Source organism: Polaromonas sp. P1_F4 (assembly GCF_056405675.1).
Window position 1 is genome coordinate 1 of the sequence record NZ_JBFUBP010000005.1, and the last position, 52797, is coordinate 52797.

General features: G+C 61.3%; 67 protein-coding genes and 1 riboswitch (1 of these 68 only partly in view). Of the genes, 40 read left to right on the plus strand and 27 right to left on the minus strand.

Annotated features, from left to right (window positions below; translation table 11 throughout):
• The 13 genes from AC1DYQ_RS11620 to AC1DYQ_RS11680 all read left to right on the plus strand — a co-directional run.
• A partial coding sequence (locus AC1DYQ_RS11620; protein WP_477686924.1) for an EF-Tu C-terminal domain-related protein occupies positions 1-246 on the plus strand: 246 nt, incomplete at its 5' end.
• 25 nt (positions 247-271) lie between these two features.
• The gene (rpsJ, locus tag AC1DYQ_RS11625) at positions 272-586 is read left to right on the plus strand and encodes a 30S ribosomal protein S10 (protein ID WP_007838118.1); all 315 of its coding nucleotides are present in this window, start codon (positions 272-274) and stop codon (positions 584-586) included.
• A 216-nt stretch (positions 587-802) separates the two neighbouring features.
• Positions 803-1486 (plus strand): 50S ribosomal protein L3, encoded by a 684-nt coding sequence (gene rplC / locus AC1DYQ_RS11630; RefSeq protein WP_011481229.1) that lies wholly within the window; start codon positions 803-805, stop codon positions 1484-1486.
• Complete coding sequence (gene rplD, locus AC1DYQ_RS11635; protein WP_011481230.1) at positions 1486-2106, plus strand: 50S ribosomal protein L4; 621 nt, start codon at positions 1486-1488, stop codon at positions 2104-2106. The genes rplC and rplD overlap by 1 nt, the downstream gene beginning before the upstream one ends.
• Positions 2103-2438, plus strand: coding sequence for a 50S ribosomal protein L23 (gene rplW / locus AC1DYQ_RS11640; protein WP_457281637.1), 336 nt, complete (start codon positions 2103-2105; stop codon positions 2436-2438). Before rplD ends, rplW begins: the two co-directional genes overlap by 4 nt.
• On the plus strand, positions 2438-3262 hold the full coding sequence (rplB, locus tag AC1DYQ_RS11645; RefSeq protein ID WP_011481232.1) for a 50S ribosomal protein L2: 825 nt from the start codon (positions 2438-2440) through the stop codon (positions 3260-3262). The genes rplW and rplB overlap by 1 nt, the downstream gene beginning before the upstream one ends.
• 9 nt (positions 3263-3271) lie before the next feature.
• A complete protein-coding gene (rpsS, locus tag AC1DYQ_RS11650) occupies positions 3272-3550 on the plus strand; it encodes a 30S ribosomal protein S19 (RefSeq protein ID WP_007866503.1) in 279 nt (92 codons plus the stop codon).
• 10 nt (positions 3551-3560) lie between these two features.
• Positions 3561-3890 carry a 50S ribosomal protein L22 gene (gene rplV / locus AC1DYQ_RS11655; RefSeq protein ID WP_007866508.1) on the plus strand — a complete coding sequence of 110 codons (330 nt, stop codon included), beginning with the start codon at positions 3561-3563 and terminating at the stop codon, positions 3888-3890.
• 12 nt (positions 3891-3902) lie between these two features.
• Positions 3903-4811 (plus strand): 30S ribosomal protein S3, encoded by a 909-nt coding sequence (gene rpsC, locus AC1DYQ_RS11660; protein WP_477686925.1) that lies wholly within the window; start codon positions 3903-3905, stop codon positions 4809-4811.
• 24 nt (positions 4812-4835) lie between these two features.
• On the plus strand, positions 4836-5252 hold the full coding sequence (gene rplP, locus AC1DYQ_RS11665) for a 50S ribosomal protein L16 (protein WP_122954483.1): 417 nt from the start codon (positions 4836-4838) through the stop codon (positions 5250-5252).
• A 12-nt stretch (positions 5253-5264) separates the two neighbouring features.
• Complete coding sequence (gene rpmC / locus AC1DYQ_RS11670; RefSeq protein WP_431098894.1) at positions 5265-5474, plus strand: 50S ribosomal protein L29; 210 nt, start codon at positions 5265-5267, stop codon at positions 5472-5474.
• The gene (gene rpsQ / locus AC1DYQ_RS11675; protein WP_457281635.1) at positions 5471-5740 is read left to right on the plus strand and encodes a 30S ribosomal protein S17; all 270 of its coding nucleotides are present in this window, start codon (positions 5471-5473) and stop codon (positions 5738-5740) included. The genes rpmC and rpsQ overlap by 4 nt, the downstream gene beginning before the upstream one ends.
• Positions 5741-5985: 245 nt before the next feature.
• Positions 5986-6492 carry a redoxin family protein gene (locus tag AC1DYQ_RS11680; protein WP_477686926.1) on the plus strand — a complete coding sequence of 169 codons (507 nt, stop codon included), beginning with the start codon at positions 5986-5988 and terminating at the stop codon, positions 6490-6492.
• 163 nt (positions 6493-6655) lie between these two features.
• Here the strand turns inward: AC1DYQ_RS11680 and AC1DYQ_RS11685 are convergent, their stop codons facing one another.
• Positions 6656-7144 (minus strand): GNAT family N-acetyltransferase, encoded by a 489-nt coding sequence (locus tag AC1DYQ_RS11685; RefSeq protein ID WP_477686927.1) that lies wholly within the window; start codon positions 7142-7144, stop codon positions 6656-6658.
• Between the two features lie 81 nt (positions 7145-7225).
• Complete coding sequence (locus tag AC1DYQ_RS11690; protein ID WP_477648233.1) at positions 7226-7912, minus strand: cytochrome b/b6 domain-containing protein; 687 nt, start codon at positions 7910-7912, stop codon at positions 7226-7228.
• Positions 7913-8101: 189 nt separating this feature from the next.
• Here AC1DYQ_RS11690 and AC1DYQ_RS11695 point away from each other — a divergent pair, with 189 nt between their 5' ends.
• The gene (locus AC1DYQ_RS11695) at positions 8102-8557 is read left to right on the plus strand and encodes a c-type cytochrome (RefSeq protein WP_477686928.1); all 456 of its coding nucleotides are present in this window, start codon (positions 8102-8104) and stop codon (positions 8555-8557) included.
• A 209-nt stretch (positions 8558-8766) separates the two neighbouring features.
• On the opposite strand, the gene AC1DYQ_RS11700 is transcribed toward AC1DYQ_RS11695, so the two are convergent.
• Complete coding sequence (locus tag AC1DYQ_RS11700) at positions 8767-9282, minus strand: TlpA disulfide reductase family protein (protein WP_457281630.1); 516 nt, start codon at positions 9280-9282, stop codon at positions 8767-8769.
• A 15-nt stretch (positions 9283-9297) separates the two neighbouring features.
• On the opposite strand from AC1DYQ_RS11700, the gene AC1DYQ_RS11705 reads away from it, so the two are divergent.
• The 5 genes from AC1DYQ_RS11705 (at position 9298) to AC1DYQ_RS11725 (ending at position 17086) form a co-directional block, all read left to right on the plus strand.
• The gene (locus AC1DYQ_RS11705) at positions 9298-10011 is read left to right on the plus strand and encodes a DUF4197 domain-containing protein (protein WP_477686929.1); all 714 of its coding nucleotides are present in this window, start codon (positions 9298-9300) and stop codon (positions 10009-10011) included.
• Between the two features lie 541 nt (positions 10012-10552).
• Positions 10553-11587 (plus strand): cytochrome-c peroxidase, encoded by a 1035-nt coding sequence (locus tag AC1DYQ_RS11710; protein ID WP_477686930.1) that lies wholly within the window; start codon positions 10553-10555, stop codon positions 11585-11587.
• Complete coding sequence (locus tag AC1DYQ_RS11715; protein ID WP_477686931.1) at positions 11584-13392, plus strand: DAHL domain-containing protein; 1809 nt, start codon at positions 11584-11586, stop codon at positions 13390-13392. The genes AC1DYQ_RS11710 and AC1DYQ_RS11715 overlap by 4 nt, the downstream gene beginning before the upstream one ends.
• A complete protein-coding gene (locus AC1DYQ_RS11720; protein WP_477686932.1) occupies positions 13389-14684 on the plus strand; it encodes a sensor histidine kinase in 1296 nt (431 codons plus the stop codon). Before AC1DYQ_RS11715 ends, AC1DYQ_RS11720 begins: the two co-directional genes overlap by 4 nt.
• The gene (locus tag AC1DYQ_RS11725; protein ID WP_477686933.1) at positions 14681-17086 is read left to right on the plus strand and encodes a response regulator; all 2406 of its coding nucleotides are present in this window, start codon (positions 14681-14683) and stop codon (positions 17084-17086) included. The genes AC1DYQ_RS11720 and AC1DYQ_RS11725 overlap by 4 nt, the downstream gene beginning before the upstream one ends.
• A 231-nt stretch (positions 17087-17317) precedes the next feature.
• Here AC1DYQ_RS11725 and phnD read toward each other — a convergent pair whose 3' ends face one another.
• The 8 genes from phnD to AC1DYQ_RS11765 all read right to left on the minus strand — a co-directional run bounded on the left by phnD (position 17318) and on the right by AC1DYQ_RS11765 (position 24290).
• On the minus strand, positions 17318-18283 hold the full coding sequence (gene phnD, locus AC1DYQ_RS11730; protein WP_477657362.1) for a phosphate/phosphite/phosphonate ABC transporter substrate-binding protein: 966 nt from the start codon (positions 18281-18283) through the stop codon (positions 17318-17320).
• A gap of 239 nt (positions 18284-18522) precedes the next feature.
• A complete protein-coding gene (locus tag AC1DYQ_RS11735; RefSeq protein WP_477686934.1) occupies positions 18523-19038 on the minus strand; it encodes a DinB family protein in 516 nt (171 codons plus the stop codon).
• Positions 19038-19244, minus strand: coding sequence for a DUF1737 domain-containing protein (locus AC1DYQ_RS11740; RefSeq protein ID WP_477668885.1), 207 nt, complete (start codon positions 19242-19244; stop codon positions 19038-19040). Before AC1DYQ_RS11740 ends, AC1DYQ_RS11735 begins: the two co-directional genes overlap by 1 nt.
• A 93-nt stretch (positions 19245-19337) precedes the next feature.
• The gene (locus AC1DYQ_RS11745) at positions 19338-20651 is read right to left on the minus strand and encodes a D-amino acid dehydrogenase (protein WP_477686935.1); all 1314 of its coding nucleotides are present in this window, start codon (positions 20649-20651) and stop codon (positions 19338-19340) included.
• A gap of 111 nt (positions 20652-20762) precedes the next feature.
• Positions 20763-20884, minus strand: a riboswitch (glycine riboswitch).
• A 190-nt stretch (positions 20885-21074) separates the two neighbouring features.
• The gene (locus AC1DYQ_RS11750) at positions 21075-21617 is read right to left on the minus strand and encodes a GrpB family protein (RefSeq protein ID WP_477686936.1); all 543 of its coding nucleotides are present in this window, start codon (positions 21615-21617) and stop codon (positions 21075-21077) included.
• A 196-nt stretch (positions 21618-21813) separates the two neighbouring features.
• Positions 21814-22296: a thioredoxin domain-containing protein gene (locus AC1DYQ_RS11755; RefSeq protein ID WP_477686937.1), complete on the minus strand. Its 483-nt coding sequence runs from the start codon at positions 22294-22296 to the stop codon at positions 21814-21816.
• Positions 22293-23027 (minus strand): alpha/beta fold hydrolase, encoded by a 735-nt coding sequence (locus AC1DYQ_RS11760; protein ID WP_477686938.1) that lies wholly within the window; start codon positions 23025-23027, stop codon positions 22293-22295. The genes AC1DYQ_RS11755 and AC1DYQ_RS11760 overlap by 4 nt, the downstream gene beginning before the upstream one ends.
• A 30-nt stretch (positions 23028-23057) precedes the next feature.
• Positions 23058-24290, minus strand: a complete 1233-nt coding sequence (locus AC1DYQ_RS11765) for a CaiB/BaiF CoA transferase family protein (protein WP_477686939.1) — start codon at positions 24288-24290, stop codon at positions 23058-23060.
• A 121-nt stretch (positions 24291-24411) separates the two neighbouring features.
• Between AC1DYQ_RS11765 and AC1DYQ_RS11770 the strand changes: the two genes are divergently transcribed.
• From AC1DYQ_RS11770 to AC1DYQ_RS11785, 4 genes are all read left to right on the plus strand, one after another.
• Positions 24412-24810 (plus strand): GFA family protein, encoded by a 399-nt coding sequence (locus tag AC1DYQ_RS11770; protein WP_477686940.1) that lies wholly within the window; start codon positions 24412-24414, stop codon positions 24808-24810.
• A gap of 187 nt (positions 24811-24997) precedes the next feature.
• A complete protein-coding gene (locus AC1DYQ_RS11775) occupies positions 24998-25519 on the plus strand; it encodes a hypothetical protein (protein WP_477686941.1) in 522 nt (173 codons plus the stop codon).
• Positions 25520-25571: 52 nt separating this feature from the next.
• Positions 25572-25955 carry a DUF1801 domain-containing protein gene (locus AC1DYQ_RS11780; protein ID WP_477686942.1) on the plus strand — a complete coding sequence of 128 codons (384 nt, stop codon included), beginning with the start codon at positions 25572-25574 and terminating at the stop codon, positions 25953-25955.
• Positions 25956-25969: 14 nt separating this feature from the next.
• The gene (locus AC1DYQ_RS11785) at positions 25970-26293 is read left to right on the plus strand and encodes a hypothetical protein (RefSeq protein ID WP_477648253.1); all 324 of its coding nucleotides are present in this window, start codon (positions 25970-25972) and stop codon (positions 26291-26293) included.
• Positions 26294-26327: 34 nt separating this feature from the next.
• Here the strand turns inward: AC1DYQ_RS11785 and cynS are convergent, their stop codons facing one another.
• The 8 genes from cynS to AC1DYQ_RS11825 form a co-directional block, all read right to left on the minus strand.
• Positions 26328-26771, minus strand: coding sequence for a cyanase (gene cynS / locus AC1DYQ_RS11790; protein WP_477648254.1), 444 nt, complete (start codon positions 26769-26771; stop codon positions 26328-26330).
• A 57-nt stretch (positions 26772-26828) separates the two neighbouring features.
• Positions 26829-27689, minus strand: coding sequence for an ABC transporter ATP-binding protein (locus AC1DYQ_RS11795; RefSeq protein ID WP_477686943.1), 861 nt, complete (start codon positions 27687-27689; stop codon positions 26829-26831).
• Entirely contained in the window at positions 27679-28542 is an 864-nt protein-coding gene (gene ntrB, locus AC1DYQ_RS11800) for a nitrate ABC transporter permease (protein ID WP_477686944.1), read from the minus strand. Before ntrB ends, AC1DYQ_RS11795 begins: the two co-directional genes overlap by 11 nt.
• 154 nt (positions 28543-28696) lie before the next feature.
• Positions 28697-30061, minus strand: a complete 1365-nt coding sequence (locus AC1DYQ_RS11805) for a CmpA/NrtA family ABC transporter substrate-binding protein (RefSeq protein WP_477686945.1) — start codon at positions 30059-30061, stop codon at positions 28697-28699.
• Positions 30062-30361: 300 nt separating this feature from the next.
• Positions 30362-30781, minus strand: coding sequence for a CBS domain-containing protein (locus AC1DYQ_RS11810; protein WP_477686946.1), 420 nt, complete (start codon positions 30779-30781; stop codon positions 30362-30364).
• 120 nt (positions 30782-30901) lie between these two features.
• Complete coding sequence (locus AC1DYQ_RS11815) at positions 30902-31561, minus strand: response regulator transcription factor (RefSeq protein WP_477686947.1); 660 nt, start codon at positions 31559-31561, stop codon at positions 30902-30904.
• Positions 31558-32733 carry a sensor histidine kinase gene (locus AC1DYQ_RS11820; RefSeq protein WP_477686948.1) on the minus strand — a complete coding sequence of 392 codons (1176 nt, stop codon included), beginning with the start codon at positions 32731-32733 and terminating at the stop codon, positions 31558-31560. Before AC1DYQ_RS11820 ends, AC1DYQ_RS11815 begins: the two co-directional genes overlap by 4 nt.
• Positions 32734-32745: 12 nt before the next feature.
• The gene (locus AC1DYQ_RS11825; RefSeq protein WP_477686949.1) at positions 32746-33345 is read right to left on the minus strand and encodes a hypothetical protein; all 600 of its coding nucleotides are present in this window, start codon (positions 33343-33345) and stop codon (positions 32746-32748) included.
• Between the two features lie 217 nt (positions 33346-33562).
• On the opposite strand from AC1DYQ_RS11825, the gene AC1DYQ_RS11830 reads away from it, so the two are divergent.
• The 10 genes from AC1DYQ_RS11830 to AC1DYQ_RS11875 all read left to right on the plus strand — a co-directional run bounded on the left by AC1DYQ_RS11830 (position 33563) and on the right by AC1DYQ_RS11875 (position 42318).
• Entirely contained in the window at positions 33563-34120 is a 558-nt protein-coding gene (locus AC1DYQ_RS11830; protein WP_477686950.1) for a hypothetical protein, read from the plus strand.
• Between the two features lie 15 nt (positions 34121-34135).
• A complete protein-coding gene (locus AC1DYQ_RS11835) occupies positions 34136-35521 on the plus strand; it encodes an MFS transporter (protein WP_477686951.1) in 1386 nt (461 codons plus the stop codon).
• On the plus strand, positions 35518-35961 hold the full coding sequence (locus tag AC1DYQ_RS11840; RefSeq protein ID WP_457281604.1) for a PTS sugar transporter subunit IIA: 444 nt from the start codon (positions 35518-35520) through the stop codon (positions 35959-35961). Before AC1DYQ_RS11835 ends, AC1DYQ_RS11840 begins: the two co-directional genes overlap by 4 nt.
• Positions 35930-36199 carry an HPr family phosphocarrier protein gene (locus AC1DYQ_RS11845; RefSeq protein ID WP_411881272.1) on the plus strand — a complete coding sequence of 90 codons (270 nt, stop codon included), beginning with the start codon at positions 35930-35932 and terminating at the stop codon, positions 36197-36199. Before AC1DYQ_RS11840 ends, AC1DYQ_RS11845 begins: the two co-directional genes overlap by 32 nt.
• A gap of 128 nt (positions 36200-36327) precedes the next feature.
• On the plus strand, positions 36328-38091 hold the full coding sequence (gene ptsP, locus AC1DYQ_RS11850) for a phosphoenolpyruvate--protein phosphotransferase (protein WP_457281601.1): 1764 nt from the start codon (positions 36328-36330) through the stop codon (positions 38089-38091).
• Between the two features lie 207 nt (positions 38092-38298).
• Positions 38299-38757, plus strand: coding sequence for a Spy/CpxP family protein refolding chaperone (locus AC1DYQ_RS11855; protein ID WP_477686952.1), 459 nt, complete (start codon positions 38299-38301; stop codon positions 38755-38757).
• The gene (locus AC1DYQ_RS11860) at positions 38750-39208 is read left to right on the plus strand and encodes a DUF4260 domain-containing protein (protein ID WP_477686953.1); all 459 of its coding nucleotides are present in this window, start codon (positions 38750-38752) and stop codon (positions 39206-39208) included. The genes AC1DYQ_RS11855 and AC1DYQ_RS11860 overlap by 8 nt, the downstream gene beginning before the upstream one ends.
• A gap of 31 nt (positions 39209-39239) precedes the next feature.
• Positions 39240-40259, plus strand: coding sequence for an alpha/beta hydrolase family protein (locus tag AC1DYQ_RS11865; RefSeq protein WP_477686954.1), 1020 nt, complete (start codon positions 39240-39242; stop codon positions 40257-40259).
• Positions 40260-40267: 8 nt separating this feature from the next.
• Positions 40268-40954, plus strand: a complete 687-nt coding sequence (locus AC1DYQ_RS11870) for a response regulator transcription factor (protein WP_477686955.1) — start codon at positions 40268-40270, stop codon at positions 40952-40954.
• Complete coding sequence (locus tag AC1DYQ_RS11875; RefSeq protein WP_477686956.1) at positions 40951-42318, plus strand: sensor histidine kinase; 1368 nt, start codon at positions 40951-40953, stop codon at positions 42316-42318. Before AC1DYQ_RS11870 ends, AC1DYQ_RS11875 begins: the two co-directional genes overlap by 4 nt.
• 12 nt (positions 42319-42330) lie before the next feature.
• On the opposite strand, the gene AC1DYQ_RS11880 is transcribed toward AC1DYQ_RS11875, so the two are convergent.
• Complete coding sequence (locus AC1DYQ_RS11880; protein ID WP_477686957.1) at positions 42331-43176, minus strand: DMT family transporter; 846 nt, start codon at positions 43174-43176, stop codon at positions 42331-42333.
• A 224-nt stretch (positions 43177-43400) separates the two neighbouring features.
• Between AC1DYQ_RS11880 and AC1DYQ_RS11885 the strand changes: the two genes are divergently transcribed.
• A complete protein-coding gene (locus AC1DYQ_RS11885; protein ID WP_477686958.1) occupies positions 43401-43613 on the plus strand; it encodes a hypothetical protein in 213 nt (70 codons plus the stop codon).
• A 13-nt stretch (positions 43614-43626) separates the two neighbouring features.
• Here AC1DYQ_RS11885 and AC1DYQ_RS11890 read toward each other — a convergent pair whose 3' ends face one another.
• The 7 genes from AC1DYQ_RS11890 to AC1DYQ_RS11920 all read right to left on the minus strand — a co-directional run bounded on the left by AC1DYQ_RS11890 (position 43627) and on the right by AC1DYQ_RS11920 (position 48613).
• Positions 43627-44328, minus strand: a complete 702-nt coding sequence (locus AC1DYQ_RS11890) for a helix-turn-helix domain-containing protein (protein ID WP_477686959.1) — start codon at positions 44326-44328, stop codon at positions 43627-43629.
• A gap of 10 nt (positions 44329-44338) precedes the next feature.
• Complete coding sequence (lipA, locus tag AC1DYQ_RS11895) at positions 44339-45364, minus strand: lipoyl synthase (protein WP_477686960.1); 1026 nt, start codon at positions 45362-45364, stop codon at positions 44339-44341.
• Between the two features lie 25 nt (positions 45365-45389).
• Positions 45390-46094 carry a lipoyl(octanoyl) transferase LipB gene (lipB, locus tag AC1DYQ_RS11900; RefSeq protein WP_477686961.1) on the minus strand — a complete coding sequence of 235 codons (705 nt, stop codon included), beginning with the start codon at positions 46092-46094 and terminating at the stop codon, positions 45390-45392.
• A gap of 183 nt (positions 46095-46277) precedes the next feature.
• Complete coding sequence (locus tag AC1DYQ_RS11905; RefSeq protein WP_477648275.1) at positions 46278-46595, minus strand: HP0495 family protein; 318 nt, start codon at positions 46593-46595, stop codon at positions 46278-46280.
• 14 nt (positions 46596-46609) lie between these two features.
• Entirely contained in the window at positions 46610-47515 is a 906-nt protein-coding gene (locus tag AC1DYQ_RS11910; protein WP_477686962.1) for a D-amino acid aminotransferase, read from the minus strand.
• 68 nt (positions 47516-47583) lie between these two features.
• Positions 47584-48129 carry a DUF2062 domain-containing protein gene (locus AC1DYQ_RS11915; RefSeq protein ID WP_477686963.1) on the minus strand — a complete coding sequence of 182 codons (546 nt, stop codon included), beginning with the start codon at positions 48127-48129 and terminating at the stop codon, positions 47584-47586.
• A 37-nt stretch (positions 48130-48166) separates the two neighbouring features.
• Positions 48167-48613 (minus strand): DUF4149 domain-containing protein, encoded by a 447-nt coding sequence (locus AC1DYQ_RS11920; protein WP_477686964.1) that lies wholly within the window; start codon positions 48611-48613, stop codon positions 48167-48169.
• A gap of 263 nt (positions 48614-48876) precedes the next feature.
• Between AC1DYQ_RS11920 and AC1DYQ_RS11925 the strand changes: the two genes are divergently transcribed.
• The 6 genes from AC1DYQ_RS11925 to atpA form a co-directional block, all read left to right on the plus strand.
• Positions 48877-49395: an ATP synthase subunit I gene (locus AC1DYQ_RS11925; RefSeq protein ID WP_477686965.1), complete on the plus strand. Its 519-nt coding sequence runs from the start codon at positions 48877-48879 to the stop codon at positions 49393-49395.
• A 31-nt stretch (positions 49396-49426) separates the two neighbouring features.
• Positions 49427-50278 (plus strand): F0F1 ATP synthase subunit A, encoded by an 852-nt coding sequence (gene atpB / locus AC1DYQ_RS11930; protein ID WP_477686966.1) that lies wholly within the window; start codon positions 49427-49429, stop codon positions 50276-50278.
• Positions 50279-50364: 86 nt separating this feature from the next.
• Positions 50365-50613, plus strand: coding sequence for a F0F1 ATP synthase subunit C (atpE, locus tag AC1DYQ_RS11935; RefSeq protein WP_293400282.1), 249 nt, complete (start codon positions 50365-50367; stop codon positions 50611-50613).
• 38 nt (positions 50614-50651) lie between these two features.
• Entirely contained in the window at positions 50652-51122 is a 471-nt protein-coding gene (locus tag AC1DYQ_RS11940; protein WP_457281585.1) for a F0F1 ATP synthase subunit B, read from the plus strand.
• A 13-nt stretch (positions 51123-51135) separates the two neighbouring features.
• Complete coding sequence (locus tag AC1DYQ_RS11945) at positions 51136-51666, plus strand: F0F1 ATP synthase subunit delta (RefSeq protein WP_477668853.1); 531 nt, start codon at positions 51136-51138, stop codon at positions 51664-51666.
• A gap of 58 nt (positions 51667-51724) precedes the next feature.
• Positions 51725-52797 carry the 5' portion of a F0F1 ATP synthase subunit alpha gene (gene atpA, locus AC1DYQ_RS11950; RefSeq protein WP_477686967.1) on the plus strand. Its footprint extends 481 nt past the window's final position, so only the first 1073 of its 1554 coding nucleotides appear in the window; it begins with the start codon at positions 51725-51727; its stop codon lies beyond the right edge, outside the window.

Here is a 52797-nt window from a genome sequence, read left to right on the forward strand (position 1 = left end):
AAGGACGAAGGCGGCCGCCACACGCCCTTCTTCAACAACTACCGCCCCCAGTTCTACTTCCGTACGACGGACGTGACCGGAGCGATCGAGTTGCCAGAAGGCAAGGAAATGGTCATGCCAGGCGATAACGTGTCGATCACCGTCAAGCTGATCAACCCGATCGCCATGGAAGAAGGCCTGCGCTTTGCCATCCGCGAAGGCGGCAAGACCGTCGGCGCCGGCGTCGTTGCCAAAATCATTGCGTAATTTCCGCAAACCATAAGGAATTACCATGGCCACCAAGCAAAAAATCCGCATTCGCCTGAAGGCGTTTGATTACAAGCTGATCGACCAGTCGGCAGCTGAAATCGTTGACACTGCCAAGCGCACCGGTGCGATTGTCAAGGGCCCTGTGCCCCTGCCAACGCGCATGAAGCGTTTTGACATCCTGCGTTCGCCCCACGTCAACAAGACGAGCCGCGACCAGCTGGAAATCCGCACGCACCAGCGTCTGATGGACATCGTGGACCCTACGGACAAAACCGTGGACGCCCTGATGAAGCTCGACCTGCCTGCCGGCGTGGACGTCGAAATCAAGCTGCAGTAAGCAAAAAATCGGGGTTTCGGCCACAAGCCGGCCCCCAAATCGACAGGTTTTAGCCCGGGTTTGCCATTTTTGGCCGCCTGGGCTATACTCTTGGGCTGTCCTTTACATATTGGCTTCTTGCTTCTATGGATTGGGTGGTTTTATTAACTGTCTTTCACATCAAAACGTCTGTGGCCAATTGAAGTCGCAGCGGTGAAAGTTACGAAAGAACACATCATGAGTCTGAGCAACTCCCTCGGGTTGCTGGGCCGCAAAGTTGGCATGATGCGTCTGTTTACGGATGATGGGGACACAGTTCCTGTTACCGTGGTGGATGTATCGAACAACCGCGTGACCCAGGTTAAAACCGAAGCAAATGACGGCTACGATGCCCTTCAAGTGGCATTTGGCGCGCGCAAAGCATCGCGCGTGACCAAGCCGGCCGCCGGCCACCTTGCGAAAGCAGGCGTTGAAGCTGGTGAAATCCTGAAAGAATTCCGCGTGACGGCTGACGTCGCAGGCAAATACGCTGCCGGTACTGTTGTGCCCGCAGCCGACGTGTTTGCCGTGGGCCAGCTGGTGGACGTGCAGGGCACCTCCATTGGTAAAGGCTACGCCGGCACCATCAAGCGCCACAACATGAGCTCGCAGCGCGCGTCGCACGGTAACAGCCGTTCGCACAACGTTCCCGGCTCTATCGGTATGGCGCAGGATCCCGGTCGCGTGTTTCCTGGTAAACGCATGACGGGCCACCTGGGTGACGTCACCGTGACCACGCAAAACCTGAACATCGTGCGCATCGACGAGGCCCGTCAGCTGCTGATGATTCGCGGCGCTGTGCCTGGTTCCAAAGGCGGTTTTGTCACGGTTCGCGCCGCGATCAAGGCCAAGCCCACCACCGCTGCTAAAGGAGCGAACTGATGCAGGTCGAACTCCTGAATGACCAAGGTCTGGCTTCGTCCAAAGTGGACGTGCCTGATACCGTGTTTGGTCGCGAATACAACGAAAGCCTGATTCACCAGGTGGTCGTGGCCTTCCAGGCCAACGCCCGCCAGGGTACCCGGGCCCAGAAGGACCGTGAGCAGGTTCGTCACTCGACCAAGAAGCCTTTTAAACAAAAGGGTACTGGTCGTGCTCGTGCTGGTATGACGTCTTCGCCGCTGTGGCGCGGCGGCGGTCGTATCTTCCCGAACATGCCTGATGAAAACTTCACGCAGAAGATCAACAAGAAGATGTATCGCGCCGGCATGGCGTCCATCTTCTCGCAACTGGCGCGCGAAGGCCGCCTGGCTGTGGTTGATTCGCTGGCTGTGGATTCACCCAAGACGAAAGTCCTGGCTGACAAGTTCAAGGCCATGAACCTCAACTCGGTGCTGGTCATCGCTGATGTGGTTGATGAAAACCTGTACCTGGCTTCCCGCAACCTGGTGAACATCCTCGTGGTTGAGCCCCGTTACGCCGATCCGGTGTCGCTGGTTCATTACAAGAAGGTTCTGGTCACCAAGGCTGCCATGGACCAACTCAAGGAGATGTTCGCATGAGCGCCCGTAACCCATCTTCTCCAAAACTGAAATTCGACGAAGGCCGCCTGATGCAGGTTCTGGTCGCTCCCATCGTGTCTGAAAAGGCGACGATGATTGCGGACAAGACCAATGCCGTGACCTTCAAGGTGCTGCAGGACGCAACCAAATTTGAAATCAAGGCTGCTGTGCAGCTGATGTTCAAGGTGGACGTCCAGTCGGTTGCCGTCCTGAACATCAAAGGCAAGACCAAGCGCTTTGGCAAATCTGTGGGCCGCCGCGACAACATTCGCAAGGCCTACGTGACGCTCAAGCCAGGTCAAGAACTCAACCTCGGTGGGGAGTCTGCGTAATGGCTGTCATTAAAATGAAACCCACCTCTCCCGGCATGCGCGGGATGGTGAAGATCTCCCGGGATCACCTGCACAAGGGTGAGCCTTACGCGCCGCTGCTGGAGCCACAATTCCAGAAGTCCGGCCGTAACAACAATGGGCACATCACGGTTCGCCACAAAGGCGGTGGTCACAAGCATCACTACCGTGTGGTCGACTTCAAGCGCAACAAGGATGCCATTCCGGCCAAGGTCGAACGTATCGAGTACGACCCCAACCGCACGGCCCACATTGCGCTGCTCTGCTACGCCGACGGCGAACGCACCTATATCATCGCCCCCCGCGGCCTTGAAGTCGGCGCCACGCTGATCAGCGGCTCGGAAGCGCCGATTCGCGTCGGCAACACCCTGCCGATTCGCAATATTCCTGTCGGTTCGACGATCCATTGCATCGAGATGCAAATCGGCAAGGGCGCGCAAATCGCCCGTTCCGCCGGCACCTCTGCAACCTTGTTGGCCCGCGAAGGTACCTACGCCCAGGTGCGTATGCGCTCCGGTGAAGTTCGCAAGATCCACATCGAATGCCGCGCCACCATTGGTGAAGTCGCCAACGAAGAACACAGCCTGCGCCGTCTCGGCAAGGCCGGTGTGAAGCGCTGGATGGGTATTCGCCCGACCGTTCGCGGTGTGGTGATGAACCCGGTTGACCACCCGCACGGCGGTGGCGAAGGCAAGACCGGCGAAGGCCGTCATCCTGTCGATCCATGGGGTAACCTGACCAAGGGCTACCGCACCCGCAACAACAAGCGCACGCAAGTGATGATTGTTTCGCGTCGCAAGAAGTAAGGCTAACCCATGACACGTTCACTCAAAAAAGGTCCGTTTGTCGACCATCATTTGGTAGCAAAAGCCGACAAGGCCGTTACCAACAAGGACAAAAAGCCGATCAAGACCTGGTCGCGTCGCTCCATGATCCTGCCCGAGTTCATCGGCCTGACCATCGCCGTTCACAACGGCAAGCAGCACGTACCTGTCTACATCACCGATCAAATGGTTGGCCACAAGCTGGGCGAGTTCGCACTCACCCGGACTTTCAAAGGTCATCCGGCTGATAAAAAAGTTGTGAGAAAGTAAGGAAAAGACCATGGAAACACGTGCAACCCTCCGGGGCGTTCGTCTGTCGGTCGACAAGGGCCGTCTGGTCGCTGACCTGATCCGCGGCAAGAAAGTGGATCAAGCCCTCAACATCCTGAATTTCACGCAGAAAAAAGCTGCTGGAATCATCAAGAAGGTTGTGGAGTCCGCCATCGCCAACGCTGAACACAACGATGGCGCCGACATCGACGAGCTGAAGGTGAAAACCATCTACGTCGAACAAGGTGCCACGCTCAAGCGTTTCTCCGCGCGCGCAAAAGGCCGCGGCAACAGCATCAGCAAGCCCACGTGCCATGTGTACGTGGTCGTTGGCAACTAAAGGCAGCAGGATATGGGACAAAAAATCAACCCAACCGGGTTTCGCCTTGCAGTTAGCCGCAACTGGTCTAGCCGCTGGTACGCAAGCAACCGTGATTTCGCCGGCATGCTGGCTGAAGACATCAAGGTTCGCGAGTACCTGAAGGCCAAGCTCAAGAATGCTGCGGTTTCGCGCGTTCTGATCGAGCGCCCCGCCAAGAATGCCCGCATCACGATTTTCTCGGCACGTCCGGGCGTCGTGATCGGCAAAAAAGGCGAGGATATCGAGAACCTCAAGAAAGAACTGAGCCGCCAGCTGGGCGTGCCGGTCGCCGTGAACATCGAAGAAGTTCGCAAGCCTGAAATTGATGCCAAGCTCATCGCTGACAGCATCACCCAGCAGCTTGAAAAACGCATCATGTTCCGCCGTGCGATGAAGCGCGCCATGCAAAACGCCATGCGTCTGGGTGCCCTGGGCATCAAGATCATGTCGTCCGGCCGCCTCAACGGCATTGAAATCGCTCGTTGCGAGTGGTACCGCGAAGGTCGCGTGCCTCTTCACACCCTGCGCGCCGACATCGACTACGGCACCTCTGAAGCCAAGACCACCTATGGTGTGATCGGCGTCAAGGTCTGGGTCTACAAGGGCGATACGCTGGGCCGCAACGATGCGCCAGGCGCCAAGATGGCGGAAACACCGGCCGACGAAGAACGCAAGCCGCGCGGCCCACGCCGTGATGCCCGTCCTGGCGATCGCCCTGGTTCCGACCGTCCTGCTCCACGCGGTGCCCGTGCACCACGCGGTGCGACCAACACCGCTCCGGTAGATGGAAGCGACAAGCCGGCTGAAGCTACTCCTGGTAGCGAAGCCCCGAAAACCACCGTTAAGCGCGTCCGTAAAGCCGCGCCAGCTGCAGCAGCTGACGGTGCCAAGACCGAGTAATCGGTCTATTAACGGAGAATCAAAATGCTGCAACCCGCTCGCAGAAAATACCGCAAAGAGCAAAAAGGCCGTAACACCGGCATCGCAACCCGGGGTTCCTCGGTTGCGTTCGGTGACTTCGGTCTCAAATGCACTGACCGTGGCCGTCTGACGGCCCGTCAAATTGAAGCCGCACGCCGTGCGATTTCCCGTCACGTCAAACGTGGCGGCCGTATCTGGATCCGTGTCTTCCCGGACAAACCGATTTCCCAAAAGCCTGCTGAAGTGCGTATGGGTAACGGTAAAGGTAACCCAGAGTACTACGTGGCTGAAATCCAGCCCGGCAAGATCGTCTTTGAAATCGTTGGTGTGCCTGAAGAGCTGGCCCGCGAAGCGTTCCGCCTGGCATCCGCCAAGCTGCCGCTGCGCACCACCTTCGTCAGCCGCATGATTGGCCAGTAAGGGGAAATGACAATGACCAAATCTACTGAACTGCGCCAAAAAGACGTTGCCGGCCTGAAAACCGAAGTCAAAGAGCTGCAAAAAGCCCACTTTGGCCTGCGCATGCAAAAAGCCACGCAGCAACTGACCAACCTTTCCACGCTGCGTTCCACGCGTCGCAGCATCGCTCGCGCCAAGACTATCCTGGCCGAAACCATCGTCAAGCAAGGAGCCAAAAAATGACGGAAGCTAAAAAATCCCTCAAGCGCACCTTGATCGGCAAGGTGGTCAGCGACAAGCGCGCCAAGACCGTCACGGTTCTGGTTGAGCGTCGTGTGAAGCATGAGCTGTACGGCAAGATCGTATCGCTGTCCAGCAAGTACCACGCCCATGACGAAAAAGGCGAGTACCACACGGGTGACGTGATCGAGATCACCGAAAGCCGCCCGATCTCCAAGACCAAGAACTGGGTTGTGACCCGTCTGGTTGAAAAGGCTGCGGTCGTTTAGGTCTTGAGTTCAACTTAAGGCTGACTCCGGTCACGCTCAAAAAACGGCTCACTTCGGTGGGCCGTTTTTGTTTGTGCTTTCTGCGATGCCGCTGGTGTGCCGCCGTCCCTCCGGGCTTTCGAAGTATGACCTTCACGTGCGCGCCGCCTTTTGCACAGTGAGCACACGCTTGCCGCCGCCGCACTACACTTCGGGTTTGATTTCCCCACTTCATTCACAACCCATCCATTCTTGAGGAGCACACCATGATCAAAGTAGGCGACACCCTTCCGGCCACCACGCTGATGGAATTTTCTGAAGTTGAAGGCAATGGCTGCAGCATTGGTCCCAACCCGGTCGACGTGGCCAAGGCCACTGCCGGCAAGACCATTGCGCTGTTCGCACTTCCTGGCGCGTTCACGCCGACCTGCTCGGCCAAGCACGTGCCCGGCTACGTAGAGAAGTTCGGGGAACTGAAGGCCGCAGGTGTTGACGAGGTCTGGTGCCTGAGCGTGAACGATGCGTTTGTCATGGGCGCCTGGGCACGCGACCAGAAGACCGGCGACAAGGTGCGTATGCTCGCCGATGGCAGTGCAGAGTTCGCCAAGGCCACCGGCCTGACGCTGGACCTCACGGCGCGCGGCATGGGCCTGCGCAGCAACCGCTACTCCATGCTGGTCAAGGATGGCAAGGTCGCCAGCCTGAATGTTGAAGGCCCTGGCAAGTTTGAAGTCAGCGATGCCGCCACGCTGCTGGCGCAAGCCAAAGGCTGATCACGCTGCCCCCCGGCCCTTACGGGTCTGTCAAAGCCGCTGCCTCTTTGTCAGCGGCTTTTTTTGTGCTCTGCTGGTGATGGTGGATTGACGTCGGTCAGTTAACTGCTATCAATAACATAGCTGCTTGCGCCCGGCGTTATTAGTCTTCAGCCTGTTCTATCTACAAATCGACTTTGAGGTAGTGCGCGCCCGGGATCGGGTTGTGATAGTAGGGCGGTATCTCGGAGAATCCCAGCTCGGCATACAGGGCGCGCGCCGATTCCATGTCGTCCAGCGTGTCCAGCAGCACCGAGGAATAGCCCGCCACGCGCGCCGCATCCAAAATCGCCTCCGCCAGCTGCCGGCCCAGACCGAGGCGGCGAAACGGCAGGCGTACATACAGCCGCTTCATTTCCCCGGCATTCGGGTAATCGACCGAATCCAGCGCCCGCAGCGCGCAGCAGCCGGCGACTTCGCCGTCGACCAAAGCCAGCAGCAGCGCACCCTCAGGGTCATCGTACTCACCGGGCAGTTCGGCCAGTTCGGCCTCAAAGTTCTGGAAGCACAGGTCAATGCCCAGCTGCTCCGCATACTCGCGAAAAATCAGCCGCGTGGCAGCCAGCTGCGCCGGCGTGTCGGGCGTGATGAACTGGATGGAGGGGCGTTGCACGGATCGGCGGGGAGAAGTCGACAACCAGTTTACCGTGATTTGCAACTGGGGAGCAGGCCCGGGACGCCCCGGCCGGAAGCATCAAAATGCAGGCGCGGCCAGTGTAGACACCCAGTAAGCCACGCCGCCGCAGACCGCCAGGATCAGCGCCGCAGCCAGGCGCGAGACCGTGTCGTCCCGCGATGGCGGGGCCGGCACCACCAGCTCCTTGTCGCCGTGCAGCATGGCGCCGACCAGGTTGTGCTTGCGGGTCAGGTAATAAACGATGGCCGCGATGTGCAATACCACCAGGGCCAGAAGCACCCACTTGCCAATGTTCTTGTGGTAGTTGGTTGCCAGGCCGACGGTGGCGTTGGAGACAAAACGTGTCAGCGGGCCGGCAAAGGCAATTTCGTCGTCGCTCAGCAGGCCCGTGCCGACCTGAGCCACCAGAAATCCCAGCATGGCGAACACCGAACCAGCGCCTATCGGGCTGTGGCCGACACCGTGCTCGGGTTTCCCTTGGCCTTTGAGGTAGCTGATGACGCTTTGGGGCGCATAGATGAACGCACCAAAACGAGACCAGCGCCCACCCACCAGGCCCCAGACAATGCGAAACAGCAGCAGGGCCAGCACGGTGTAGCCAAACCGGAAATGCCAGACCATGGCATTGCCGCCGATGGTGCCGGTAATGGCCAGCCCAAGCACACAAGCCACCAGCGCCCAGTGAAAAAACCGCGTGGGGAAATCCCAGACGCGCACCTTGTGAAGGTTTTTATTGGTGTACATGCTCACTCCTCGTTTTTTTGGTTGTTCTATGCAACGGTGCCCTTTATACGGCCTCGCTGCCACTTGGTGCTTTCCCGTAGCGCATAAGTTCCTGCGGAACTTATCAGGTCTGGCTAAACTCAGCCCTATGGCAACAGGCAAAGTGTGTTGCCATTGCCCCATCTTAAGAAAAAACCTACGAGGAAACCCATGAAAGCTTTTGCCTGTATCGCCGCGGCCGCCACATTGATGGCCATGGCTGCTCCGGCCTCCGCGCAGTTTGCCAAACCCGAAGATGCCATCAAATACCGCCAGAGCGCGTTGTTTGTCATGGGCCAGCACTTCGGGCGTGTCGGCGCCATGGCCAACGGCCGCGTGCCCTTCGACGCCAAGGTTGCAGCGGACAACGCAGAAATTGTGGCCGAGATGGCCAAGCTCCCGTGGGTCGCCTTTGGCCCCGGCACCGACAAGGGCGGCAACACCAAAGCCAAGCCTGAAATCTGGGCCGAACAGGCCAAGTTCAAGGAAGGCCATGAAAAGCTGGTCGCAGAGACCGCCAAGCTGGCCGCCGCGGCCAAGACCGGCAACCTTGACAACCTGAAGACCGCTTTCACGGCGACGGCTGGCAGTTGCAAGGCTTGCCACGACGCATTCCGTAGCCAGTAGCCCCCTGTTGAAGCTCACTTCGTGTAGCTTCCTCTCCCCCTCAGGGGAAATAGGTTCACCCCTATCCAAGCTCACTTTGTGTAGCTTGTTTCCCCCTCCAGGGGGCGAGGCCTGCGGTCTGGCAAAGCCAGTCCCGCGGCCTCTGCTTGAAGGGGCAAACGAAAAAGCCGGTTCAACGAACCGGCTTTTTCTTTTCTTGGGCGCCCGCCTCAGGTCTCTTTGAGAAGCTTTTCAATCAGCTGGTGCAGCGCCGCAAAGTCGGGCTCGCCCACGTACTGTTTGACGATCTCGCCACGCTTGTTGACCAGGTAAGTGGTGGGTGTGAGCTGGACATCGCCCCATGCTTTGGCCACTGCGCCGGTGTTGTCGATGGCCACCTTGAAAGGTAGTTGGCGCGTCTGCGTGTAATTGACGACATAGCTGGGTGGGTCGTAGCTCATGGCCACGGCCAGCGTGTCGTAGCCTTGGGATTGGTATTTGTTGTAGGTCGAAATGACCTTCGGCATTTCTGCCACACAGGTCACGCAGCTGGTGGCCCAGAAATTGACCAGGGTGACCTTGCCTTTGAGGTCTGCGGTGGTTTTTTTGCTGCCGTCCAGCAACACAAAGGTCGACTCCGGCGCGGCCTCGGCGCCGCCACATCCCGGCAGGCAGGCAAGGGCCGCCACAGCCAAGATACCGGCCAGTGCCGTGCGGCATACTGTCAGGCGGGATGTCAATTTCATTGGAAGGACCTCATCATGCTACGTCGCAATTTTAACCAGGCCGGCGTCAGCGCGTTGGGCGCACTGATATTGGCCACTTACCACCAGGCCCACGCACTCTCGCTCGGGGACTTGTCCGGCATCAGCAATGCCGACGCCAGCGCCGGCCTGAAAACAGCCCTTGAGAAAGGCGCTGTCGCCGCAGTCGCCCTGCTGGGCAAGACAGATGGATTCCTCGGCAACCCAAAAGTTCGCATTCCCTTGCCCGGATATCTCGAAGATGCGTCGAAATTGCTAAAAAACTTCGGCCAGGGCAAGCGGATCGATGAACTGGTGACGTCCATCAACCGGGCCGCCGAAGCTGCCGTGCCCATGGGAAAGGACCTGCTGGTCAATGCGGTACGCACCATGAACGTGAATGACGCGAAAAACATCCTGACCGGCGGCGAAACCTCGGTGACCAGTTTCTTTGCCGAGAAAACCCGCACCCCGCTGGGCGTGAAATTCCTGCCGGTGGTGACCAAGGCGACCGAAAAAGTCGGCCTGGCCAACAAGTACAACGAATTCGCCGGCAGGGCCGCCGGCTTTGGCCTGGTCAAGAAAGAAGACGCCAACATCCAGCAGTACGTGACCGGCAAATCGCTGGACGGCCTGTACCTGATCATCGGCGAGGAGGAAAAGAAGATCCGGCAAGACCCGGTAGGCACGGGCAGCGCCATCCTCAAGAAGGTCTTCGGATCCATGAAATAACGGGTTTTCTGAAATATTGCATCGGAAATTGGCTTCCAGCCCATATAGGGCGGGCGCAAGCAGCTATCAAAAAGTGAGCAACATAGAGGGCAGGGCAGCGGGATCTGGTTCAGGAACAGAGACGGCGTTTTCATGGGGCGGCGGCTCCGAAAAAACGCATTTGCTTACATGCGGTTGGTAAATATGACCACGCGGGAAATGCCTTAACAGCCTCGCCGATAAACGTGCTCTGATGAGGTTGCAGCGAACGGTCTGGAGCGGCTGCAGATACTGCGGATCACCGACGGTATGTGAAGAATGCCGCTCAAGCCACCAAGCTGGGTTATGCAGGCTTCGTCCCGTGGCTGGGGGGCAACGGATGGACGCCGGCATGAAGCGCCGCAACATCAGCAAATCCGGACAATTGCCGAAACATGGATTTATCATCAAGACGGACAGCCACCGCTTCTCAGTGGGTGGCAACCTTGCGGTTCACGCTTCGGGGTTGCGTCCGGTACGGATTCGCGCTTCGCACTCCCGCACGAAACCCACGAGGTGAGCCATGAACGAGCACCCCGATCCATGCCCCAGGGGCGCCAGCCCAGCCCCTTTTGCCGCCACGGTGTCGGCGGTCACGGTATCTGGTGTGCGGCGGAAGTTATTGCTGGTTGTGCTGACGTTCGTCTCCCATGCCGCCTTCGCGGCCTCCTTGCTCAATGAGCCCATCCAGCCAATCCCCCTCACACTGAAGCAGGACCCGGCCCGTGCCGAAATCGGGCGGCAGCTGTTTCACGATCCACGCCTGTCCGGAAATGGCCGCGTGTCCTGTTTCAGCTGCCATGACCTGACCAAGGGCGGCGGTGACGGCCGTGACCGCTCCGTCGGGCTCAACGGCGGGCTGACCGGCGTCAATGCCCCCACGGTGTTCAATGCGGCGCTCAATTTCAGGCAATTCTGGAACGGCCGCGCCGAATCGCTGGAGTCCCAGGTGGACCATGTCATGCTGAACCCGATTGAAATGGGGTCGAAGTGGGAAGAAGTGGTTCGCAAGATAGCGGACGACGCGAAATACAAAAGCGCGTTTGCTGCCGCCTACAAAGACGGCGTGACCAAAGCCAATATCCAGAACGCCATCGCGGCATTCGAGCGGACGCTGATCACACCCAACTCACGCTTTGACAAATATTTGCGTGGCGACGCCAACGCCATTACCGACGCGGAGAAGGTGGGCTACGCCAAGTTCAAGCAATACGGGTGCGTTGCCTGCCACCAGGGCGTCAATGTGGGCGGCAACATGTTCCAGAAGTTCGGCGTCATGGGCGACTATTTCGCAAAGCGGGGCAACCCGACGGAGGCCGATCTTGGCCGGTACCTCGTCACCAAGGTGGAAAGCGACAAGCACGTCTTCAAGGTGCCGAGCCTGCGCAACATCGCGCTGACGGCGCCTTATTTTCACGATGCCTCGGCCAAGACACTGGAAGATGCCGTCGATGTCATGTTCAGGTACCAGCTCGGGCGCGTTGCCTCCAAAGAAGACAAGGCGTCCATCGTCAAGTTCCTCAATACGCTCACCGGCGAACGGGACTTCAAACCGTGAAAAAAAAGAATCAACTTGCCCTGGCGCCTATGGCGGCAATCACCGCCGTGCTGCTGTCCATCCTGGTGTTCCTGTATAGCAAAACCCAAAGCTTTGACGAGTCGCACTACTTTGAGGATATGGCCGTGTTGCGCCATCTGAAGCAGCTGGACGCGCAATGGGAGCTGGATGTGCTGAAGTCCAGGATCGGGATCAACACGCACTACGATGCGCTGGCCGACAACCAGGGCGGGATGGCCCGGCTCATGGAACAACTCGAGTCGGGCACCCACGCCCACAAGCACGATGCATCCGGGCAGGTGGACAAGCTCGCGTCGCTGGAACGCGCCGTGCAGGACAAAGCCGCCCTGATCGAGCAATTCAAGTCGCACAACTCTGTGCTGCGAAACTCGCTGGCCTTTCTTCCCACCGCAGCGGAAGATGTCCAGCAGTCGCTCGGGCCCGGCCGCGGTACCACAGAGCTGGCGCTCCGGCAGATTTCGTCTGGCGTCAGCAGGCTGCTGCTCGCGAGCATGCTGTACAGCCAGAGCCCGACCGACGAAAAGGGTGCCGAGATAGAAGAAGAACTGGGCCGGCTTGACGGCAAGCTGCGCCATACTCCGCCGGGCATTGCCGACAGGCTGGGGATCTTCCGCGCGCATGTCCAGACCATCCTGCGCGAACAAAAAACAGTCAATGAACTTCTCGCGGGTATTTCCTCGGCACCGACCGCCAAATTGCTCGATGCGGCCAACGATGCATCAACGATCGAGCAGCAGCGCGCGGGGGTGGAGGGCGAGCGCTACGGCCGCTACCTGCTGATTTTCTCGGCGGTGCTGGTGGCCCTGCTGCTGTATGCAGCCCTTCACGTGTTTCGCAGCCATGCCGTGATCCGGCGCGTCAACACGGAACTCCAGGCGGCCAATGAGCACCTCGAACAGCGCGTGCAGGAACGGACGCAGGAGCTGCGCCAGGCGCAAAGCGAGCTGATGACCGCGGCGCGCCAGGCGGGCATGGCAGAGATCGCCACCAATGTGCTGCATAACGTGGGCAACATCCTCAACAGCGTCAACGTCTCGGCCGACCTCATCGGCAGCACCTTGCACAAATCCAGGGTGCAGGGGCTTTCCCGGGGCGTGCAGCTGATGAACGAGCATGCCGGGGACCTGGCCCATTTTCTGGTTCATGACGAGAAGGGCAAGATACTGCCCGGCTATTTGAATGGAATCTCCCAGACCCTGGTGCAGGAGCAGCAGGGCATGCTCAAGGAGCTGGAACTCCTCACCAGAAGCATCGACCACATCAAGGACGTCGTCGCCACCCAGCAGTCGCACGCAGGCGGAAGCAGCATTGTTGAACCGGTGCAGATCTGTGACCTGGTGGAGGACGCCCTGCGAATGAACGGTGTCTCTCTGGCGCGCCACGGGGTCACTGTGGTGAAGGAGTTCGCGCAGATGCCAGAAGCACTGCTGGACCGTTCCCGGGTGCTGCAGATTCTCGTGAACCTGATCAGCAACGCCAAAAATGCCATGGCGGGTATGTCGGCCGCATCGCACCAGATCACATTGCGGGTGGAGCCTGTTGGCGAGTCGACCTTGCGGGTCTCTGTCATGGATAAGGGAGAGGGGATACCGGCGGAAAACCTCACGCGGATTTTCTCGCACGGATTTACGACGCGCAAAACAGGCCACGGCTTTGGTTTGCACAGTTGCGCGCTGGCGGTCAGCCAGATGGGCGGGACACTTTCCGCTCACAGCGACGGGCCGGGTCTGGGGGCCACCTTCACACTGGAGCTGCCAATGGATATCGCGCAGACCAAATCATGACGCAGCTACAGAACCAGCGCATCCTGCTGATCGACGACATGCTGTCGATTCATGAGGACTTTCGCAAAATCCTCGCGGCGAAACCGGTGGCGCGTGATCTGGACGTTGCCGAAACCGAATTGTTTGGTGAGGTCACGCAGATTTCCTACGGTGATTTTGAACTGGACTCCGCTTATCAGGGCGCCGAAGGTGTGGCAATGGTGGAGGAATCCATCCGGGCCGGGCGGCCCTATGCCATGGCTTTTGTGGACATGCGCATGCCGCCGGGCTGGGACGGGGTGGAGACCATCGAGCGGCTTTGGGGTGTTGATCCGCATGTGCAGATCGTGATCTGCACAGCCTACTCCGACCATCCCTGGGAAAATGTGCTGGCGCGGCTGGACGTGCAGGACCGCCTGCTGGTGCTCAAAAAGCCATTCGACATGATCGAAGTCAGCCAGCTCGCGAGAACACTGACCGCCAAATGGGAGCTGGCGCGGCGCGCGGCAGCACAGGTGAGCAGCCTGGAAGATACCGTGCAGGATCTCAGGGCAACCGAAGCGGCTTTGCGCCAGTCCAACAAGGAACTCGAAGCCTTCTCGTATTCGCTCGCGCATGACTTGCGCTCTCCCCTGAACTCGATTGACGGCTTCAGCCATTTGCTGCAAAAGGCCGTCAGCGGTGATGCGGCGGAACGCGCGAGGCATTACCTGAGCCGGATACGCGAGGGAGTCAGGCAAATGGGTGAGCTCACGGATGGCCTTCTGCTGCTGGCCCAGGTGTCCCGTACCAACCTGAAGATCGAGACAGTCGACCTCACGGCAATAGCCGAGCGCGTGCGCGGTGACTGCCAGAAACGCAATACCGCGCGGGATGTGAAAGTCCACATAACGCCCAACCTTACCGCTGTGGGTGACTCCGCGTTGCTGTGCCAGGTAATGGAAAACCTTATTTCCAACGCATGGAAGTTCACCGCCCATGCCACTGCCCCCGAGATCTGGGTTGGGGCGCAGCACCCCGACAACGAAAGTACGATTTATTTCGTCCGTGATAACGGCGCCGGGTTTGACATGACCTATGCAGACAAATTGTTCGGTACCTTCCAGCGCCTGCATTCGCCGGGCGAGTTTGCAGGAATGGGAATCGGGCTGGCAAGCGCTCACCGGATCATTTCCCGTCACGGCGGTCGCATCTGGGCCGAAGGCGCGGTGGGGCAGGGCGCCACATTCTTCTTCACCATACCATCGCCTGTGCGGCAACACTCGCCCGATGAAAGCCCGGCTGATGCGAAAAAACACAGGAGCCAGCCATGACTCAACTGCAGAACCGGCGCATTTTGCTGATCGACGACATGCCGTCCATCCACGAAGACTTCCGGAAAATTCTTGCGTCCAGGCCGGTTGCGCATGACCTGGATGATGCCGAAGCCCTGTTGTTTGGCGACGCCGCACCGGTGTCCGATGATGGCTTTGAGCTGGACTCGGCCTACCAGGGACGTGAAGGTCTGGACAAGGTCGAGGCGTCCATTCAAGCTGGGCGGCCCTATGCCATGGCCTTTGTGGACATGCGCATGCCGCCGGGCTGGGATGGTGTGGAGACCATCGAACGGCTCTGGCGTGTAGATCCGCAGGTACAGATCGTCATATGCACTGCCTACTCCGACCACGCCTGGGAAGACGTGTTCGCGCGGCTGGAAGCCCGGGACCGGCTTTTGATTCTCAAAAAACCGTTCGACCCGGTTGAGGTCAGCCAGCTGGCAAGAATGCTGACCACCAAATGGGAGCTGGCGCAGCAGGCGGCAGCGCAGATGAGCGGCCTGGAGGAAGCCGTGCAGGAGCGCACCCACGCCTTGCATGACAGCGAATCGCAACTGCGCCAGATCACGGACAGCGTGCCTGCCTTGATTGCCTATATCGATGCCGAACAGCGCTTTCAGTTCCATAACCTTGCCTACGAGGAAGTTCTTGGCCTGGAGCACGGCCAGATCCACGGCAAGACCATGCGCGAGCTGATGGGTGACGAGCTTCACGAAAAAGAGCGGGGCAAGATTGAAGAGGCGCTCGCTGGTTACGCGGCGCAATACGACCGCACGCAGGCCACGTCAGCCGGCCAGCTGCGCGACTACGTCATGCAGTACTTTCCACGCTACGGCGAAAACGAGGACGAAGGCAAGGTCGTCGGCTTTTTCTCGCTGGGTACCGACGTGACCGAACTCAAGCGCATTGACCGCATGAAGAGTGAGTTTGTCTCTACCGTCAGTCATGAGTTGCGCACCCCGCTGACTTCCATTCGCGGCTCACTGGGCTTGATCGCGGGCGGCGTGGCCGGGGAGCTGCCGGCCATGGCCAAAAACCTGGTCGGCATCGCCACCAACAATTGCGAACGGCTCATCAGGCTCATCAACGACATTCTTGACAGCGAAAAAATCGAATCCGGGAAAATGCGTTTTGACTTCCAGCAGATGGAGCTGCAGCCTTTGCTGGCGCAAGCCCTGACAGCCAACGAAGGCTTCGCAGGCCAGCACAACGTCAAGCTGGTTCTGGACGCCCCGGCGGAGGCGGTAAGGGTCAGCGTCGACAGCGACAGGCTGACCCAGGTCATTACCAACCTGTTGTCCAACGCCGTGAAATTCGCGCCGGCCCAGTCTCGCGTGGAAGTCCGGCTGCTGTGCAAGAACGGCAGGGTCCGGGTGGAAGTCGCCGACAGCGGCCCCGGCATTCCCGAAGAGTTCCGAAAGCGCATCTTTCAGAAATTCTCGCAGGCCGACACATCGGACACCCGAAAAATGGGTGGTACGGGCCTGGGCCTGAATATTTCGCGCGCCATCGTGGAGAGGATGGGCGGCCAAATCGGGTTCACGACGGAAACCGGCGTCGGAACCGTTTTCTTCTTTGAGCTGCCCGAGGCGGTGCCGGCGCCGATTGAAACCAGCATCAGGTCCGGCGTGGCGAACAGGCCGCTCATCCTGGTCTGCGAGGACGATCCTGACATTGCCCGCCTGATCAACCTGATGCTTGATAAAGGCGGCTTTGATTCGGACATGGTGCATAGCGCAGGGCAGGCGCTGGAGCAAGTCATGCTGATGCCCTACGCTGCCATGACGGTCGACTTGAACCTGCCCGACCAGGACGGCATCAGCCTGATCCGTGCACTGCGCCGCGAAGAGGCAACGAAAGACCTGCCGATCGTGGTGGTCTCGGCCAACGCCGAAGAAGGCGAACTCGAATTCAATACCCAGCCGCTGGCGGTTTCAACATGGCTGGAAAAACCCATCGACGAAAACCTGCTGATCCTCAGTTTGCACCGTGCCATCGGCAACATGGCTGAAGGCCGGCCGCGCATTCTGCACGTCGAAGACGACCTCGATATCCAGCGCATTGCCGCGGCCATTGCCCAGGACTTTGCCACCTTTGAATTTGCCGCCACGCTGCGCGAGGCACGCGACCAGCTGGCGCGCCGCCGTTACGACCTGGTGCTGCTTGACCTGACACTGAAAGACGGCTCGGGCTGGGGGCTGCTGGACACCATTGAAGCGCTGGACATCGTGCCGCCAGTGGTCGTGTTTTCTGCGCACGATGTGGAGTCAAAGCAAAGCCAGCGCGCCGAAGCTGTGCTGGTCAAGGCACACACCTCCAACGAAGAACTGATTCGAACCCTGCAGCGGGTGCTCGATGAAAGCCTCTGGGGAACGGTTCACCCACCTCTGAGTGCCTAGCTCACCCCCGTCCAGGCTCACTGCGTGTAGCCTGTTCCCCCCTTCCAGGGGGCGGCGCCTGCGGTCTGGCAAAGCCAGTCCCGCGGCCCCTGCTGGTGAAATACCTCCATCACTGGCGTACTCACAGAATCTTCAGGCCAGCTCGAGCCGTGGAACCGGCTTTGCCGGGCCACAGGCGGGCGGCCCCCTCGGGGGGCAGCGACCCACACGAAGTGGGGGAGCGTGGGGGCTCTACTTCTTTTGACTGGCGCGATAGACCTGCATCACCGTCGCGAAGTCGCGATCAAAGTTGATGGGCAGGAAAGTGTCGTTGCCGGGCAGCTGCTTTTTCAGTGTGGGCGAGAAGTTGTAGCTGAACGAGCATTTCTTCACGCGTGCCTGCAGTTCGGGCGAAACGTCCTTGCTCATGGTCCAGGTCTCCGTCATGAAGGGCGGGCTTTCCCAGATCGTGCGGATGCTGGAGCCTTTGACGTCGCCCTTGACGACCATGCGCTGGTACAAGTCGCTGGCCACGGCCGCAGCCGGGAAGAAGCCGTGCATCACACCCGTGACGGAGCGCTCATGCCCGTTGGAGAACACCACTTCGTAATCCTTTTCAGGCGTCAGGCCCAGCGCAGGGAACAGCGCGCGCGGCGCCAGGTTACCCGAGTTGGAAGTCGGCGTGGTGTGCGCGATCTTCTTGCCGATCAGGTCTTTCGGTTCCTTGTACGGGCTGTCGATGCGGGTGATCAGAATCAGCTTGTAGGAGTTGCGCAGGCCCGTGGCCTTGTTGCCTGGCACGCCATATGGTGCGGGCTGGCCGGCGGTGACCAACTGCGCCGCCAGGCCGGGGTTGACCTGTGCCAGCTGGACCTTGCCGGTCGAGATGCCTTCAATCAGCTCTTTTTCACCGAGGATGTCGATGTTGCTGGTCTTGTCCATCGATTCGCCTTGCGCGTTTTGCAGGTCGATGTTTCCGCAGCGTGACAGGTGGCTGAAGTAGTCGCCCCACAAGGCCATGGTTTCGCTCTTGCCGTAGGTTTTGGGCATGGCCACGACCATTTTTTCGCGAGGGCCGGAATATTTTTCGGGCGCGGGGGCAGCCGCCGCGGCTTTCGCCTTGCGTGCAGGCTTCGCCTCGTCGGTCTGGGCTGTTGCTGAACCCAGGGCGCAAGCGGCGCTGGCCAGTATTGCTGCATGGCGTAAATAAAACTTCATGTGATCACTCCTCCAGTTGTCTATGAAACGATACGCAGGAGTGCTGTTTTGTGTGCCTCTGGCCGCACAAACAGCACCCCCAACACAATTAGTGTGCATGAAGGTGTATCAAAACCAACTTTTTGTTACATTCCAATGAGTACCTTCGTGACATAAATGGCGGTATCTCCTCCGGAGGGTGTTGTTTTTCCATTGAAAAAATGCGCTGTGAGGCCGAGAAGGCCTGGGCGGCGGCCGGTTCAGGCGATGAGGGATGCGTCGATTTTCCCGAGCAGCCATTGCAGGCCGGCCAGGTGCTGTTGGTCGTGGCTGCACAGGTAGTGCACCAGGCTGCGCAGTGTGAGCGCGCCGTAGCCCTCGAATTGCGCCGTGCGGTCCAGTTGCTGTGGCGCAAGGCCCGACAGCGTTTCCAGGGTTTGGGTACGTGCCTGCCTGAACTCCGCAAGGACCTTCCGCACATCAGCCGTGGCGTAGCTGCGTTCTTTCTCCAGCACGTAGCCGTCCAGTGATTCCAGCACGGGCCTGGTTTCTGACAAGGTGCGCTGAAACCGCACGTGGTACCCGTCGATCTCGATATCCCTGACGTGGCAGACCTGCGCAATGGCGGTGAAGTGTTCGCTGGGAATGCCTTCCCACGACGGTGGCGTCCAATTCCGGTGGCTTTCAGGAACAGCCTCAAAAAACCGTTCCAGCTGGCGCGGAAAATCCGCCATGGCCTGAAGCGTTGCAGGGTTCAGGGGCTGGTCGACGTGCATCAGCCTGCCTTCCGCAGCGAAGGCCACAGCACCGCCTGCGCCACGATCACGTTCTCGCCATTGAAGGTCGCCGCCGGCGAGCCGTAAAGCTCGTAACCCATGGCAAGCACTTCACTCACCCGACGGCAAAAGCTCGCGTCATCCGGGCCGGTAAGGAGCCTGTAGGTGGGAAGACCGTCGGGGGGCGTGGTGGCGGGTGATGTCATGGCGGCAAGCAGCTGATGAACGGAGGGCGATATTACCGTTTCCGCCCACCTGCTGCAGGACGCCGTGCTGCAGACCCCCTTTTCAGGCCTTGCTCAGGCCTTCACCATCCCCGGCAAGGCCATCACACGCCCCGGCGCCGGCATCCCGGTAAAGGCAAAGTCGACCTCCGGCACGCGACCGCTCACGATGTCGGCAATCGCCGCGCCCGAGCCGCACGCATGCGTCCAGCCCAGCGTGCCATGGCCGGTGTTCAGGAAGACGTTGGAAGCTTTGCTCTTGCCGATGTAAGGCACGTTGCTCGGCGTGGCCGGGCGCAAGCCCGTCCAGAACTGCGCGCCTTCGCCATCCGTCATCTCGGGAAAGAGCTGCTTCACGCGGCGCACGATGGCATTGCAGCGCACCAGGTTCAGCTCGGTGTTGTAGCCATTGAGCTCTGCCGTGCCAGCAATGCGCAGGCGGTTGCCAAAACGTGAAAACACCAGCTTGTACTCGTCGTCCGTCAGGCTCACCTGGTAAGAAGCGGCTTCGTTGATGACGGGCAAGGTGACCGAATAACCCTTGGCCGGGTAGATGCGCAGGCTTTGCCCCAGCACCCTGGCCCACTGCGCGCTGAAAGCGCCCAGGCACATCACATACGCATCGGCTTTCAGCATTTCGACCCGGCCCCCGGCCTCGCCGCTGCCCATGGCCACCTGCACGCCGTTCAGTTGTCCTTGCGCAGCGTCCAGGCCCAGCACGGTCGTGTTGTACAAAAATTTCACACCGGCTTGTTCGCAGCGCGCAGCCAGCGCGGCGGTAAACGCGTGCGCGTCACCTGATTCATCGCTGGGGGTCATGCTGCCGCCGACGATGCTGCCGCGGCATTGCGCCAGTGCGGGTTCAATCGCCGCGCACTCATCGGCGGTTTTCATGTCCAGCTCGCAGCCGTGCTCGCGCATGATGCGCGCGGGCTCCTGCGCGGCGTCGTACTCGGCCTGGCTGGTGTAGAAGTGCAGGATGCCTTTGGTCTGCGCGTTGTACAGCAGGCCCAGTTCGGCACGCAGCTTTTGCAGCGCGCCGCGGCTGTACATGCCCAGGTTCACGATCTGCTTGATGTTTTGTGCCGTGCGCGCGGGCGTGCAGTTGCGCAAGAACTCCAGCCCCCACAGCCACTGGTTCACATCGGCGCGCAGCCTGAAAAGCAGCGGCGCATCTTCACGAGCCAGCCACTGCAGCACTTTCAGCGGCGCACCCGGGTTGGCCCAAGGCTCTGCGTGGCTTACCGATATTTGCCCGCCGTTGGCAAAGCTGGTTTCCATCGCGGCCGCGCCGCGCCGTTCGACCACCGTGACTTCGTGCCCCCGCTGCGACAAATACCAGGCCGTGGTGATACCCGTGACACCCGCACCCAAAACCATGACTTTCATGGCAGTTCCTTTTCATTCAAGCAGAACATTGCAGTAGCGCAAGCGCCGTGCCAGGGGTTGCTGTTGAATCGGAAGAATCGTGGCAACCGCCAAGCCATCACATGCTTGCGGCCGCTTCCACTGTCCTTGTTACCTGAGAGATTCAGCCGCTGCTTTTATGTCGATGACAAGCTTCGGCTTTGCTCCTTCGGTGCGCTGCACCTTGCGTGCGGCGTCTCTCCAGACGGCTGTGTGTTCCGGGCAGTACGGGACCTGAGCGATTATGGAAGTTTGCGCCTTCGGTGGCTGCCTTGGGGGGCAGCGCTCTCCTGCTTGAACGGGTTTGAATTTACCACCGAAGCCTGTTTTTCCAAGCGTGAATAGGGCGTTCAGTACAGGTCTAGCGGGTTGATTCAGGCGCTTAATAGTAGGAAGCAGGGCGGCTCAGCCTTCGCTCGCCGCCTTCACAAACGCGGCTTTGGCATCGGTATAGGCCTCGCGGTCACCCGGGTGCCTGGCCGCCAGTTCCGCCTTGAGCGCGGCATAGCGCGCCGCCAGCGCCGGGTCCGAACGCAGGGCGTCGCGAAAACGCAGGCGCTGCGCCCACACCTCACCGCCGTGAACCACCAGGTGCAGATGATGGGTGCGCCGCCCTTCTGCCCAGCGCATCAGCCATTTACGGTCAGTCAACGAGGCGTTGAATTCAGCGGAGGTCGTGTAACCGTTGGCGCACAGCGGCGCCAGAAGCGCTTCAGCCGCCGCGATTGATTCCACACCGGCCAGCATGTCAATCACCGGTTTGGCCGCCAGGTCGGGCACGGCCGTGCTGCCGATGTGCTGGATGTCGATCAGGCGGGCCGGCAGCTGGGGGGAGAGCGCACGCAGGCGGTCCCGCTCAGCCACAAACTGCAGGGGCCAGGCCGGGTCGTAGGCCTGCAAGACCACTTCCTCGTGGATAGCGGCAAGCAGCGATTCCTGGTCAGTCATGCGGGGCGTGGCTGGTGGGTTGTTGTACAGGGGCGAAAAACGCTGCGCGGCACGCCAGAATCGTTTGTGAGGCCACTTTTAGGGCATTTTGAGCATGAAAAAGGCCTTCAGCCCAATAAAGACGGGCGCGAGCAGCTACTAAAACAATAGCAACCAGAAATCCCCACGGCTGCGAATGGGGCGATCTGCATTTCATTTACCTGAGCGCCAGCACAGCTTTGCGCGCCTGTGCCAGCCGCTCTTCCAGGTAAGCGCCATAAAAGTCGGTAGACGCCAGGCCAACCAGCCGTTCCGCCAGCTCCTGCCCGGCCGGGCCCAGAAACAGCACGGTGGGCGTGAAGCCCGCTTTCCATGCAGCAACCTGGGCTGCGGCTGTCGTCCACTTGCCGTCGAAGCCAGCCAGCGGCGTGACGCGGTCGCTGATGTTGAGCTGCCAGGCCTGCAGGCTGCCGTCACGCTGCGCTGGCAGCAGGTAGTTGCGCCGCACCAGTTCGCAAAAGGGGCAGCCGGGCAGGCTGATCAGCAGCACAAGGGGTTCATTTTTCTGGATGGCAAACCCCGCCGCCACGGGCAAGGACGCGGGCACAGGCAAGGCCGTGTCTTTGGCCAGCGCAAGCCCGGGCAAGGCCAGGCCGCCTACCAAAGCGGCGGTGAACTGGCGGCGGCCCACCGGGCTCATTCAGCGCTTTCCAGCAAAATCTTCGTCAGCGCAGCCGGTTCGGTGATCATGGGGTCATGGCCGGTCTTGATCTCCACCACGCGCGAATTCGGCAGCCATGCACCGTCCCAGAATTTCGGGTCTTTCACGCGCAGGCGGCTGGGTTCGATGGTGGCCAGCGCCGGCTGCGTGCAGCTGACGAAAGTGCGCGGCACGGCCGCCACGCGTTTCACGTCAAAGTCCAGCGGCGCCTGGTAGGTGTTGCCGGGGTGCGGCGTCTGCCGGCGCTTGACCCATTCACGGTCGGCATCGTGCAGGCCGAACACCTCCGGGTCGGGCGCCGGAAAGCTGAAGCTGGGTGAAGCTTGCGCCGCCGCCATGCGCTGCTGCTGCGTGGCGCTGGCCTGCGTGCTGCTCCAGCTCTCGCCGGGCTTGGGCACCACCGCATCCACATACACCAGGTGCTTGATGCGGTCGGGCATGCGGTCAGTGACGGCCGTGCCGATCATGCCGGCATAGGAATGCACCGCGAGCGTCACCTCGTGCAGCTCTTCCGCTTCGATCAGGTTGATCACGTCGTTGATGTGCGTGTCCAGGTTGATCGTGGGTGAGAGCAAATGGGCGCGTTCGCCCAGGCCGGTCAGCGTCGGCGTGAAGACTTTGTGGTGGTCCAGCTGCAGCGCCTGCGCCACCCGCCGCCAGCACCAGCCGCCATGCCACGCGCCGTGCACCAGAACAAAATTGTGTTTCATCGCGTCACCTTTTTGTTGAAGCTTGCTGTATCAAATGGTCTTGCCACTCTTCAGTTCAGACAACTGGGCGGCTGAATAGTTCAGCACCTCGCGCAGCACTTCGTCCGTGTGCTGGCCCAGCAGCGGCGGCGGCAGGTCGGTGCGCACCGGCGTCGCACTCATACGGATCGGGCTGGAGACCAGCTTCAAATCATCCTTCACCGGGTGCTTCCACTCCGTCACCATCTTGCGCGCCTCGATCTGCGGGTCGGCAAACACCTCAGCCAGGCTGTTGATCGCACCGCACGGCACCTTCGCCGCCTCCAGCGCACCCAGCCAGTCGGCTTTGCTGCGCGTTTTCATCACCGCTTCCAGGATCGGCACCAACTGGCCACGGTTGAGCACGCGGTTGCGGTTGGTGGCAAAAAGCGGGTTGGTCGCCAGCTCCGGAATGTTGGCCACCGCGCAGAACTTCGCATACTGCGAGTCATTGCCCACCGCGAGGATCAAATGGTCCTTGCTGCCGTCAGCCGCGGGCGCTACTTCAAACACCTGGTAAGGCACGATGTTCTGGTGCGCATTGCCCGCCCGGCCAGGCGCCTTGCCGCTCACCAGGTAGTTGGCGCCCAGATTGGCCAGCATCGCCACTTGGGTATCCAGCAGCGCCATATCCACCTGCTGGCCTTCACCGGTTTTCTCGGCATGGCGCAACGCGGCCAGTATCGCCACCGTCGCATACATGCCCGTCATCAGGTCGGCCACCGCCACACCCACCTTCTGCGGCCCGCCGCCCAGGTCGTCGCGCTCACCGGTCACACTCATCAGCCCGCCCATGCCCTGAATTGCGTAGTCATACCCCGCACGGTCCGCATAAGGCCCGTTCTGCCCAAAGCCCGTGACCGAGCAATACACGAGGCGCGGGTTGATGGCTTTCAACGAGGCGTAATCAAGCCCATAGCGTGCCATGTCGCCTACTTTGAAGTTCTCCACAAACACATCGCAATGCGCAGCCAGCTCCCGCATCAGTGCCTGGCCCGCAGGCTGCGCAATGTCGCAGGTCACGGAACGCTTGTTGCGGTTCGTGCCCAGGTAGTAGGCAGCTTCAGTGTCCGCCCCCCGCGCGTCCTTCAAAAACGGCGGCCCCCAGGTCCGCGTGTCATCGCCCGTACCGGGCCGCTCAATCTTGATGACGTCAGCGCCCAGGTCAGCCAGTGTCTGGGTACACCAGGGGCCCGCGAGCACGCGGGAGAGGTCGAGGATGCGGATGCCGTCTAAAGAGTTCATGAGGGCATTTTGCCTTTAGCTCTTGGCGCTATCGGCCCCCATTCACTCACGCTCCTCTTGATGTTGTGCCTGTATGTTTGTACAGTATCGTCCTGACGTAAACAATAAGGGAGAAAGAAAGATGATCAAAGGAAGCTGCTGCTGCGGCGCCATTCAGTTTGAGTTGTCAGAGGTTCCGAGCATGATGGGCACGTGTCATTGCTCCCGCTGCAGGAAAGTAGGTGCGAGCACTTTTGTTTTTGTCAAAAAGAACGCTTTTCACTGGATTCGAGGCCGCGAGTTGGTATCCCGTTATGAGCCGGAACCGCCGTTCAAGTACGCGAGGTGCTTCTGCCAGAAGTGCGGTACGGCGCTCGGTGAAGTGGAATCGCAGCAGGACTCCTTTCCGGTTGCGGCCAACAGCCTGGATGACGACCCCGAGGTCCGCAACATGTTTCACGAGTTTGTTGCCAATAAACCGGCGTGGTATGAGATTTGTGATGCCGCCAAACAGTTTCAGGAGCATCCGGTCAAGGCCTGAGCGAGTTGCATGGGTACAAAATAAACAGTGGCTCGATAACTTTGAAGCTCGAGCGATCTAGTGCATTTTGGCCGGTTAATGTAGGCTGTCGCTTCGCTAGAATTTCAGAAATCCAAGCCGGGTTATTTCGCACTGGCCGATGTTGGCTGGCGGTGCTGCGAGATCCATCAAAAAGTCAGACCTCGTCATGCGTGAAATGCCGCCGTTCTATCCACTTCATCGCTCGATCCGGCGTTTCTGGAATCCCGTCGAGAGCCGTTACTGGACATATGAGCGCCCATCTGTCATTGAAGCGACGTGCGATCAGTGTGAAGCGCCTTACCTGTTCAATCCCGACCCTGTTCCCGCCTACCCATACAACCCTGAGAGCGGCGGTTATACAGTTCTTAAAGGTGAAATCTGCGGCTCAATAGTTGGTCGCGGCGCATGTGGGAAGTGCGGAAAGATTGCAACGTCTCTCACTTGGCCAGAGGCCGCTCACATCCAAATCAAAGTTGCGGAAGGCATTCTTTGGTCCTGGAACACCGAGCAACTTGTAGTGATTCGAGCGCATGTTGCCGGCAACAAGGTCCTGTTGCGAAGAATGCTCATGAATGACTGGCGCCTATCAAGAATAATCGGGCGAATTCCCACGTTCGCCACGCTTAAACGCAATCGCTTCAAAATTCTCAACTCAATTGATCGGTATCTCAGAAAGCGATTTGCCTGAATCGGATCAACACGACAGTCGAGAAGATCGCCACAAGCAGGGAACACTTTTCATGATGAAGAAGACCACCCCGGCCACGAGCCCTGATGCATACGTCGCGGCCTTGTCCGGCTGGCATCGTGCGACGGTTGAGCAACTACGGGCAGCTGTCCTGGGTGGCGCCGCTTTGGAAGAAGTCATCAAGTGGGGTCATCTGGTCTATCTGTCGAACGGGCCGGCGCTGCTGATCCGAGCAGAAGAAAACCGCGCGTTGTTCGGTTTCTGGCGTGGGCAGCGCCTTCGCGAGATGGACCCGCTGCTCAAACCCGGCGGCAAGTACGAAATGGCGACGAGAGAGTTTCACGAGGGTGATGAGGTCAACGCGGCCTTGTCGCGACGTCTCGTCAGAGAGGCGGTGCGACTCAACAAGACGTTTGGCGATCCTACGAAGCTTTAACAGCGAACCATCCCGTGAAATCTTTGAAACCCTTGTCTCCAAGAGTCTTTGCGATCCTCGTTCTGGTGATCGTCGGGTGCATCTATGTTGCGCTGCTCAAACCCGTCGCCTGGCTGGTGGATGCAGGTTACTTGCGACCCGGACGCGGGCGCGGGTTGCAGGCCATACCGCTCTATTTCATCCCTTACTTCGTCATTCAGCTGGCCACGGGTTTGACCTTTGATCAGATTTGTGACGGGTGGCAACGCCTTTCAAGTCTTCTCAAGGTTGTTGCGGCAGTGGTCCTGGCTTGCACCGTTGCCGCCGTTGTCTTTGTTTATCTGACTTTTCTGGCGTAAGCGCGACTTAAACGACGAGCCACACGCCGTCGGCTCAATAAGTCTTGTACGGCAAGAACTTCCCCGACAACACCACATTCACCCGATCCCCTTTGGGGTCAGGCTGCCGCACGATGTCCATGCTGAAGTCGATGGCGCTCATGATGCCGTCGCCGAATTCTTCGTGGATCAGTTCCTTGATCGTGGTGCCGTAGACGCTGACGATTTCATACCAGCGGTAGATCAGCGGGTCGGTGGGCACGGGCGTTGGCAGTGAGCCTTTGTAGGGCACGACTTGCAGCCATTTTTGTTCTTCAGCCGTCAGGCCAAAAATCTTGCCGATGACTTTGGCCTGTTTGGCGTCAAAGGTCATTTGGCCCAGGCAGCCGGCGGTGACCCACTCTTTGCTGAGGCCGACTTTTTTGGCGACGGATTCCCAGGTGATACCTTTGCTGACTTTGACGGTGATGATTTTTTCGGTGATGTCGTTGCGGTTCATGGTTTCTTTGCTCCTGTGTTTGAGATGGTTTGGGTGAAGTGAAAGTGAAACGGGCGGTCAATGCGCCTTGGCGCGGGTGACCAGGAAATCGACGATGTGGTTGCGTAGCTCGTAGTAGCCGGGCAGGTGGTGGAGGCCGGCGCGCGTGCGTTCTCGTGGCAATGGGTTGATGACTTCTTCGGCGATGCGGCCTGGTGCGTAGACGCCTTCGTTGTCGGTGCCATTGCTCATCAAGAGGATGCGGTCGGCCAGCAGGATGGCTTCGTCCACATCGTGGGTGATCATGAAGACGGTTTGCTGGGTCTCGCGCACGATGGCCATCAGCTCGTCCTGGATGGTGCCGCGTGTGAGTGCGTCCAGCGCGCCAAAGGGTTCGTCCAGCAGCAACATCTTGGGCTGGATGGCAAAGGCGCGGGCAATGCCTACGCGTTGCTTCATGCCGCCTGAGAGTTGCGACGGCTTTTTGTCGATGGCGGCTGAAAGGCCGACCATGGCGACGAACTTTTCCACATGCGCATTGACTTGTGTCGAAGTCCAATCGGCCCAGCGTGACACCACCGCAAACGCGATGTTCTTGCGCACGGTGAGCCAGGGCATGAGTGCATGGCTCTGGAACACCACGCCGCGCTCCAGGCTGGGGCCGCCGATCTCGCGGTTTTCCATGAAGATGTGGCCGGCGGTGGCGCCGTCGAGTCCGGCCAGCACATTGAGGATGGTGGTCTTCCCGCAGCCCGAGTGGCCGATGATGCAGACGAACTCGCCCTTGCTGATGCTGAAAGACACATCGGCAAACACCGGCCGGGCGGGCAGGGTGGTGCTGAAGTCTTTGCTGAGCCCTTCGATCTTGAGAAATCCCTGCATGTGTTCTTTCGTTTGGGGGCGTGCTGTGTGAGTGCGTGTGGCCGTGTCACTCCACATAGGTCACCGCCTTCTGCAGCTGAGCGAAGGCCAGGTCCAGCAGCATGCCGACGATGCCGATGACCAGGATGGCGAAGATCACGTTGGTGAGTGAGAGGTTGTTCCACTCGTTCCAGACGAAGTAGCCGATGCCGGTGCCGCCTACCAGCATCTCGGCCGCCACAATCACCAGCCAGGCAATGCCCATGGAGATGCGCATGCCGGTCAGGATGGTGGGTGCCGCCGCCGGCAGGATCACCTGGAAGGCCTTGCGCAGGGGACTCACTTCCAGCGTGCTGGCCACGTTGAGCCATTCACGTTTGACTGAAGCCACGCCGAAGGCGGTGTTGATCAGCATGGGCCAGACCGAGCAGATGAAGATCACAAAAATGCCCGAGATGGATGAATCCTTGATGGTGTAGAGCGCCAGCGGCATCCACGCCAGCGGCGAAATCGGTTTAAGCACCTGGATGAAAGGGTCAAATGCCCGGCGCAGCAGCGGCGACATGCCGATCACAAAACCCAGCGGCACGGCGATTGCGCACGCCAGCAAGAAGCCCAGGCCTACACGCGCCAGCGAATGGCCGAGCTGGATCAGGATGCCCTTGTCGTTGGGGCCGTTGTCATACAGCGGGTCGGACACCTGCTTCCAGATGGCTGTGCCCATCTGGCCCAGCGTGGGGAAGCCGGTGGTCTTGGTGTTGCCCGGGTCCTTGCCCATCATCTTCTGGTACTCGATCTGTTCGGCGCTCAGGCCCGCCGTGCTGGCTGCCGGCGTACCGGATGCGGGCAGCGTGGCCACGTACCAGATGCCCAGAAAGGCGAAAAAGATAAGCAGCGAGACGAGTCCCGCCTTCAAATTTAAAGATTTCATGGCGAGACAAGAGGTGAGCGGGCTTGGGTCGCCAAGGAAAACCAAGCCGGGGCCGCGGAACCGGCTTTGCCCGGCCGCAGGCGCAGCGGCCCCTTTTGTGATGAAAGGGGCAGGGAAAGGCCGCAGGCAACACGAAGTGAGTGACCGTGGGGGCTCATAATTTGTTGATGGCGAAGCTCTTCACGTAATCGTCAGGCTTGGCCGGATCAAACTCCTTGCCCATGACCTTGAACTTCTTGTAAGCGCCTTCAGGCGGCTTGAAGCCGGCCAGCGCCATCTGCTTCTTGGCGTCGGTCAGCATGAAGACCTTTTCGGCGATCTGTTTGTAGTTAACCTCACCCTTCACATAACCCCAGCGCTTCATCTGCGTGAGCATCCACACCGCCATGCTCTGCCACGGCACCGGGTCGAAGTTGGCGCGGTCCGGCACGTTGCGGATATTGCCCAGGCCGTCGGCGAATTTTCCGGTCAACACCTGCTGCAGCACGGCCTCGGGCTGATTGAGGTATTGCGTAGGCGCGATCACCTTGGCGATCAGGTCGCGGTCTTTGGGCTGGCTGGCCATGAAGGAGGCACCCAGCACCGCGCGGTACAGCGCGGCAAAGGTGTTGGGGTTCTTCTGGATGAACTCGTCGCTGACGCCAAAGGCGCAGCAGGGGTGGCCGTCCCAGATTTCCTTGGAGAGGATGTGGATGAAACCGACCTCGTCGTACACCGCGCGCTGATTGAAAGGATCGGGGCCGAGGAAGCCGTCGATATTGCCGGCGCGCAGGTTGGCCACCATCTCGGGCGGCGGCACCACCCGCAGCTGCACGTCGGTGTCGGGGTTCAGGCCGTTCTCGGCCAGGTAGTAGCGCAGCAAAAAGTTGTGCATGCTGTACTCGAACGGAATCGCGAACTTGAAGCCTTTCCAGTTCTTCGGGTCGCGATTCGCCTTGTGCTTCACATGCAGCGTGATGGCCTGGCCATTGGTGTTCTGGATGCTGGCCACATTCATGTTGACCTGGTTGGAACCGAGGCCCATGGTCATTGCCAGCGGCATGGGTGACAGGAAGTGGGAGGCGTCATGCTCCCTGTTGATCATCTTGTCGCGTATCAGCGCCCAGCCGGCGGTCTTGTTGAGCTGGACGTTCAGGCCTTCTTTTTTGTAAAAGCCCAGCGGGTCGGCCATGATGAGCGGGCTGGCGCAGGTGATGGCGATAAAGCCGATCTTCAGATCCTTCTTTTCCAGGGGCACGCGGTCTTGCGCCATGGCCTCCAGCGCGCCGAGCGGTAGCACCGAGGCAATAGCAGCGCGCGCCGTGTTGGCGCCCACCGCGCGCAGGAAGTTGCGGCGCACGCTGTCAACCGGGAACAGCGCCTTCACCAGGCTGGCTTCCATGAAGCTGTGCGAGAGCGCTTGCGGGCTGGCGGCAGACGCATTGGCGGCATGGTGATCGGCCGCGCTGTGGTCCCTGCCGCAGCTGCATTTGAGCATCAGGGGCTGGTCGGCGTCGTAGGGAGAAAAGAGGTCAGACATGGCGCACACCTTTCTTTGGAAGATGCGGCTGTCTTGCAAGCGGCGGGCCAATTTTGGCCAATTGGGGCGAAAGCGCGGCAGGTGCCGCATTTCGCTGTGGATGCCATGACAGTGTGTAGGGCACTCACTACAAAAACCGGCGCAGCGGAGTCGGCATGCTGCCTTTTTGTGCGCCGGCGCAGGCGTTTAATGGTTTTTTTGAACCTTCAGCAGCTTCGCGCCTGCGCACAGCGGCGCGGCGTTGCCGTCACCGCACCAAATCCGCGCAGGGCACCGCCCGGTACCCTGCGGTGGGGGCGATCACGCCGGTGAGGAGATTTCGCCCAGCGACTGGCCAACGTCTTCTTCGTCCTGCCCCTTGACCGCGATGTCGCCAATCGAAATGATGCCGACCAGGCCATCCGAGGCATCAAGCACCGGCAGGCGGCGTATCTGGCTGGTAGCCATCTCGGCGAGCACCGTGTCCAGGTCGTCGCTTTCGCGGGCGGTGCGCACGTCTTTGCTCATCACCTTGCTCAGCGGCGTGTCACCGTCCAGGCCCTGCGCCACGGCGCGCACGACGATGTCGCGGTCGGTCACGACGCCCAGCAGTTTGTCGCCCTCGCACACGGGGATCACGCCCACGTCGAGTTCGTCCATCGCTTTCGCGGCCGAAGCCACTGTGTCAGTGGAGGCCAGGGTTCGCACATTGCGGGTCATCACGTCGGTGACGGTTGTCATTGAAATACTCCTTGGGTTGAGCCGGCGGCGCCGTCTGCAACCAGCATGCAGCGCTGGTGGGTGCTTTTTAATCAGCGGGCACCCAAGCGGCCGTAGGACAAGGCCGCGCCAATTGCGCCGTCAGGAGCTGGCAGATGTTTTTGCGTGGCGTTCGGCGTACAGCGCCAGTTCCACGTCATTTTTGGCGCCGGTTTTTTCAAGAATGCGCAGCCGGTAGGTGCTGACGGTGTTGGACGCCAGGCCCAGTTGCGTGCCGATCTCGCCGACGGACTTGCCGGCCGTGAGCAGGCGGAAGACCTGGTGTTCGCGGTGCGACAGGGCTTCAGCGCCGCTGCGCCCGCCGTTGCCACCGACTGCGCTGGCCAGCGCTTCGGCCGTGGCGGCTGAAACGTACATGCCACCAGCCGCCACCTTGCGCACCGCGGCAATCATGTCGTCGGGATTCGCGCTTTTGTTGAGGTAACCGGCCGCACCCAGCTTGATGCAGCGCACCGCGTATTGCTTTTCGGGGTAGGTGCTGAGCATCAGCACCGGCAGGCGCGGCCAGCTTTTTTTCAGGGCCTGCAGCACATCCAGGCCGTCGCGGTCGGGCAGGGCGATGTCCAGCAGCACCGCGCTCAGGCCTTTGTCGCCGCCCAAAGCGTCGACCCGCCGCAGGATGTCGGGGCCGGTTTCCGCTTCGGCCACCACTTCGATGTCGGACGCGTCGGCCAGCACCTGCTTCAGGCCCTCGCGCACGATGCGGTGGTCGTCGCCGATCAGGATTTTGAGGGTGCTCATAATTGAATCCGAAGGTGAAAGAGAGAGCCATGGCCGACCTGGCTGGTGATCTCCAGGCTGCCGCCCAGGTGGCGTGCGCGCTCCCGCATGCCCATCACGCCGTAAGCATTGGCTGCTTCAAAGGCGGCGGCTTCGGCGCCGCGGCCGTTGTCCTGCACGGCGATGCTGATGTCTTTGGCCGTGGCCCGTATGGTGATAGCTACACGACTGGCGGCTGCATGGCGGCCCACGTTGCTGAGCATTTCCTGGAAGATGCGAAAGACGGCAATCGCCGAAGGCTCGGGCAGCGGTGCGGCGTCGGCCACGTCCATCTGCCAGTCCAGGGCCAGCTCGGCCGACTGCACAAACTCATGCGCCTGCCAGTCCAGCGCCGCCCACAGGCCCTGGTGGTCCAGGATGCTGGGGCGCAGGTCGGTGATGATGCGGCCCACGTTGTCGACCGCGTTTTCAATCAGCCGGCCCATGTTCTGGCATTTGCTGCGCATGGTGTCGCGCATGGCCTGCGCGTCGCCGGGTTCGCGTTGTTGCTGTTCGCCCAGGCGTTTGTCGAGCCAGCCCACATCCATCTTCAGCGCCACCAGCAGACTGCCCAGCTCGTCATGTACCTCGCGCGCGATGCGCGTGCGTTCTTCCTCGCGCACAGTGTGGGTGTAGGCGGTGAGCTCGCGCAGGTGTTGCAGCGCTTCAGACAAGGCCTGGGTGCGTTCGCTCACGCGTTGCTCCAGCACCGCATGCGCCTGGCGCAGTGCGTCCTCGGCCTGGCGGCGCGCAGAGATGTCGACAAAGGTCACCACCGCGCCCTGTACCACGCCACCTTCGACGATGGGGTGCGACGAATATTCGACCGCAAACGCACTGCCGTCCTTGCGCCAGAAGAACTCTGTGTCGATGCGGCAGGGCAGCGCCTTGCGAAAGGCGTTAAAGATGGGGCAGAGGTGCTCGGGGTAGTGCGCGCCGCCGGCATGGGAATGGTGCGCCAGCTCATGCATGTTGTGGCCCAGCACGTCGGCGGGGGCATAGCCCAATTGCTCGGCGCCGGCACGGTTGATGAAAGTGCAGCGGCCGTCCATGTCGATGCCGAAGATGCCCTCGCCGGTGGACTCGAGCAGCTGCGATAGTTTGTCGCGCCAGACGGGCTGATTGGTGCCGGGAAGGTGTGCAGGCGAGGGCATGGCGTAGTTCGGTTAACCGCCGTAATCCGTAAATTCGGTAAACATCTTGTCAGGGCAACGCCCGCCTGAGGCGTTGCGTTCGTAGTAGTTCCAGCGATACGCCATTTCGGTGTTGTCCTGGCAAGCCACGCCCTTGTAGAGCTTGCCGTAAGTGGCTCTGGCGCCCGAAGATGATCGAAAGCTGTCAAGGCTTTCAACGACCAGCACACCATCTTTGGGATAAACCTTCAGCACGCCGAAAGACGCATTGCTCGGTATGTCGTAATCAACATAGAGTTCGGTCCGCTCGGGATTCGGGCGCGCTTTCTCTACCAATATAAAAACCGCCTGTTGCTCCGCCACCAGCTCTTGCTGCGTCACGTGGGTAAATGTTTGGGACTGGATTTTTTTGCCGAATTTCAGCGCAGGTCCCAGCACTAGCAGGGGTTTTCGCTCGCCCGTGGCGGCAGGGTTGAACCGGTGTTGAAGCGGCTTTTTAAACCGGTTAACGACAGCCGAGAAAATTTCGTCGTCGCTAAAGTTTTGATTCTGCAGCTCCAAAGCCCAGACAGGGTTTGCAGCACATAGCAGCAGAGCAGCCAGTAATCGGTGTGTTTTGAAATCCATCATCATTGAACGGTTGTGATTGTTGGACCGCATCATGGCATGGCAAAGCCTGAGTTCTTTCCATACTGCACATGCGGGCATGAGCAAACATCGTGCCCAGCTTGGTGCGTGGCCGGGACTGTATCAACCCAAAATCGGTACTGAAGCGGGCTGGACGGAGCGGCTTGCCCTAGGTTCGCCCCAAAACGGGCTGCTTTTTTTGATTCCCTGTAAAGTCCAAGGCATGCTTACGATTTCCGGGGGCGCTGCGCACCTCTCGCCGCGGCCGGTCGCCGCCTTTTTCCTGTCAGTACTGGTTTTGCTCACGGCCTGCAGCCCCACGCTGAACTGGCGCGAGGTTCGGCCCGAGGGCACGCGCCTGGCGCTGCTTTTGCCCTGCAAGCCCGACAAAGCCGAAAAGGTGGTTCCACTGGGTGGCCCGGCAACTACCTTGCGCATGTTGGGTTGTGATGCCGGCGGCGCCACTTTTGCGGTGGCGGTGGCCGACCTCGGTGACGCGTCAAAAGCGGCGCCTGTGCTCGCGCAGTGGCAAAGCCTTACGCTGGCCAACATGAAAGCCGGGTTTGCGCCGCAGGTGTCGCCACTCAAGTTACCCGGTGCTTCCGTCTTGCCGCCGGCCTCGCTGGTCAAGGCCGAGGGGCAGGGCCCCGACGGCAAACCGGTGAACGGGCAGGCCGCTTACTTTGCGCAGGGCGCGCAGGTGTTCCAGGTGGTGATGTATGCCCCGCGCATCGCGCCCGAGGTGGCCGAGACATTTTTCTCCAGCCTCAAGTTTGAATAAAGTGGCTTGCCTTTCATGACCAGCGCAGAAGCTTCCTTGCCGACTTCCCCGAATGCCGCTGCGCCGGCTGCCAGTTCCCACCCGGGCCGGCTGGACGCAAAAACCGGCGCCATTGTTTTCCTGGCGTTTGCCGCCGCGTATTTCTGCTCGGCGCTGGTGCGGGCCATCACCGCCACGCTGGCGCCGGTGCTCACGCAGGAGTTTTCGCTGCATGCGCGCGACCTCGGCCTGCTGGCGGGTGGATATTTCCTGGGCTTTGCCGCCACGCAGCTGCCGCTGGGCACCTGGCTGGACCGCCATGGCCCCAAGCGCGTGATCCTGTGCTTTCTGGCGCTGTCGGTGCTGGGCTGCCTGGCCTTTTCGTTGAGCACCAGCTTTGCCTGGCTGCTGGCGTCGCGCGTGCTGGTGGGCATGGGCGTCAGCGCCTGCCTGATGGCGCCGCTCACGGGTTACCGCCGCTGGTATGAGCCGGCCACGGTGCTGCGCGCCAATTCGTGGATGCTGATGACCGGCTCACTCGGCATGCTGGCGTCTACCCTGCCGGTGCAATGGCTGATGCCCTTGACGGGCTGGCGGCCCCTCTTCTGGATACTGGCCGCGATGATCTTGCTGTCGATGGCCGCGCTCGCCTGGGTGGTGCCGACATGGCAACTCAACAACAAGAACGAAAAAGCCCCCACGCTCCCCGCTTCGCGTGGTTCGCTGCCCCCCGAGGGGGCTGGCCTTGCTCGGGGCGGCCCTTCGCTGCGGCCGGCCGCCTCCAGTGACGCGCACACGGAGGAAGCCGGCTACGCGCCTATCTGGCGCAGCCGCTACTTCCGCAAGATGACGCCATTGGCATTTTTCAATTACGGCGGGCTGGTGGCTGTGCAAACCTTGTGGGCCGGCCCCTGGATGATCAGGGTCGCGGGCTATACGCCGCTGGAGGCGGCGACCGGCCTCTTCTATATCAACGCCTGCATGCTGGTGACCTTCTGGAGCTGGGGCATGGTGAACCCCTGGCTGTCGCGGCACGGCTGGGGCGCCACCCGCCTGATCACCTGGGGTGTGCCCTTCAGCCTCACCGTGCTGGCGGTCAATATCGCGGCCGGCACCTCCACCGGATGGCTGGGCTGGGCGCTGTTTTGCATGGGTTGCAGCGTCATGGGGCTGGCGCAGCCCGCGGTGGGCATGGCGTTCAAGGCCTCGCTCGCCGGCCGGGCGCTCTCGGCCTACAACCTCATGATTTTCGCCGGCGTGTTCACCGTGCAGTGGGGAATCGGCTTGCTGATTGACGTCTTTGCCGCCATGGGCCTGGCACGGGTGGCGAGCTTTCAGGCGGCGATGTCCGTGTTTTTGTGTTGTTGTATCGCCTCATATGGGTATTTCCTCAGTGTGAAAGCTGATAATTCACCGCAATGAACGGCATTTTCATCATTGCTCACGCTCCTTTGGCCTCTGCCTTGCGCCAATGCGTGTTGCATGTGTTTCCGGACAACGCAGCGGGTATTTCCGCGCTGGACGTGCAGCCCAACATGCCGCCCGAAGAAACCCTGGCCCAGGCGCGCATCATGCTGACGCAGCTCGGCACCTCGCATGCCCTGGTGCTGGTTGACGTGTTCGGCGCCACGCCCTGCAATGTGGCGCAAAAGCTGGTGGACGGCGTTCATTCCAAACTCATCACCGGCATCAACCTGCCCATGCTGCTGCGCACCGTGTCTTACCGTCACGAGTCGCTCGATGCACTGGTAGCGCGCGCGCTGATCGGCGCCACGCAGGGCGTGATGCAGGTGGCCATCACCGCGCCGCAAAATCAGGTACGCCGAAATCATGATAAAGACCAGCACGAGCATCAACAATAAGCTGGGCCTGCATGCCCGCGCCTCCGCCAAGCTCACCAAACTCGCCGGCAGCTTTGGCTGCGAGGTCTGGATGAGCAAGGGCGAGCGCCGCGTCAACGCCAAAAGCATCATGGGCGTGATGATGCTGGCGGCCGGGCTGGGCAGCACCGTGGAGGTCGAGACCAACGGCAACGACGAGCAGGCCGCGATGGACGCCATCCTCGCTTTGATCGCCGACAAGTTCGGCGAAGGGGAATGAATGGCCCCCACGCTTTTCACTTCGTGTAATACGCTGCCCCCCGAGGGGGCCGCCCCGCCTGCGGCCCGGCAAAGCCGGTTCCACGTCTCGGACTGGCTCGAAGATACCGTCGTGCAGGGAGTTGTTGCATGACTTTTTCAGTCCACGGCCTGGCGGTCTCGCGCGGCATTGCTATCGGCCGTGCCGTGCTGGTGGCCTCCAGCCGCGCCGACGTGGCGCACTATTTCGTGGACGATGCCAAGACGGCGGACGAGATCACGCGGGTCAGGGTGTCGCGCAATGCGGTGATGGAGGAAATCACGCGCCTGCAGCAGGACCTGCCCAAGGACGCGCCGCACGAGCTGGCTGCGCTGCTCGACGTGCACCTGATGCTGCTGCAGGACGAGCAGCTGATCAGCGGCGTGAAACACTGGATCGTCGACCGCCACTACAACGCTGAGTGGGCGTTGACCACGCAGTACGAAATCATTGCGCGCCAGTTCGACGACATGGAAGACGAGTACCTGCGCGAACGTAAGGCCGACCTCGAGCAGGTGGTCGAGCGCATCCTGCGCCACATGAAGGGCGTGGCGTCGCCGGTGCAGCCCGCGGCCCAGGCCGGTGCCAGCCGCAAGCAGTCGCAGCAGGATCTGTTGCTGGACGACACGACGGACGTGCCGCTGGTGCTGATTGCGCATGACATTTCCCCGGCCGACATGCTGCAGTTCAAGCAGAGCCTCTTTGCCGGCTTTGCCACCGACGTGGGCGGCAAGACCTCGCACACCGCCATCGTGGCGCGCAGCATGGACATCCCGGCGGTGGTCGGGGCGCGCAGTGCCAGCCAGCTGATCAAGCAGGACGACTGGGTCATCATCGACGGCGAGGCCGGGGTGTTGATCGTCGACCCGTCGCCCATCATCCTGGCCGAATACGGCTTCAAGCAGCGTCAGGGCGAGCTGGAACGCCAGCGCCTGAACCGGCTCAAGCACACGGCCGCGCTGACCATCGACGGGCAGAAAGTCGATCTGCTGGCCAACATTGAAATGCCCGAAGACACGGTGGGCGCGGTGGCTGCGGGTGCTGTCGGCGTCGGGCTGTTTCGCAGTGAATTCCTTTTCATGGGCCGCAGCGGCAAGCTGCCCGACGAGGAAGAGCAATACCAGGCCTACCGCAAGGCGATTGAAGGCATGCACGGCCTGCCCGTCACCATCCGCACTGTGGACATCGGCTCCGACAAGCAACTGGATCGCCACAAGGCGCAGGACACCCACCTCAACCCGGCGCTGGGCCTGCGCGCGATTCGCTGGAGCCTGGCCGACCCGCCGATGTTTTTGACGCAGCTGCGTGCCATTTTGCGCGCGGCCGCGCATGGCAAGGTCAACCTGCTGGTGCCCATGCTGGCGCATGGCAGTGAAATCCGCCAGACCATGGCGCTGATCGACCGCGCACGCGCGTTGCTCGACAACAAGGGCGTTCCGTACGGGCCGGTGCGGCTGGGCGCGATGATCGAAATCCCGGCCGCGGCGCTGACGCTCAAGCTGTTCCTGAAGTACTTCGACTTCCTGTCCATCGGTACCAACGACCTGATCCAGTACACGCTGGCCATCGACCGCGCCGACGAGGCGGTTTCGCATCTGTACAACCCCTGCCACCCGGCCGTGCTGCGGCTGATTGCCGACACCATCAACGAATGCAACGCGCAGGGCAAGGGTGTCAGCGTTTGCGGCGAGATGGCCGGCGACGTCACCATGACGCGCCTGCTGCTGGGCATGGGTTTGCGCAGCTTTTCCATGCACCCGTCGCAGATCCTCGCGGTCAAGCAGCAAATCCTGCGCGCCGATGCCGCCAAGCTGCAGCCCTGGGCCGAACAGGTGCTGGCCTGCGAAGAGCCGGCGACGATGCTGCAAGGTTGAGGGCTGTCGGGCTGTCATTGCTATTAAAAACATAGCTGCTTGCGCCCGTCTTGATTGGGCTGGAGCCCGAAAACATTGCTAAATTTAGCCCATCTGCCCATTCAGGGCGGCTGAAACAAAGCGAAACACGCCGCAACCGCGCTGCAAACAGCCCGGGGCCTCCCGCGGGCACCATGAGGAACCTTCACTTCTTCTTCGAGGCTCCTCATGAAACATCACGTTAAAAAAATCCTGCTCGGCCTTTTCGGCGGGGCGCTCATCGTCGGCAGCCTGGGTGCGTGCTCGCACGGCGGCCATGGCTGGCGCGGCGATGCCGGCTCCCCTGAGGCGCGCGCCCGCATGGTCGAAAAAATCGGCTCGCGCCTGGACCTGGACGCTGCGCAAAAGCAAAAACTCGCCGTGCTGGCCGACAAGCTGCAGGCACAGCGCGCGGCCCTGCGCGGCAGCAGTGAGCCACGGGAAGCCGTTCGCGGCCTCTTTGCCGGCAACAAGCTGGACCAGGCCGGCGCCAAAAAGCTGATCGAGGAAAAAACCGCCGCGATCCAGTCCGGCAGCCCGGAAGTGATCGCCGCAGCGGCGGACTTCTTTGACAACCTCAAACCTGAGCAACAGCAAAAAGTGCGCGACTTCATGGAGCGCGGCCGCCGCTGGGGCTACCGTGGCTGAGGCACTTTTCTTCCCGGCAGGCCGAACGGCGGCAACCGCTGTGCGCCGCATCGCCAAGGTGGCTGCCCCGGGCAGCGCCAACGGCGGGGTGCGCCTGATGCTGCGCGCCGAAGGGCTGGTGGTAGTGGCCGCCGCTGCGGCGGCCTACGCCCAGTTCGGCGCGGGGTGGGGCTGGTTTGCGGCGCTATTTCTGCTGCCCGACCTGTCTTTCCTGGCTTACCTGGCCGGGCCGCGTGTGGGGGCTGCAGCCTATAACGCCATGCATTCCTACCTGGGCGCCGTCGGCCTGCTGGCGGCCGGGGTGTTGGGTGCGGCCCCCATGCTGGTGGCGGGTGGCCTGGTCTGGTGCGCGCATATCGGCTTTGACCGCCTGCTGGGTTACGGGCTCAAGTACGGTACGGGGTTCGGGCACACCCATCTGGGGCGCATCGGGCCCAAAGATCCGTGGTGAATAGCGCCTTTCTCCGCTTCAAAGGAACCCGATGCTGAAATCGCTGGCTTGCAGCCTGTTCGTTGCTTTGGCGTCGATCGCCGGCGTGGTGGACGCCACTGAACTTTCCGGTGGCGCCGGCTTTCGTTTGATTCAGCTTCCCGATCCTGTCACGCAGCAACCGATGCAGGCGGCGGTGTTCTATCCGGCAGCACCTACGTCTGAAACAGCCCGGATGGGGGCTGTCGTTGTGTCTGCCGTGAAGGATGCGGCGCCGATGGGTGTGCACCATCCTCTGGTGCTGCTCTCGCACGGCAATGGTGCCGGCCGGTTCAGTCACCACGATACTGCGACATTCCTCGCGCGTCATGGCTACGTGGTGGCCGCAATCGAGCATCCGGGCGACAATTTTCGCGACAGCAGCGGGGTCGGCACCGATCGGGTGCTGATAGGAAGAGCGCTGCAACTGTCCGCACTGCTGGATTTCCTGTTGCAGACTCCGGCCTCTGCGGGCCTGATCGATTCCCGGCGGGTGGGCGTCGCGGGCTTTTCGGCAGGCGGCTATTCGGCCCTCTTGCTGGTAGGTGCCAAACCGAAGTTCGAGCTGCTGAGTGCCTATTGCAAAGCCTTGCCGGCAAGTGTTCTATGTGCCGGTGGCGGAAAGGTTTCCCTGTCGTCTCCCCCGCTGATCGCGAAGACCGACGACCGCATCCGCGCCGCGTTCGTCATGAGCCCGCCGGGAGCCTTCTTTGACCGCGAAAGCCTGTCGCAGGTCTCGAGGCCGGTGAATCTGTACGCGGCCGGCGCCGATTCCGTGCTCCCGGCCAGGGAGAACGCGATCAAAGTGAAGGAACTGCTTCCCTCATTGGCCCGATATACCGAGATCCCCGCTGCCGACCACTTCGTGTTTCTCGCGCCGTGCACGTCGGAGATGCGCGGCGTCGCGCCCGCTCTGTGCACGGATCCACAAGGCGTCAATCGGGCTGCTGTGCATGACAATGTGAACCGCGATGCATTGATGTTTTTTCAGGAGCAACTCCAGGTCGATGCGAATTTTCCGAAGCGAATGTAGCCAATCCTATGCCCCATATCCTGCTGATCGACGACGACGAGCACCTGGCTGCGCCGCTGGCCGCCTACTTTGCCCGTTTTGACTTTGTGCTCGAAAGCGCGCTGCGCCCCGGTGAAGGCCTGGCCATGCTGCGCGCCGGCGCGTATGACGCGGCCATCCTGGACGTCATGCTGCCCGAGATGGACGGTTTTGCCCTGTGCCGCGAGATCCGCAAGGAAAGCGACATCCCCATCGTGATGCTGACGGCCCGCGGCGACGTGATGGACCGCGTGGTCGGGCTGGAGCTGGGTGCCGACGACTACCTGCCCAAGCCCTTTGAGCCGCGCGAACTGGTGGCGCGCCTGCAGACCATTTTGCGGCGCCAGCGCAGCGCACCGGCTGCGGCCACCCAGCGCCATGTGTTCCAGGGGCTGGTGATCGACGTTGAAACGCGCGAGGTGCTTCGCCTGGGTGAAAAGGTCGAGCTGACCGGCACCGAGTTTGAATTGCTGGCCCTGCTGGCGGCCGAGCCCGGCAAGGTCTTCAACCGAGACGACATCCTCAACCGCCTGCGCGGCCATGAGGCCGAGCTGTACACGCGCGCCGTCGACATCGTGGTGAGCCGGCTGCGCAAAAAACTGGAGCCGCTGGACTGCATCAAGACGCTGCGCAACGCGGGCTATGCGCTTGCCGCCGGCAAGGCGGGTACGCCATGAGGCGGTGGAAAACACGCCGGGACTGCCGGGCCCGCGAACGCTCACGCCCCGAGCGCTGGCGCCATCGCTGGAAGCATTCGCTGCGGCTGCGGCTGATCACCGTGTTCCTGCTGCTGGCGCTGGCAATGGGCGCGGTGTTCATGAGCGGCATGCAGCGGGCGTTTTCAACGGGCTGGCGCGACGCGGCCAAGCCGCTGATCAGCGACTACATGGACCGGCTGGTGGCCGACCTCGGTTCGCCGCCCGATGTGGGCCGCGCCCAGGCGCTGGCCGCACGGCTGCCGATTTCCATCCGCATCGAGGGGCCGCAGGTCAACTGGCAGTCGCATCCCGACAGGCCCGACCGCAAGGTGTTTGACGCCCGCGCCAAAGACTGGCTGAGCCGGACCACGGCCGACGGCCACCGCGTGATTTTTGGCCCGGGCACCGCGCCCTGGCAGACGGCGCCACATGGGGTGTTTGGCTGGATCACGCTGGCGCTGCTGTTGGGCTTGCTCGTGGGCGCCTATGCCTATGTGCGGCGCCTGCTGCGCCCGCTGGACGACATCCGCGCAGGCGCCGAGCGCTTTGGCCGCGGCGAGTTCGCAACGCCAATTCCCCTGCGCCGCCGCGACGAACTCGGCGACCTGGCCGGGCGCATCAACACCATGGCGCACGATATTGAAGGCATGCTGAACGCCAAACGTGCCTTGCTGCTGGCGCTGAGCCATGAGCTCCGTTCCCCGCTGACACGTGCGCGGCTCAATGCCGAGCTGTTGCCCACCACGCCCGAGGGCACCGGTGCCGGCGAGCGCGAACGCGAGGCGCTGCTGCGCGACCTGGGCGAGATGCGCGACCTGATCAGCGACCTGCTCGAAAGCGAGCGCCTGGCCAGCCCGCACGCCGCGCTGCAGCGCGAGCCGGTGGATCTGGCGGCGCTGGTGCGCGAGACCGCTTCCGAGGTGCCGGGTGCGTCGGAGATGGTGCTGGACCTGGCGGCCGGCCTTGCGCCGCTGGCGCTGGACCGCATGCGCGTGCGCCTGCTGGTGCGCAACCTGATGGACAACGCACTGCGTTACAGCAGCGGCGCCGGGAGGCCGCCGCAGGTGTCGCTGCAGCCGGCGGGCGGCGGCGTGATGCTGGAAGTGCGCGACTTCGGCCCGGGCGTGGACGCCGCGCAACTGGCACATTTGACCGAGCCCTTTTACCGGACCGACGGCGCACGCCAGCGCGCAACGGGCGGTGTGGGACTGGGCATGTACTTGTGCCGGCTGGTGGCCGAAGCACATGGCGCCGAGCTGCAGGTGCGCAATGCGGAGCCGGGCCTGGCCGTGTGCGTGCTGTGGTCTGCTATTGAATCAGGAGCTGCTCGCGCCCGTTCTTAAAGGGCTGCGGGCCTATTTGACCCTTGTTCCCAGCAGCGCAGCGCCGATGATCATCACCGCCGCCAGGGCGATGCTCCAGCTCAGCGCGCGGCCGCTCACCCCCATCAGCAGCGCAGTCGAGCCCAGCGGCGTGAGGTAGCTGAGGATGCCGATCTGCTGCGCGTCGCCCAGCTTCAGGGCCTTGTCCCAGAGAAAGAACGCCGCGCCCAGCGGCCCTGCGCCCAGCACCGCCAGCAATAGCCAGTCTTGCACCGACAGCGTGGCGGCAGGCTCCAGCGCCCAATGGCACAGCAGCGAGAGCACGCCTGAGACCAGGCCGAAGAGGCCGATGGCTGCGGTAGGAAAGGTCGGCACGCGTTTTGTCAGCAGCGAGTAGCTGGCCCAGATAAAGGCCGAGCCCAGCGCCGGCAGGTAACCCCATGACCAGCCTGCCGCGGAAGCCGCACCGCCACCGCCCGCGCCCAATATGGCAATGGCGGCGCCGGCAAATCCCAGCAGGCCCGCAGCCACATGCACAGCGCGCAGCTGCACGCCACGAAGAAACAGCGGCGCCAGCACCACGATAAAAAGCGGCCAGAGGTAGTTCACCAGGTTGGCCTCGACCGCCGGTGCATACCGCAGCGCGATGAAAAGCAGGAAGTGATAGCCGAAGAGGCCGTACACGCCGAGCGCCAGCGTGGCGGTGGGAATCTTCCATTGCGTGCGGTCCCGCAGCACAAAAGGCAGGGCCAGCAGGCTGCCGGTCAGCAGCGCAACGCCGGTGAGCAGAAAGGGCGGAACGTGTTTGAGCGAGACCCCGAGCGAGGCAAGCAGGGTCCAGAGGGCGATGGCGCCCAGTGCGTACAGATTGGCTGGCATGGCGGCAAGCATAGGGGCGCGCGCCGGGCGCGTCGTCGCAGGGCAACGCTTTGTTGTCGCGCAACGACGGTTTCAGGGATTCAGGCGTATGTCCTACGCGCAGGCCTACATCCGGTAACCAGCTTCACGTGCGAGGGGTGCCGCAGACACCTTGCCGGCACCGGCCTGGGTTGCAATGGTCTGGCAGATTTCACCGAAATCGCATGAAACCCAAGGAGACACTCATGAAAAAGCTTTCCATCCTCTTGCTGGCCCTGGCCGGCATGGCGGCCCTGTCGGGTTGCGTGGCTTACCCGGTGGCTTATGACAACGGACCGCAATACCGTGTCGTGCCCGCCCCTGCGCCGGGCTACGGCCCCGGCTACCGGGGTGACCGCGACGGCGATGGCGTGCGTAACCGCTACGACCGCCGGCCGAACGATCCGAGCCGCTATTGAAAATCCGTAAAGGTCAGGCGCTGCCCGGCCCGGCGCGCCGCATCGCGGCCGTCAGGGCTGAGGGCGACTGGTAGCCGCAGTGCAGCGCGGTGTCGGCCACGCTCATGCCGCGGCTGCGCAATTGCACGGCCAGTGCCAGGCGTTGCCGGCGCAGCCACTGCATCACACTGATGCCGGTCTCGCGCCGGCAGCGCGCGGCAAACTGCGTTGGGCTTAAGAACACCTGCGCGGCCAGCTGCGCGACGCTCAGTGGTTCATGCAGGCGCTGCTGTGTCCAGGTGGCCAGCTGTTCCCAGTGGATGGGCCGCGCATGGCGCAAGGGCATTGATGCAGGTGTTGTGGGTTGCCAGGCTTCCAGCAGCAGCGCCGGACCGTGGAGTTGCGCGAGGCTGCCCGGCCGCTGCAGTGCTTCGGCCAGGTAATGGGCCAGTGCCAGCGCTTGCCCGGTTTTGGCGGGGTCCGCTGCGCAACGAGCCCAGTCCGCGTGCGTGGTGTCCAGCACCAGGCAGCGGCTGCTATCACGTGATTCGAAGTCATGCCTGTCGCCGGGTGTGATCACGCAGCCCTGGCCGGCGGCAATGCGCCGCCCGCGCCCGCGTACTTCCAGTTCCAGCACACCACTCAGCCCCAGCAGTACCTGGAAGTGCTCATGCGCATGGCTGCCGTGCGACGCGCCGTAGTGGCGCAGCGACAGGGAGCCTTGCGGCAGGGTCATGTTGCGGGGATTAAAGAGCGGCGATGGCCGCGTCCGCCTTGTCGGCCACGCCTGCCGCGTGGGCCTGCTGGTCGGCGTGGTAACTGCTGCGCACCATGGCGCCCACGGCCGCATGCGTAAAGCCCATCTTGTAGGCTTCTTCTTCAAACATCTTGAAGGTGTCGGGGTGCACATAGCGGCGCACCGGCAGGTGGCTGGTCGAAGGCGCCAGATACTGGCCGATGGTCAGCATGTCGATGTTGTGCGCGCGCATGTCGTGCATCACCTGCAAAATTTCCTCGTCGGTTTCGCCCAGGCCCACCATGATGCCGCTCTTGGTCGGCACGTCGGGGTGCAGGGCCTTGAACTTCTTGAGCAGGTTGAGGCTGAAGTTGTAGTCGCTGCCGGGACGCGCTTCTTTGTAAAGGCGCGGCGCGGTTTCGAGGTTGTGGTTCATCACGTCGGGCGGCGCGGCCTTGAGGATTTCAAGCGCGCGGTCGTCGCGGCCGCGGAAGTCGGGCACCAGGATTTCAATGGTGGTGGCTGGCGAGAGTTCGCGGATCTTCTGGATGCATTCGACAAAGTGGCCGCTGCCGCCGTCGCGCAGGTCATCGCGGTCCACGCTGGTGATCACCACGTATTTGAGCTTGAGCGCTGCGATGGTTTTGGCCAGGTTCAGCGGCTCGTTGACGTCCAGCGGGTCGGGCCGGCCATGGCCCACATCGCAGAACGGGCAGCGGCGCGTGCACTTGTCGCCCATGATCATGAAGGTGGCCGTGCCCTTGCCGAAACACTCGCCGATGTTGGGGCAGCTGGCTTCTTCGCACACCGTGTTGAGCTTGTTCTCGCGCAGGATCTGCTTGATCTCGTAAAAGCGCGTGGTCGGGCTGCCGGCCTTGACGCGGATCCAGTCGGGCTTTTTGAGCATTTCGCCCTGCACCACCTTGACGGGGATGCGCGACAGCTTGGCCGCGGCTTTTTGCTTGGCCAGCGGGTTGTAGTCTTCCTGGCTCTGGATGTCGCGAACAACAGGATTGACGGTTTCTGGGGTGCTCATGGTGTATTTCTTTGAAGGAATGTGCTCAGGGCGCCAGGTAGGTGACGAGCTTGCGGCCCAGCACATCCGCGGCTTCCTGCCAGCTTGCCGATACCCCGATTGTAGAAAGGTCTGTGGTTTTGAGCCCCACGTACCCGCAGGGGTTGATCCGCGAGAAGGGTTCCAGGTCCATCGCCACATTGAGCGCGACCCCGTGGTAGGTGCAATTCCGGCTGACTTTGATGCCCAAAGCGGCGATCTTGCCCAGGCCGCGAAAAGGGTCGGCAGGGTGCATCGGGCCGGTCAGGGCGGCGTGGGAAGCCGGGTCGTCCAGTCGCACATAAATGCCGGGCGAGCCGGCCACCCGGTGCCCGGTGACGCCGAAATGCGCCAGGGTCTTGATGACGGATTCCTCGATGCGGTAGACGTATTCCTTGACGTAATAGCCGGCGCGCTTCAGGTCAATGAGCGGGTAGGCCACCACCTGGCCGGGGCCGTGATAAGTCACCTGGCCGCCGCGGTTGGTCTGCACCACCGGGATGCTGCCGGGGTTCAAAACATGGTCGCTCTTTCCCGCCAGCCCTTGGGTGTAAACCGGTGGATGCTCACAAATCCATAGCTGGTCGCGCTCGTCCTGATTGGGTTGCAGCCCGTTTTCTCTTGAAAAACCGAGGTTGCGCGCCGCCGTGAAGGCCTGCATGGCTTCATAGGTGGGCAGGTAATCAACCCGGCCCAGGTTGCGCGTCAACATAGTAGAACGGCCGCCGCGCCGGGCCGCCCCAAGCAAGGCCAGCCCCCTCGGGGGGCAGCGACCCGCGCAGCGGCGGAGCGTGGGGGCAGCATGTTGGCCTGCATGGCTTCATAGGTGGGCAGGTAATCAACCCGGCCCAGGTGGCGTGTTTCAGCCTGCATATGCGCTTATCCCGGATCCTGTTTAGAGCACGACCTTGACCATCGGGTGCGTCGACAGCGTGCGGTAGAGCTCATCAAGTTGCTCGCGGCTGGTGGCTGTGACAGTGATGGTGACGCCCAGGTATTTGCCGCCCTTGCTTTCACGCAGCTCGATGGTGGAGGCGTCGAAGGCCGGGTCGAACTGGTGCGCGATGGACGTGATGGCTGCCACCATGCCGTCGACCTTTTCACCCATCACCTTGATCGGGAACTGCGAGGGATATTCGATCAGCGATTCCTGGCGCGAGGGCTCCGTGCCGGGAACACCGATGATTTTGGGGATGTTGGGGGAAGTCGTCATGGCAATGGGTCCTTTCAGGCCGCTTTGGCACGCTGGTATTGGGCGTACAGCTTTGCATAAATGGGGCCAGGTTTGCCTTTTTCCACTCCGTGGCCGACCGCCTGGCCGTCCAGCAGGGTGATGGGCAGAACCTCCTTGGTGGCCGACGAGAGCAGCAGCTCGTCCGCTGCCAGCACTTCGGCGCGGGTGATGCGGCGCAGCTCAAAAGGAATGCCTGCCGCGCGGCACATCTCTTCGATCAGGCCAAAGCGGATGCCTTCGAGCACCAGGTTGTCCCGGGGTGGCCCCATGACTTTGCCGTCCTTGACGATCCAGACATTGCTGGAAGCGGCTTCGCTCAGGTAGTCGCCGCGGAACATCACGGTTTCCACAGCACCGGCGTCGACGCTGATCTGGCGTGAAAACACCGCGCCCAGCAGGCTGGTGCTTTTGATGTGGGCTTTTTCCCAGCGGAAGTCGTCGGCGGTGACGCAGGCCACGCCGTTTTCGCGCGCCTGGTCGCTGGGCAGCTTCATCGGGTTGCACATCACGAACACGGTGGGCGTCAGGCCCGGCAGCATGGGGTGGTCGCGCATGGCCACGCCGCGGGTGATCTGGATATATACCAGTTGATTGCCTTTTTCGGCTGGGGCGCCCGTGGATTGTGCGCAGGCAGCTATCAATTTAAGAGCAATTTCCAGCCACCCGGCACGGGTCAGCGGGTTGGGGATGCGCAGCTCGGTGAGGCTGCGTTCCAGCCGCGCCATGTGCTGGTCGAAGCGAAACGGCTTGCCTGCATACGCCGGCACCACTTCATAGATGCCGTCGCCGAAGATGAAACCGCGGTCCATCACGCTGATTTTGGCATCGCGCAGCGGGGTGAATTCGCCGTTGAGGTAGCAGGGGGTGTCGGGAAGGGGGCTGGCGGGAAGCGTTGTCATGGATCGGTTTGAAAAGGAAATGAAAGTGCGTTGGAACGGCTGCTGGTGGACGGCCTGTACCGGATTGTCTAACGTCTGGCCGTTTGCCGGCGGCGGCGTTTGAACCAGATGCGAACGCGCCAGCCCAGCTTGACCAGCAGGTAACCGGTAATCGAGCCCAGCACGGCAAAGATGCCCATGCCCAGGATGGCAGGCCCGCCGAAGGAGGCTGCCCACGCCACGATGCCTGCGCCTTCCGAGATGCGGATGGGCGGCGGTGCGTCCAGCAGCAGATCGCCCACCTGATAGGCCAGCCAGAGCCAGAAGCCGACGGTGAAGGGGTTGGTAATGAAGGTGATGCCGGCGGCCACCGGAATATTGGCGCGCCACCAGACGCTGTGGGCGGCGGCCGCCACGGTTTGTGCAAATGGCAGTGCAAATGCCCAGAATATGCCGATGGCCACACCGCGCGCCACGGCCTCGTGCTGCAGCCGCCACAGCTGCGGCTCCAGCAGCCGGTGGGCCACCGGTTTGAGCCACCGGTTTTGGGCCAGGACTTCACGTGTCGGCACGGATGCTTTCAGCCGGTCCGTCCAGTGCCGGTGTTGCGGCGCCTTCTTTTTAGGGGCGCTCATGGCAGGCGGTGTTCAAGATGGCCGGTTCGCTCCGGCATCAGGCAACAAAGATAACGGCGGCGATCGCCAGCGCGCCCAGCACCAGGTTGACCATGGCCAGGGTGGCGATCTGCCCGACGCGGCGCCCACCCTCGGGCCAGTCGGACGCGCTGACAGCGAGCTTCAGGCGCCGGAAAGGGCCGAAATACAGATGTCCGAACAGCGCGAACATCAGGAGGCCGATGCCGAACATCAGGTGCCAGCCCAGGGGGGCGGTTTTCATGCCCACGGCCAGCAGCATGGCCAGGCCTGTCACCAGCAGGACGCCGATGGTGACCCAGACCAGAGCGAAAAATCGCTGCATGACCTTTGCGATGAGCGGCAGGCGTTGGGGTGGCGCCAGCTGTTCGGCGACGGCAGGCCGCAAGGCAAACAGCATGAAGACCACCCCGCCCAGCCAGGCAATGGCGGCGGCAATGTGCAGGAATTTCATCAGGGCGGGCATGGCTTCTTTCGGTGGGTGGAAGGTGATGGATGCGGGGCTTGGGCCATCGTGGAGCATCACGTGCAACTACGTAGGAGGGTCGGCGCGCCGTAGTCGCCGGACAATTGTGAACCACCCGCTGCGAGCCGCACCCAAATGATGCGAATCGCCCCTAATTCATAGGCAAGCCGGGGGTTTTGTCGGATACGCAGGGGTTTCTACGTATAATCAAGGGCTTTGCTGATAACTGCCCTGTAACTTTTCCGTAATTTGTGACGACCAAAATGGCAAATTCGGCAAAGTCAGCGACAAACCCGGGAAACGCGGGTGTTACAGGGCGTAGTGTCACGGAAGAGATGGAGACTGGCGATGAGGGTTTCAAGCCCTTGACGCGTGAAGAGGCCCAAAAGCTTCGTGAAACGGACCCCTCGGTTTCCCCTTGGGTGGTATTGGCAGGGCAAAGTGTGGTGGGTCTTGTGGTGGCGCTGGCCGCCTGGGGATTGACCGGAAGGCAAAGTGCAGGCTGGTCCGCCCTTTATGGTGCGCTGGCGGTGGTCATCCCGGGTACGTTGTTTGCGCGCGGCCTGACCAGCAAGATGTCTTCAATGAATCCGGGCGCTGCGGTGGCTGGATTTTTTTTGTGGGAAATGGTCAAGATTGGCCTGACGGTAGCGATGTTGTTCGCTGCTCCCCGAATGGTTTCGGATTTGAGCTGGCCGGCAATGCTGGTTGGCCTTGTAGTGACAATGAAGGTGGTCTGGCTGGTGCTTTGGTTCCAGTCCCGGCCGAAAAAGTTGGCGTAATCCATTTTCAAGAGTTGAAAAGAGTTCGTAAATGGCTGAATCTTCCGGAAACGCTTTGACCGCTGGTGAGTACATTGGTCACCACCTGGTCCATCTGCAAAACCACAAACAGACAGGCATCGTCGACTTTTCCGTTGTCAATTTCGACACGATTTTCTGGGCCGTCACTCTGGGTGTGATCGGTATGTTCGTGATGTGGCGTGTGGCCAAAAGCGTGCACGCCGGCGTTCCCGGCCGCCTGCAGGCGGCTGTTGAAATCCTGCTCGAAATGGTGGACAGCCAGGCCAAGGGCATCGTTAAAAACGCCGAATCGCGCAAAGCCGTCGGCCCACTGGCGCTCACCGTATTCATCTGGATTTTCCTGATGAACTCCATGGACTTCCTGCCTGTCGACCTGTTTCACACAATTTTTGCTGTGACCGGCCTCGATCACAGCATTCACAACTTCCGCGTGGTTCCCACAGCCGACCTCTCGGCCACGCTGGGCATGTCCTGCGGCGTGCTGCTGGTTTGCCTGTATTACAACGTCAAGATCAAGGGTTTTGGCGGCTGGGTGCATGAGCTGTTCTCGGCCCCGTTCGGCGACAAATGGTTTTTGTATCCCGTCAACTTCCTGATGCAGATGATCGAATTTGCCGCCAAGACCGTATCTCACGGCCTCCGGCTTTTCGGCAACATGTACGCGGGCGAACTGCTGTTCATGCTGATCGCGCTGATGGGTGCAGTGGGCTTCGGCTCCGCAACCGGTGTGTTCCTCTTCATCGGCCATGTGCTCGCGGGCACGGGCTGGGCAATCTTCCACATCCTGATCGTTGCGCTGCAGGCGTTTATTTTCATGATGTTGACGCTGGTCTATGTGGGGCAGGCCCACGACCATCACTGATTCTCACGAATCAGTTTCCCCTGGTTTTCTGGTTTCCGCTTTCTTTTTTTATTTTTGTTAGTTAGTTAAATCCATAGGAGCATTAAATGGAACACGTACTCGGTTTTGTCGCTTTGGCCGCTGGCCTGATCATTGGCCTGGGCGCTGTCGGCGCATGTATCGGCATCGGCATCATGGGCAGCAAATACCTCGAAGCCGCTGCACGCCAGCCTGAGCTGATGAACGAACTGCAGACCAAGATGTTCCTGCTGGCCGGTCTGATCGATGCTGCTTTCCTGATCGGTGTGGGTATTGCCATGCTGTTCGCATTTGCCAACCCGTTTGTGTTGAAGTAAATCGCACGCCTTTCTAGACAACCTACAGAGGTGCCGCTGTGAGTATTAACTCCACATTCTTTGCGCAGCTCGTCGTGTTTGCGATTCTGGTGCTGTTCACGATGAAATTCGTGTGGCCACCAATTGCAGCTGCGCTCGACGAACGTGCCCGGAAGATCGCCGACGGCCTTGCCGCTGCCGATAAAGCCAAGTCTGAACTCTCCGTTGCCAACAAGCGCGTGGAAGAAGAACTGGCCAAATCGCGCAACGAATCGGCAGTGCGCCTGGCGGAAGCCGAGCGCCGCGCCCAGGCCCTGATTGAAGAGGCTAAAGCCCGCGCAACCGAAGAGGGCAGCAAGATCATTGCCGCCGCCAAGGTTGAAGCCGAGCAGCAAACCGTCAAGGCCCGCGAGACCCTGCGTGAGCAGGTTGCCGCACTGGCCGTCAAGGGTGCAGAGCAGATTCTGCGCAAGGAAGTCAATGCCGGTGTGCATGCTGACTTGCTGGGTCGCCTGAAGACCGAACTTTAAGCGAGCGTAAAACATGGCCGAACTAGCCACCATTGCCCGTCCCTACGCTGAAGCGTTGTTCAAGGCCTCTGGTTCCGACCTGGGCGGCACTGCCGTCTGGCTCGATGAGCTCGCAGCCATTGCCGCCAACGTGCAGTTGCAGCAATTTGCGGGCAACCCCAGCGTGACGGTAAACCAGACGTTTGACGTAGTTTCCGGGGTGGCCAAAACGAAGCTGCCGGAAGCCGCCAGGAACTTCCTGCGAACCGTGATCGAGAACGGCCGCATTAGCGTCCTGCCGGAAATCGCCGCACAGTTTCGCGCACTGAAAAATGCGCAAAGTGGTTCTTCGGACGCCACCGTTTACAGCGCATTCCCGCTGGAAGGCGCCGCATTGGCCGATTTGGCAACAACGCTGGAGAAGCGGTTTGGCCGCAAGCTCAACCTTTCGGTCGAGCTTGAGCCGGCGCTGATCGGTGGCGTACGTGTCGTGGTGGGTGACGAGGTGCTGGACACCTCGGTCAAAGCCCGTTTAGAGCAAATGAAAGTGGCGCTGATTTCCTGAGCTTGCGCTCAGGCGCGCCCCGGTTTTTAGCCAACAACATAGAAAGAAGGAAAGAGTCATGCAACTCAATCCCGCAGAAATTTCTGAACTGATCAAGAGCCGCATCGAAGGCCTGACAGCCAGTGCCGATGTCCGCAACCAGGGCACCGTGGTGTCTGTGACCGACGGTATCGTCCGTATCCACGGCCTGTCCGATGTGATGCAGGGCGAAATGCTGGAATTCCCCGCAACCGCCGACGGCACGCCTACTTATGGCCTGGCGCTGAATCTTGAGCGCGACTCCGTCGGCTCCGTGATTCTGGGCGAGTACGAGCACATCGCCGAAGGCGACACCGTGAAGTGCACGGGCCGTATTCTGGAAGTGCCTGTGGGTCCTGAGCTGCTTGGCCGTGTGGTCAACGCACTGGGCCAGCCGATTGACGGCAAAGGCCCGATCAATGCCAAATTCACCGACGTGATTGAAAAGGTTGCGCCCGGCGTGATCGCCCGTAAATCCGTTGACCAGCCCCTGCAGACCGGCCTGAAGTCCATCGACTCCATGGTGCCCGTCGGCCGCGGCCAGCGCGAACTGATCATCGGCGACCGCCAGACCGGCAAGACGGCCGTGGCCATCGACGCCATCATCAACCAAAAGGGCAAAGGCGTTTCCTGCGTCTACGTCGCGATTGGCCAGAAGGCTTCGTCGATCAAGAACGTGGTGCGCTCGCTCGAGCAAGCCGGCGCGATGGAGTACACCATCGTCGTGGCAGCTTCCGCTTCCGAATCGGCCGCCATGCAATATGTGAGCGCCTACTCTGGCTGCACCATGGGTGAATACTTCCGCGACCGCGGCGAAGACGCGCTGATCGTGTATGACGATTTGTCCAAGCAGGCCGTGGCTTACCGCCAGGTCTCGCTGCTGCTGCGCCGTCCGCCAGGACGCGAAGCCTACCCCGGCGACGTGTTTTATCTGCACAGCCGTCTGCTCGAGCGCGCAGCTCGCGTGAACGAAAAATACGTTGAAGACTTCACCAAGGGCGCCGTCAAGGGCAAGACTGGTTCGCTGACCGCACTGCCGATTATTGAAACGCAGGCCGGCGACGTGTCCGCTTTCGTGCCAACCAACGTGATCTCGATCACCGACGGCCAGAT

Excerpts from the sequence above, each read along its gene's own strand:
- rpsJ (WP_007838118.1), top strand. The coding sequence starts at position 272 with ATGGCCACCAAGCAAAAAATCCGCATTCGCCTGAAGGCGTTTGATTAC.
- rplC (WP_011481229.1), top strand. The coding sequence starts at position 803 with ATGAGTCTGAGCAACTCCCTCGGGTTGCTGGGCCGCAAAGTTGGCATG.
- rplD (WP_011481230.1), top strand. The coding sequence starts at position 1,486 with ATGCAGGTCGAACTCCTGAATGACCAAGGTCTGGCTTCGTCCAAAGTG.
- rplW (WP_457281637.1), top strand. The coding sequence starts at position 2,103 with ATGAGCGCCCGTAACCCATCTTCTCCAAAACTGAAATTCGACGAAGGC.
- rplB (WP_011481232.1), top strand. The coding sequence starts at position 2,438 with ATGGCTGTCATTAAAATGAAACCCACCTCTCCCGGCATGCGCGGGATG.
- rpsS (WP_007866503.1), top strand. The coding sequence starts at position 3,272 with ATGACACGTTCACTCAAAAAAGGTCCGTTTGTCGACCATCATTTGGTA.
- rplV (WP_007866508.1), top strand. The coding sequence starts at position 3,561 with ATGGAAACACGTGCAACCCTCCGGGGCGTTCGTCTGTCGGTCGACAAG.
- rpsC (WP_477686925.1), top strand. The coding sequence starts at position 3,903 with ATGGGACAAAAAATCAACCCAACCGGGTTTCGCCTTGCAGTTAGCCGC.
- rplP (WP_122954483.1), top strand. The coding sequence starts at position 4,836 with ATGCTGCAACCCGCTCGCAGAAAATACCGCAAAGAGCAAAAAGGCCGT.
- rpmC (WP_431098894.1), top strand. The coding sequence starts at position 5,265 with ATGACCAAATCTACTGAACTGCGCCAAAAAGACGTTGCCGGCCTGAAA.
- rpsQ (WP_457281635.1), top strand. The coding sequence starts at position 5,471 with ATGACGGAAGCTAAAAAATCCCTCAAGCGCACCTTGATCGGCAAGGTG.
- AC1DYQ_RS11680 (WP_477686926.1), top strand. The coding sequence starts at position 5,986 with ATGATCAAAGTAGGCGACACCCTTCCGGCCACCACGCTGATGGAATTT.
- AC1DYQ_RS11690 (WP_477648233.1), bottom strand. The coding sequence starts at position 7,912 with ATGTACACCAATAAAAACCTTCACAAGGTGCGCGTCTGGGATTTCCCC.
- AC1DYQ_RS11695 (WP_477686928.1), top strand. The coding sequence starts at position 8,102 with ATGAAAGCTTTTGCCTGTATCGCCGCGGCCGCCACATTGATGGCCATG.
- AC1DYQ_RS11700 (WP_457281630.1), bottom strand. The coding sequence starts at position 9,282 with ATGAAATTGACATCCCGCCTGACAGTATGCCGCACGGCACTGGCCGGT.
- AC1DYQ_RS11705 (WP_477686929.1), top strand. The coding sequence starts at position 9,298 with ATGCTACGTCGCAATTTTAACCAGGCCGGCGTCAGCGCGTTGGGCGCA.
- AC1DYQ_RS11710 (WP_477686930.1), top strand. The coding sequence starts at position 10,553 with ATGAACGAGCACCCCGATCCATGCCCCAGGGGCGCCAGCCCAGCCCCT.
- AC1DYQ_RS11720 (WP_477686932.1), top strand. The coding sequence starts at position 13,389 with ATGACGCAGCTACAGAACCAGCGCATCCTGCTGATCGACGACATGCTG.
- AC1DYQ_RS11725 (WP_477686933.1), top strand. The coding sequence starts at position 14,681 with ATGACTCAACTGCAGAACCGGCGCATTTTGCTGATCGACGACATGCCG.
- phnD (WP_477657362.1), bottom strand. The coding sequence starts at position 18,283 with ATGAAGTTTTATTTACGCCATGCAGCAATACTGGCCAGCGCCGCTTGC.
- AC1DYQ_RS11735 (WP_477686934.1), bottom strand. The coding sequence starts at position 19,038 with ATGCACGTCGACCAGCCCCTGAACCCTGCAACGCTTCAGGCCATGGCG.
- AC1DYQ_RS11740 (WP_477668885.1), bottom strand. The coding sequence starts at position 19,244 with ATGACATCACCCGCCACCACGCCCCCCGACGGTCTTCCCACCTACAGG.
- AC1DYQ_RS11745 (WP_477686935.1), bottom strand. The coding sequence starts at position 20,651 with ATGAAAGTCATGGTTTTGGGTGCGGGTGTCACGGGTATCACCACGGCC.
- AC1DYQ_RS11750 (WP_477686936.1), bottom strand. The coding sequence starts at position 21,617 with ATGACTGACCAGGAATCGCTGCTTGCCGCTATCCACGAGGAAGTGGTC.
- AC1DYQ_RS11755 (WP_477686937.1), bottom strand. The coding sequence starts at position 22,296 with ATGAGCCCGGTGGGCCGCCGCCAGTTCACCGCCGCTTTGGTAGGCGGC.
- AC1DYQ_RS11760 (WP_477686938.1), bottom strand. The coding sequence starts at position 23,027 with ATGAAACACAATTTTGTTCTGGTGCACGGCGCGTGGCATGGCGGCTGG.
- AC1DYQ_RS11765 (WP_477686939.1), bottom strand. The coding sequence starts at position 24,290 with ATGAACTCTTTAGACGGCATCCGCATCCTCGACCTCTCCCGCGTGCTC.
- AC1DYQ_RS11770 (WP_477686940.1), top strand. The coding sequence starts at position 24,412 with ATGATCAAAGGAAGCTGCTGCTGCGGCGCCATTCAGTTTGAGTTGTCA.
- AC1DYQ_RS11775 (WP_477686941.1), top strand. The coding sequence starts at position 24,998 with ATGCGTGAAATGCCGCCGTTCTATCCACTTCATCGCTCGATCCGGCGT.
- AC1DYQ_RS11780 (WP_477686942.1), top strand. The coding sequence starts at position 25,572 with ATGATGAAGAAGACCACCCCGGCCACGAGCCCTGATGCATACGTCGCG.
- cynS (WP_477648254.1), bottom strand. The coding sequence starts at position 26,771 with ATGAACCGCAACGACATCACCGAAAAAATCATCACCGTCAAAGTCAGC.
- AC1DYQ_RS11795 (WP_477686943.1), bottom strand. The coding sequence starts at position 27,689 with ATGTGGAGTGACACGGCCACACGCACTCACACAGCACGCCCCCAAACG.
- ntrB (WP_477686944.1), bottom strand. The coding sequence starts at position 28,542 with ATGAAATCTTTAAATTTGAAGGCGGGACTCGTCTCGCTGCTTATCTTT.
- AC1DYQ_RS11805 (WP_477686945.1), bottom strand. The coding sequence starts at position 30,061 with ATGTCTGACCTCTTTTCTCCCTACGACGCCGACCAGCCCCTGATGCTC.
- AC1DYQ_RS11810 (WP_477686946.1), bottom strand. The coding sequence starts at position 30,781 with ATGACAACCGTCACCGACGTGATGACCCGCAATGTGCGAACCCTGGCC.
- AC1DYQ_RS11815 (WP_477686947.1), bottom strand. The coding sequence starts at position 31,561 with ATGAGCACCCTCAAAATCCTGATCGGCGACGACCACCGCATCGTGCGC.
- AC1DYQ_RS11820 (WP_477686948.1), bottom strand. The coding sequence starts at position 32,733 with ATGCCCTCGCCTGCACACCTTCCCGGCACCAATCAGCCCGTCTGGCGC.
- AC1DYQ_RS11825 (WP_477686949.1), bottom strand. The coding sequence starts at position 33,345 with ATGATGATGGATTTCAAAACACACCGATTACTGGCTGCTCTGCTGCTA.
- AC1DYQ_RS11830 (WP_477686950.1), top strand. The coding sequence starts at position 33,563 with ATGCTTACGATTTCCGGGGGCGCTGCGCACCTCTCGCCGCGGCCGGTC.
- AC1DYQ_RS11835 (WP_477686951.1), top strand. The coding sequence starts at position 34,136 with ATGACCAGCGCAGAAGCTTCCTTGCCGACTTCCCCGAATGCCGCTGCG.
- AC1DYQ_RS11840 (WP_457281604.1), top strand. The coding sequence starts at position 35,518 with ATGAACGGCATTTTCATCATTGCTCACGCTCCTTTGGCCTCTGCCTTG.
- AC1DYQ_RS11845 (WP_411881272.1), top strand. The coding sequence starts at position 35,930 with ATGATAAAGACCAGCACGAGCATCAACAATAAGCTGGGCCTGCATGCC.
- ptsP (WP_457281601.1), top strand. The coding sequence starts at position 36,328 with ATGACTTTTTCAGTCCACGGCCTGGCGGTCTCGCGCGGCATTGCTATC.
- AC1DYQ_RS11855 (WP_477686952.1), top strand. The coding sequence starts at position 38,299 with ATGAAACATCACGTTAAAAAAATCCTGCTCGGCCTTTTCGGCGGGGCG.
- AC1DYQ_RS11865 (WP_477686954.1), top strand. The coding sequence starts at position 39,240 with ATGCTGAAATCGCTGGCTTGCAGCCTGTTCGTTGCTTTGGCGTCGATC.
- AC1DYQ_RS11870 (WP_477686955.1), top strand. The coding sequence starts at position 40,268 with ATGCCCCATATCCTGCTGATCGACGACGACGAGCACCTGGCTGCGCCG.
- AC1DYQ_RS11875 (WP_477686956.1), top strand. The coding sequence starts at position 40,951 with ATGAGGCGGTGGAAAACACGCCGGGACTGCCGGGCCCGCGAACGCTCA.
- AC1DYQ_RS11880 (WP_477686957.1), bottom strand. The coding sequence starts at position 43,176 with ATGCCAGCCAATCTGTACGCACTGGGCGCCATCGCCCTCTGGACCCTG.
- AC1DYQ_RS11885 (WP_477686958.1), top strand. The coding sequence starts at position 43,401 with ATGAAAAAGCTTTCCATCCTCTTGCTGGCCCTGGCCGGCATGGCGGCC.
- AC1DYQ_RS11890 (WP_477686959.1), bottom strand. The coding sequence starts at position 44,328 with ATGACCCTGCCGCAAGGCTCCCTGTCGCTGCGCCACTACGGCGCGTCG.
- lipA (WP_477686960.1), bottom strand. The coding sequence starts at position 45,364 with ATGAGCACCCCAGAAACCGTCAATCCTGTTGTTCGCGACATCCAGAGC.
- lipB (WP_477686961.1), bottom strand. The coding sequence starts at position 46,094 with ATGTTGACGCGCAACCTGGGCCGGGTTGATTACCTGCCCACCTATGAA.
- AC1DYQ_RS11905 (WP_477648275.1), bottom strand. The coding sequence starts at position 46,595 with ATGACGACTTCCCCCAACATCCCCAAAATCATCGGTGTTCCCGGCACG.
- AC1DYQ_RS11910 (WP_477686962.1), bottom strand. The coding sequence starts at position 47,515 with ATGACAACGCTTCCCGCCAGCCCCCTTCCCGACACCCCCTGCTACCTC.
- AC1DYQ_RS11915 (WP_477686963.1), bottom strand. The coding sequence starts at position 48,129 with ATGAGCGCCCCTAAAAAGAAGGCGCCGCAACACCGGCACTGGACGGAC.
- AC1DYQ_RS11920 (WP_477686964.1), bottom strand. The coding sequence starts at position 48,613 with ATGCCCGCCCTGATGAAATTCCTGCACATTGCCGCCGCCATTGCCTGG.
- AC1DYQ_RS11925 (WP_477686965.1), top strand. The coding sequence starts at position 48,877 with ATGGCAAATTCGGCAAAGTCAGCGACAAACCCGGGAAACGCGGGTGTT.
- atpB (WP_477686966.1), top strand. The coding sequence starts at position 49,427 with ATGGCTGAATCTTCCGGAAACGCTTTGACCGCTGGTGAGTACATTGGT.
- atpE (WP_293400282.1), top strand. The coding sequence starts at position 50,365 with ATGGAACACGTACTCGGTTTTGTCGCTTTGGCCGCTGGCCTGATCATT.
- AC1DYQ_RS11945 (WP_477668853.1), top strand. The coding sequence starts at position 51,136 with ATGGCCGAACTAGCCACCATTGCCCGTCCCTACGCTGAAGCGTTGTTC.